Annotated in this window: 36 protein-coding genes, 1 tRNA gene and 3 pseudogenes; 21 read left to right on the top strand and 19 right to left on the bottom strand. The window is 42.2% G+C overall.

The annotated features are described in order from the left end of the window. Positions 1 to 202 precede the first annotated feature (202 nt). Both V7K48_RS21065 and V7K48_RS21060 read left to right on the top strand, forming a co-directional pair. Positions 203 to 2329 (top strand): annotated as a pseudogene (locus V7K48_RS21065) (type I restriction endonuclease subunit R); the annotation flags it as partial. Then, on the top strand, positions 2330 to 2914 hold the full coding sequence (locus V7K48_RS21060; RefSeq protein ID WP_335075150.1) for a type I restriction enzyme endonuclease domain-containing protein: 585 nt from the start codon (positions 2330 to 2332) through the stop codon (positions 2912 to 2914). 465 nt (positions 2915 to 3379) lie between these two features. Here V7K48_RS21060 and V7K48_RS21055 read toward each other — a convergent pair. The 4 genes from V7K48_RS21055 to thrC (V7K48_RS21040) form a co-directional block, all read right to left on the bottom strand. Continuing rightward, a tRNA-Cys gene (locus tag V7K48_RS21055) sits at positions 3380 to 3450 on the bottom strand. Positions 3451 to 3979: 529 nt separating this feature from the next. Continuing rightward, the gene (locus V7K48_RS21050; RefSeq protein WP_335075148.1) at positions 3980 to 4570 is read right to left on the bottom strand and encodes a chromophore lyase CpcT/CpeT; all 591 of its coding nucleotides are present in this window, start codon (positions 4568 to 4570) and stop codon (positions 3980 to 3982) included. A 22-nt stretch (positions 4571 to 4592) separates the two neighbouring features. Then, the gene (locus tag V7K48_RS21045) at positions 4593 to 4787 is read right to left on the bottom strand and encodes a hypothetical protein (protein WP_335075147.1); all 195 of its coding nucleotides are present in this window, start codon (positions 4785 to 4787) and stop codon (positions 4593 to 4595) included. Between the two features lie 34 nt (positions 4788 to 4821). After that, entirely contained in the window at positions 4822 to 5913 is a 1092-nt protein-coding gene (gene thrC / locus V7K48_RS21040) for a threonine synthase (RefSeq protein ID WP_335075146.1), read from the bottom strand. A 1161-nt stretch (positions 5914 to 7074) separates the two neighbouring features. On the opposite strand from thrC (V7K48_RS21040), the gene V7K48_RS21035 reads away from it, so the two are divergent. Beyond that, positions 7075 to 7266: a hypothetical protein gene (locus V7K48_RS21035; protein WP_334977376.1), complete on the top strand. Its 192-nt coding sequence runs from the start codon at positions 7075 to 7077 to the stop codon at positions 7264 to 7266. Between the two features lie 79 nt (positions 7267 to 7345). Here the strand turns inward: V7K48_RS21035 and V7K48_RS21030 are convergent, their stop codons facing one another. Beyond that, complete coding sequence (locus V7K48_RS21030; RefSeq protein ID WP_335075145.1) at positions 7346 to 9697, bottom strand: hypothetical protein; 2352 nt, start codon at positions 9695 to 9697, stop codon at positions 7346 to 7348. A 643-nt stretch (positions 9698 to 10340) separates the two neighbouring features. On the opposite strand from V7K48_RS21030, the gene V7K48_RS21025 reads away from it, so the two are divergent. Continuing rightward, complete coding sequence (locus tag V7K48_RS21025; RefSeq protein ID WP_335075149.1) at positions 10341 to 12098, top strand: iron uptake porin; 1758 nt, start codon at positions 10341 to 10343, stop codon at positions 12096 to 12098. 28 nt (positions 12099 to 12126) lie between these two features. Here the strand turns inward: V7K48_RS21025 and V7K48_RS21020 are convergent, their stop codons facing one another. The 3 genes from V7K48_RS21020 to thrC (V7K48_RS21010) form a co-directional block, all read right to left on the bottom strand. Beyond that, positions 12127 to 12624, bottom strand: a complete 498-nt coding sequence (locus tag V7K48_RS21020; RefSeq protein WP_335075144.1) for an ATP-dependent zinc protease family protein — start codon at positions 12622 to 12624, stop codon at positions 12127 to 12129. Positions 12625 to 12925: 301 nt separating this feature from the next. After that, positions 12926 to 13201 (bottom strand): ubiquitin-like small modifier protein 1, encoded by a 276-nt coding sequence (locus V7K48_RS21015; RefSeq protein ID WP_335075143.1) that lies wholly within the window; start codon positions 13199 to 13201, stop codon positions 12926 to 12928. 88 nt (positions 13202 to 13289) lie between these two features. Then, positions 13290 to 14594: a threonine synthase gene (thrC, locus tag V7K48_RS21010; protein WP_335075142.1), complete on the bottom strand. Its 1305-nt coding sequence runs from the start codon at positions 14592 to 14594 to the stop codon at positions 13290 to 13292. An 826-nt stretch (positions 14595 to 15420) separates the two neighbouring features. Here thrC (V7K48_RS21010) and V7K48_RS21005 point away from each other — a divergent pair. The 5 genes from V7K48_RS21005 to V7K48_RS20985 all read left to right on the top strand — a co-directional run bounded on the left by V7K48_RS21005 (position 15421) and on the right by V7K48_RS20985 (position 27754). Beyond that, complete coding sequence (locus V7K48_RS21005) at positions 15421 to 17928, top strand: beta strand repeat-containing protein (RefSeq protein ID WP_335075141.1); 2508 nt, start codon at positions 15421 to 15423, stop codon at positions 17926 to 17928. Positions 17929 to 18145: 217 nt separating this feature from the next. Further along, complete coding sequence (locus V7K48_RS21000) at positions 18146 to 18709, top strand: hypothetical protein (RefSeq protein ID WP_335075140.1); 564 nt, start codon at positions 18146 to 18148, stop codon at positions 18707 to 18709. Positions 18710 to 19053: 344 nt separating this feature from the next. Next, a complete protein-coding gene (locus V7K48_RS20995; RefSeq protein WP_335075139.1) occupies positions 19054 to 20595 on the top strand; it encodes a hypothetical protein in 1542 nt (513 codons plus the stop codon). Next, complete coding sequence (locus V7K48_RS20990; RefSeq protein ID WP_335075138.1) at positions 20592 to 24509, top strand: TonB-dependent receptor; 3918 nt, start codon at positions 20592 to 20594, stop codon at positions 24507 to 24509. The genes V7K48_RS20995 and V7K48_RS20990 overlap by 4 nt, the downstream gene beginning before the upstream one ends. A 311-nt stretch (positions 24510 to 24820) precedes the next feature. After that, the gene (locus tag V7K48_RS20985; protein WP_335075137.1) at positions 24821 to 27754 is read left to right on the top strand and encodes a lamin tail domain-containing protein; all 2934 of its coding nucleotides are present in this window, start codon (positions 24821 to 24823) and stop codon (positions 27752 to 27754) included. A gap of 126 nt (positions 27755 to 27880) precedes the next feature. Here V7K48_RS20985 and miaB read toward each other — a convergent pair whose 3' ends face one another. Both miaB and V7K48_RS35100 read right to left on the bottom strand, forming a co-directional pair. Beyond that, entirely contained in the window at positions 27881 to 29245 is a 1365-nt protein-coding gene (gene miaB, locus V7K48_RS20980) for a tRNA (N6-isopentenyl adenosine(37)-C2)-methylthiotransferase MiaB (RefSeq protein WP_335075136.1), read from the bottom strand. A gap of 230 nt (positions 29246 to 29475) precedes the next feature. Next, positions 29476 to 31152: pseudogene (locus V7K48_RS35100) on the bottom strand (carotenoid oxygenase family protein). Between the two features lie 206 nt (positions 31153 to 31358). Between V7K48_RS35100 and V7K48_RS20965 the strand changes: the two are divergent. Continuing rightward, positions 31359 to 31820, top strand: coding sequence for a globin domain-containing protein (locus V7K48_RS20965; protein ID WP_335075135.1), 462 nt, complete (start codon positions 31359 to 31361; stop codon positions 31818 to 31820). A 78-nt stretch (positions 31821 to 31898) separates the two neighbouring features. Here V7K48_RS20965 and V7K48_RS20960 read toward each other — a convergent pair whose 3' ends face one another. Together V7K48_RS20960 and V7K48_RS20955 are read right to left on the bottom strand one after the other, a co-directional pair. Continuing rightward, entirely contained in the window at positions 31899 to 32057 is a 159-nt protein-coding gene (locus V7K48_RS20960) for a hypothetical protein (protein ID WP_335075134.1), read from the bottom strand. Between the two features lie 680 nt (positions 32058 to 32737). Further along, complete coding sequence (locus tag V7K48_RS20955; protein WP_335075133.1) at positions 32738 to 34954, bottom strand: NACHT domain-containing protein; 2217 nt, start codon at positions 34952 to 34954, stop codon at positions 32738 to 32740. A gap of 66 nt (positions 34955 to 35020) precedes the next feature. Here V7K48_RS20955 and V7K48_RS20950 point away from each other — a divergent pair, with 66 nt between their 5' ends. Continuing rightward, positions 35021 to 35788 (top strand): thioesterase II family protein, encoded by a 768-nt coding sequence (locus V7K48_RS20950; RefSeq protein WP_335075132.1) that lies wholly within the window; start codon positions 35021 to 35023, stop codon positions 35786 to 35788. A gap of 85 nt (positions 35789 to 35873) precedes the next feature. On the opposite strand, the gene V7K48_RS20945 is transcribed toward V7K48_RS20950, so the two are convergent. Both V7K48_RS20945 and V7K48_RS20940 read right to left on the bottom strand, forming a co-directional pair. Next, positions 35874 to 36278 (bottom strand): ExbD/TolR family protein, encoded by a 405-nt coding sequence (locus V7K48_RS20945; protein WP_335075131.1) that lies wholly within the window; start codon positions 36276 to 36278, stop codon positions 35874 to 35876. Continuing rightward, on the bottom strand, positions 36265 to 36933 hold the full coding sequence (locus tag V7K48_RS20940) for a MotA/TolQ/ExbB proton channel family protein (protein WP_335075130.1): 669 nt from the start codon (positions 36931 to 36933) through the stop codon (positions 36265 to 36267). The genes V7K48_RS20945 and V7K48_RS20940 overlap by 14 nt, the downstream gene beginning before the upstream one ends. 344 nt (positions 36934 to 37277) lie before the next feature. On the opposite strand from V7K48_RS20940, the gene V7K48_RS20935 reads away from it, so the two are divergent. After that, entirely contained in the window at positions 37278 to 38714 is a 1437-nt protein-coding gene (locus V7K48_RS20935; protein WP_335075129.1) for an energy transducer TonB, read from the top strand. Positions 38715 to 38972: 258 nt separating this feature from the next. On the opposite strand, the gene V7K48_RS20930 is transcribed toward V7K48_RS20935, so the two are convergent. Further along, complete coding sequence (locus tag V7K48_RS20930; RefSeq protein WP_335075128.1) at positions 38973 to 39173, bottom strand: hypothetical protein; 201 nt, start codon at positions 39171 to 39173, stop codon at positions 38973 to 38975. Between the two features lie 247 nt (positions 39174 to 39420). Here V7K48_RS20930 and V7K48_RS20925 point away from each other — a divergent pair, with 247 nt between their 5' ends. Both V7K48_RS20925 and V7K48_RS20920 read left to right on the top strand, forming a co-directional pair. Then, a complete protein-coding gene (locus V7K48_RS20925; RefSeq protein ID WP_334977395.1) occupies positions 39421 to 39666 on the top strand; it encodes a hypothetical protein in 246 nt (81 codons plus the stop codon). Between the two features lie 10 nt (positions 39667 to 39676). Next, entirely contained in the window at positions 39677 to 40714 is a 1038-nt protein-coding gene (locus tag V7K48_RS20920; RefSeq protein ID WP_335075127.1) for a hypothetical protein, read from the top strand. Positions 40715 to 41048: 334 nt separating this feature from the next. Here the strand turns inward: V7K48_RS20920 and ilvA are convergent, their stop codons facing one another. Further along, positions 41049 to 42560, bottom strand: coding sequence for a threonine ammonia-lyase, biosynthetic (ilvA, locus tag V7K48_RS20915; protein WP_335075126.1), 1512 nt, complete (start codon positions 42558 to 42560; stop codon positions 41049 to 41051). A gap of 407 nt (positions 42561 to 42967) precedes the next feature. Between ilvA and V7K48_RS20910 the strand changes: the two genes are divergently transcribed. The 6 genes and pseudogenes from V7K48_RS20910 (at position 42968) to V7K48_RS20885 (ending at position 47058) form a co-directional block, all read left to right on the top strand. Further along, on the top strand, positions 42968 to 43279 hold the full coding sequence (locus V7K48_RS20910; protein ID WP_335075125.1) for an RNA recognition motif domain-containing protein: 312 nt from the start codon (positions 42968 to 42970) through the stop codon (positions 43277 to 43279). Positions 43280 to 43410: 131 nt separating this feature from the next. Continuing rightward, positions 43411 to 43590 (top strand): annotated as a pseudogene (rpsU, locus tag V7K48_RS20905) (30S ribosomal protein S21). Between the two features lie 85 nt (positions 43591 to 43675). Next, positions 43676 to 44179, top strand: a complete 504-nt coding sequence (locus tag V7K48_RS20900) for a hypothetical protein (protein ID WP_335075124.1) — start codon at positions 43676 to 43678, stop codon at positions 44177 to 44179. Between the two features lie 247 nt (positions 44180 to 44426). After that, positions 44427 to 45407 carry an aldo/keto reductase gene (locus V7K48_RS20895; RefSeq protein ID WP_335075123.1) on the top strand — a complete coding sequence of 327 codons (981 nt, stop codon included), beginning with the start codon at positions 44427 to 44429 and terminating at the stop codon, positions 45405 to 45407. Positions 45408 to 45857: 450 nt separating this feature from the next. Further along, complete coding sequence (locus V7K48_RS20890) at positions 45858 to 46022, top strand: hypothetical protein (protein ID WP_335075122.1); 165 nt, start codon at positions 45858 to 45860, stop codon at positions 46020 to 46022. Between the two features lie 64 nt (positions 46023 to 46086). Beyond that, positions 46087 to 47058 carry a polyphosphate kinase 2 family protein gene (locus V7K48_RS20885; protein WP_335075121.1) on the top strand — a complete coding sequence of 324 codons (972 nt, stop codon included), beginning with the start codon at positions 46087 to 46089 and terminating at the stop codon, positions 47056 to 47058. Between the two features lie 13 nt (positions 47059 to 47071). Here V7K48_RS20885 and V7K48_RS20880 read toward each other — a convergent pair whose 3' ends face one another. The 3 genes from V7K48_RS20880 to V7K48_RS20870 all read right to left on the bottom strand — a co-directional run bounded on the left by V7K48_RS20880 (position 47072) and on the right by V7K48_RS20870 (position 48402). Continuing rightward, a complete protein-coding gene (locus V7K48_RS20880; RefSeq protein ID WP_335075120.1) occupies positions 47072 to 47215 on the bottom strand; it encodes a hypothetical protein in 144 nt (47 codons plus the stop codon). A gap of 61 nt (positions 47216 to 47276) precedes the next feature. Beyond that, positions 47277 to 47972 (bottom strand): pentapeptide repeat-containing protein, encoded by a 696-nt coding sequence (locus V7K48_RS20875; RefSeq protein WP_335075119.1) that lies wholly within the window; start codon positions 47970 to 47972, stop codon positions 47277 to 47279. 247 nt (positions 47973 to 48219) lie between these two features. Continuing rightward, positions 48220 to 48402: a hypothetical protein gene (locus V7K48_RS20870; protein WP_334977404.1), complete on the bottom strand. Its 183-nt coding sequence runs from the start codon at positions 48400 to 48402 to the stop codon at positions 48220 to 48222. Between the two features lie 538 nt (positions 48403 to 48940). Between V7K48_RS20870 and V7K48_RS20865 the strand changes: the two genes are divergently transcribed. Continuing rightward, on the top strand, positions 48941 to 50125 hold the full coding sequence (locus tag V7K48_RS20865) for a WD40 repeat domain-containing protein (protein WP_335075118.1): 1185 nt from the start codon (positions 48941 to 48943) through the stop codon (positions 50123 to 50125). Positions 50126 to 50649 lie beyond the last annotated feature (524 nt).

The raw sequence follows: 50649 nt of genomic DNA, 5'->3' as shown, positions 1-50649 counted from the left end.
ATTAGTTAGTTAAATATAATTAAAATTTTAACAGCTACAAACGAATAATTTGAGTTAGAAAATATCAGATTTCACTACATATTTACCACTACCAAAAAACGTTGATACACCAATTATGACTTTTCAAACATCCTCTTAACCCCATCAATCCCCAACGCCGAACTTTTGAGTTAAAAATGGAGTAAATCTATACTTCATACCTATGCGTCCACCTCACCCAGACTCAGAAGCAGCGTTAGAGAATGCCACCATTGAACTATTCTCTCAACTGCAATGGCAAACAGCCAACTGTTACAACGAAACCTTTGGTACAAACAGCACACTGGGTAGAGAGACAAAGGGTGAGGTAGTTTTAATTCCCAAACTCCAGTTAGCTGTAAAAAACTTAAACCCTGACTTACCCACAGAAGCTATCCAACTGGCCATTGAAGAATTAACTCGTGACAGAAGCACGTTGAGTTTAGCCAATGCGAATGCAGAAATTTATCAACTCCTCAAAGATGGGGTAAAAGTCAGTTTTAAAAATGATTAGGGTGAAGACCAAACAGAAACAGTCAAAGTCATTGATTGGAATCACCCAGAAAATAATAATTTTTTTCTCGCGTCTCAATTCTGGGTGACAGGAGAGATTTACACCAGAAGAACAGACTTAATAGGGTTTGTCAATGGTTTACCTTTAGTCTTCATTGAACTCAAAGCACATCACCAACGCTTAGAACTTGCCTATAAAAATAATCTTACAGATTACAAGCAAACTATCCCCCAACTTTTCTGGTACAACGCATTTATCATTCTCTCAAATGGGAAAAAAAGTCGCATTAGTAGCTTAACTGCCAAATGGGAACATTACTCGGAGTGGAAGAAGATAAATTCTGAAGGAGAAGAAGGGATAATTTCTCTAGACACGATAATTAGAGGTACTTGTGAACCAACCAAATTACTGGATCTAGTTGAAAATTTTATCTTCTTTTACGCTGCTAAAGGCAGTTTAGTGAAAATCGTTGCCAAAAATCATCAATATTTAGGAGTTAACCAAGCAGTTACCGCAGTAAAGGAAATTAAATCCAACCAAGGCAGATTAGGAGTATTTTGGCATACCCAAGGTAGCGGTAAAAGTTACTCAATGGTCTTCTTCTCCCAAAAAGTGATGCGAAAACTCTATGGGAATTGGACATTTGTGATTATTACCGACAGAGAAGACTTAGACGAACAAATCTACAAAAACTTTGCCTATGCTGGTGCAGTCACAGAAATCGAAAAAAATGTCCGCGCTAAAAGTGCAGAACACCTCAAACAACTCCTGGATGAAGATCATCGCTACATTTTCACGATGATTCAAAAATTCCGCACTGAAAAAGGCGGAACCTATCCCCAAATTTCTGATAGGTCAGATATTATCGTCATTGCAGATGAGGCACACCGCAGTCAGTATGACACATTCGCTCTTAACATGAGGAATGCTTTACCCCATGCAGCATTCATTGGTTTCACTGGTACACCTCTAATGTTAGGAGAGCAAGAAACCAAAAAAACCTTTGGTGATTACATCAGCATTTATAACTTCCGGCAATCAATAGAAGATAGCGCCACAGTTCCCCTCTACTATGAAAACAGAATTCCCGAATTGCAACTTACCAATGATGCGTTCAATGAAGATATAGCAGAAATCATCGAATCAGCAACAATGGATGAGGAAGAGGAGAAGAAACTAGAAAGACAATGTGCCAGAGAATATCAATTAATTACCAGAGATGACCGATTAGAGAAAATTGCTCAAGATATTGTCACCCACTTGCTGGGTAGAGGATACCAGGGTAAAGCAATGATTGTCAGCATTGACAGATTTACTGCTGTCAAAATGTACAACAAAGTCCAGTACCACTGGCAACAACACCTCAAGCAGTTTAAAAATCAACTTGCTCAATCTAATTTAAGCGAATTTGAACAAAAAAAATTATCAGTCACTATTAAATATATGTCAGAAATAGATATGGCAGTGGTCATATCTCAGTCTCAAAACGAAGTAGAAGCATTTCAGAAAAAAGAATTAGACATTACGCCTCACCGTAAAAGGTTAGTGAGTGAATCTCCCCCACTCGATGAAAAATTCAAAGATCCATCTCATCCCTTACGCATCATCTTTGTCTGCGCTATGTGGATGACTGGATTTGATGTCCCCAGTTGTTCCACCATTTACTTAGACAAACCCATGAAGAACCATAGTCTCATGCAAACCATTGCCAGAGCAAATCGTGTCTTCCCAGGTAAAATCAATGGTTTAATTGTTGATTACATTGGTGTCTTCCGAGATTTACAAAAAGCACTAGCTATTTATGGTTCCGCATCTGGTGGTGGGATTAAAGAAGAAGATACTCCAGTTAAAGCAAAAACAGCTTTAGTGGCACAATTGAGAGAAGCGATCGCGCAAAAACTCCAGCAGATGGTGAGGTTAAATAAAACTCGCATCAACTATCTGGACAAATTCCAGCAGATGATTATAGAACACAATGCTGACTCACGCAACGTGCAGATATTCTTCAATGATTTGATTAACTTTGCTCAAGAATTGGGTGTTGAAAATAAAAGAGCGATCGCAAAAAATATCACTGAAGAAGAACTAGCAATTTTTGACTTACTAACTAAACCAGAAATTCAACTGACTAAGCAAGAGGAACAAGAAGTTAAACAAGTTGCAAGAGAATTACTGAAAACTCTCAAGAAAGAGAAGTTAGTTTTAGATTGGAAGAAGAGACAGCAAACCAGAGCATCGGTGGAAGTGGCGATTAAGGATGGTTTGGATAAGTTACCCCAGAGTTATTCTGATAAACTGTATGAACAGAAGTGTCAGGAAGTTTACCAGCACATTTATGAGAATTACTCTGGACAAAAAAGTATTTATGATGCTGGTGCGTGAATTCGGAGGCAAAATCCTTGCACAGCAATAAAACTAGGCGATACAGAAGTAGATAGAATTCGGACAGAGCAGAGACTACTGGCTAGTTTGGCGTTGGATAAATGCGATTACATAGATAACTAAAAATTGAAGTTCTCATCCACCAATGATTTACTGATATTAGTTTTTATGAAATCTAAAAATTTAATTATAAATATTTAGCTCCTGACTGTATTCCGACAAATATTCCTTGAGCTTGGGACGAATCCCCTTACTGCCGATAACATCACCTTTGAGCAAAGTGCAGCTCTGGTTAATCCTGGTAGCGGCATGTAGACAGACACCGAATAAAGCGCGATCGCATCTTTGTGTTATTTACCCAAACTACCCAAAATAACCCCAAAAATCTCTGAAGGCTTTGAAAAAAAGCCTTTAACGCCCAATAAAAAAGGGCTTAAAAACCCTGTAGTGCTTATATTTCTTTGAAGGCGGCACCCGGATTTGAACCGGGGGTGGAGGTTTTGCAGACCTCTGCCTTACCACTTGGCTATGCCGCCACAGCAGGATTCCTTGAACTACTTTAATCTTCCTAAGGTATCTTAGTAGCCATTCAGTAGCCATAGGGCGCTAGTTAACCCATAATAGCATAGGATTCTGAGGTAGAGATAGTGGGTTAACTGGATGTTTCTGGTAGTCTTTAGGCGATCGTTAGGGAGGTTGACCAGGAAGAAAAAGGTACAAACCCCTAAATTTATTTATGGAAAATAAAAAAATATATTTCGAGATATGTTGTTTCCGGGTTCTTCCTGAGCTTCCCTTAATAGCATTAATATAGCAATCCTAAATAAGTCGTGAAAATCTCAAATTCCTCTCTCTGCGCTCTCTGCGCCTCTGCGGTTAATTTATTTTTACAAATGATTTAGGACTGCTATATGTTATAGCCGATACATAATATACACAAATAGCTATCAGCAAATAAAACCAAACTATGTGTATATTGGCTAGGCAAAAATCCTCTTTCCTCCTACCTTATACCAACAACAAATGAATTATAAGTTTTTATGTTTCACTCCTCAAGGTCACTTGTTACACCTTCACTTCATCGGCAAAATTACCCCAGCGGACAAAGTGAAATGGCCCGGCGATAGAACCCCACAGACGTTCATCTGTGTCTAAATCCCTTCCCCGGTCGAGGCTGAAAAATTCTTTAGCGTCAATCTCAAATTCGTTATCCAGATAAGTATTTTTGCCGTCACGAAATACAATGCAGCCTTTACCAGGTTCAACCCTGCCTTTGAAGCTATGACCTGTCCACTCTACAACCATGTTGCAACCTGACATTTTTTCCAATTGGTCAAGGGATAAAACTTTTAAACGTTCCGGGTCACGAGATGCACCATAAAATTTTTGTTCTTCTTTAACCGTGTAGTGTTCAATAACAATGTGGTTTTCTGCTGGAATCAACTTCATTACCCGCATCCGATAGGGTTGATTGAGCATAAAATCGTAAGCTTGTTCGAGAAACAAACTTACCCCTGAGAACAATTCCAAGGGAAGGGGACGGATACACACGCGAATGTGGGCATAAAAAGGCGGATTTTCAAAAGCTTGTTCTTGATTGCTAAAGTCAGCTGCCATCAAGCGGGCTAAGGTGAGAATATCAGTAGAATGAGTCATTACAAGATGATCAAGTAGTTGCTTAAAAATTATCTAAGATTATTTTGACACTTGCCAGACTGAAAAAACTGGCTGCGATACCTTCTAGTGCGTCTGCTGTGCGTAGCAAGATCCCGTTCGCCTCTGGTATCCCGTAGGCAAGGGTACAGTGGACTTCTCTACGAGACGCTGCGCGTAGCTTGCTTCCCCGCAGGGGTATGCCTACGCAATTTTTCAATTAGATATTACGATCGCTTTTAGTTCCAAGGTGCTTAAAATCCCATTGCCTCGGCTACTGCACCCAGTTTTGCTGCAATACCCTGTTTAAATTGACTGTGATTGTGTTTAATGGCTGTATCTGGGTCTTTTAGACCATTCCCTGTGAGGACACAAACCACTGTCGCCCCTGTAGGAATTTGGTCTTTCACCTGCAACAACCCAGCTACAGAAGCGGCACTAGCAGGTTCGCAGAAGATACCTTCTGATGCTGCCAAAAGTCGATAAGCATCGAGAATTTCTGCATCGGTAACAGCGTGAAAATTTCCTTGACTCGCGGTTTGGGCTGCAACAGCTAACTCCCAACTAGCAGGGTTGCCAATCCGAATTGCTGTCGCTAAGGTTTCAGGATGGGTCACTGGCTGACCGTGTACTAAGGGGGCTGCACCTGCGGCTTGAAATCCCATCATCCGGGGTAAGCGATCGCACTTTCTAGCTTGATGATATTGACAAAATCCCATCCAATATGCTGTTATATTTCCTGCATTACCTACGGGAATACACAGCCAGTCTGGTGCATCACCCAGCACATCAACAATTTCAAAGGCTGCTGTTTTCTGCCCTTCTAGACGGTAGGGATTGACCGAATTTACCAAAGTGACTGGATAGCTTTCGGCCATCTCGCGGACAATTTCTAGCGCTTGGTCAAAATTACCTTTAATTGCCAAGACTTCTGCACCGTACAGTAATGCTTGGGCTAATTTGCCCAGCGCCACATAACCGTCGGGAATCAGCACAAAGGCATTCATCCCCCCACGCCTTGCATAAGCGGCAGCAGCAGCTGAAGTATTCCCTGTGCTGGCACAAATTACTGCTTTTGCCCCTGCTTCCTTGGCTTTGGAAATTGCCATAGTCATTCCCCGGTCTTTGAAGCTGCCGGTGGGATTGAGACCGTCATATTTTACAAAAACACGTACTTGTCTGCCAATGCGTTCTGCGATCGCTGGCACTGGTATTAGAGGTGTATTGCCCTCCAACAGAGTGACAATCGGTGTTTTTTCGCTGACAGGCAAGTATTCGCCATAGGCTTCTATCAGTCCGGGCCAGGGTTGGCGATGAGATTTAGCAACAGATAAGCTCAAAGTCACGGGATTTAAAATTTCTTAATGTAAGGATTGGATATTTAGAAAGGGTGGCATAAGGAAGCGCAGAATCGAGAAGAGGAAAAAAGTAAATTTTTCTTTGCCAGTTAAGAGCTAAGAGTCCCTTAATTCCAAAAGAATATTATTTTTTGTGGTACAGGCGTTTGACTTGCCATTTTTATTCTATTTTGAATGTCAGTTTATCATAGACCGCTACGGCGACCTTCGGTTTAAGGAATTAGCCTGGGGATGTTAATGGGGTGAAAATAGACAAATGTAAATGTACGGGACTTAGGTAAGAACTCTCTGAAGCACTTATTCTTCCCGCAGAAAGCCACCTTATGATGCGTGCGTCCGTTCAGCGAACGAGTCATTTTCAGTCTAGATATCTACAATAAATAAAAGCCATTTTTTAAAACTATCAAAATGATAAAAACGACTGATTGCTCGAATCAATTAAAAACTTGCTTTATTTACAGTTTTATGTTTTCATAATCAAGCTCATTTTGGTAACTAGATTATGGAAACTGTGAAAATTTACAGACCGGGCGAAATATCCCGCCAAATAGGACAGTATTGCGTTGTTGATATTCAAGGAAATCCTGTAATAGACCAAAAAGGACTTACACACACAATCATGATAAGCAATAGCATGTCTTTTCCAGATAACCGTTTTAGTCAGGAATTTGGGTTGGGTATCGACTTGTGTGTACACCGTAGCCTTAAAAAGGGGGGAACTAGAATCTTTTGCCCCCTTTTTAAGGGGATTGAGGGGATCTAAAACTAAGGGAAATTGCGTATTTGAGCTTAATTTGACACCAATGAACATTGCTGTACCTTACATCTTTTCAGAATTTGGCCTAATTGATATAGGTCTAGATGTAATTTCTTGCGTAAATTCCCTAAAAACTGCGATAATAATTCATACAACCGTAATTGACAGGCTATCAATTAAGTATTGCTAAGTACCGTCGAGTGGATGGAAGCTTTGCACACTTGAGGCGATGTTTTCTTAGGAACACAGCCATTATGATCACCGTCTCTTATGATTAAGCCTAAAATCCATTAGAGTAATTGATTGAAAATATCCAATATTTTAATAAAGCTTAAAAGAGCATTATTATAATATTTCTAATGGTGTGAGTTAAGTTGTGGATTTAATTAGTGATGCCTACTTGTTTATCTAGTGTTTCCGATCGCGAGTCCCAGACTAGCTGGGTCAATAAGTTAACCAAGTCTTATTATCAAGACGATCAGCAAGCTAAATTAATGCATTTACAAGCAGAGGTAGACTCCCTGTTGCAGCAGTTGGAAAACCTGAAGCACCAACGTCTAGCCGACACTAACCAAAAAGAATAAGTCAGTCGAGTAGAAAAGCGATCGCTTTTCCCCTCTCTAGTCTAAATTTGAGTAAGGGTAGATTTGAGTAAAAGGTGTGCTATTCAAAGCGCTGATTTTTCTCTGACCAGCGCCTCAAACTGTAGTTGTGAGCATTTTCTACTAGTAAAGCTAAGGATTGCACACCTGAAAGCTTGGCGATCGCAGAGAGTCTTTGCAAGTAATTTCCTGTAAAATCAGTGTAAATAACTTTATTGCTATCAGACAAAATTATAGTCCGGTCACGGTGTTGCTCTGTATTTTCCCCGTGAATTCCAGGTGTTGGCTGATTTAAGGATGCTACTGCTCCTGCTGAGATAGTCAGTATTATTTCTGGTTGAGCGTTATTTGTTAAATCAATCACTTGAACCGGCCAATCACCCAACTCTTCCTGCATCTGCTCAAAGCTAGGAATAGCACCAGTCGGAACTTCACCAGATTGTTGTAAAGATTGCCACACATTCGATAACATTACTTTCACCCCTTGGGGATTTTGTTGATGCAGTTTTTGTAGAGTAATGGGAGATGGTTGCACCCACTCCAGTGCTGCATTTGTCAAGGCTAAAGGTTTGGGTTGAAGAACATCGTTTTGATTCTCTGGAATTTTGGGGCCAGCAGCTAATAGGCGCAAAACTTTACCCCGTAATTGCACCGCTTTGATAGCAGCTATAGTAATTTTTTGTTCTTCGTTAGGTAACCAGACCACAATCTGGATTTCAGGGTCAGAACTGATTCCCAAAGTTTTCCAGAAAAATTTGGCGGCGTCAGTTTTGGGTGGGTTGAAATTCTCAAAGGGGGAATTTAGCCAGCGTTTCCCGTCATTAAATGCACTCACCTCCACCTGATACCAAACTTGGTTATCTATGAGCTTCAGGTCTGCGGTGGAATTTGGTTGCAGCCATTCGGTACTGGTAACTTGAGTGATTGGTTGCACTGTACCAACAATTTGACTGGGGTGAGGAGAGGAGATTTGTGACTTTGTATCCTCACCATTGAGTCTTGCTAACAGACCTTGGATATAGACAAGATTATCTTTTGTAATTTTTGGTTGCGCCTTTAACCAGGAATTAGCATGTCCTTCTCCCTGCTGAACTGCTAAAATCAAAGCGAACCAAGCTTGCACCTCTAGTCTATTTGGGTTCACCCGCAACGCCGCCACTGTGCGATTCCACAACCGTTTTTCATCAGCTTTGAGTAGGGTAACAATTTCTTGGACATTATGTGGCGACGCCTCAAACACCTGTAAAGCTTTTTCCCAGCGACCATCAATCAAATCTGCCAACACTTCTTGACTAGGACTTGCCCAATTTTTCTGGGCTTGGGTTTTAGTAAGTTGGGAATGCAAGCGAATCAAATCCATTTGCGCTTGCGCCGCCTCTGGTAAAACTCCTTTGCGCTGTTTCTTGATGAATTTCAACCATTCAAAGGCTGGTGTCCACAGTCCACTACGGGCAATTGACAGGGCATTTTGGTATGCAGAATCCTTGAGGGCTGCTGATTGGAGAGTAATTGCCTCCAATTGAATTGGTTTGAGGAATAACTTTAGAGGCTTGACTTGGTAAACCTGTAAGTGCGGTTCTAAACCTACTGTTTGATCAACAACTAACTCTTTTGTATCATCACCAGTTACCTGCTGCCATTTGGGCAATTGTCCATTCGGACTAGTCCAAGACAACATTTGTAGTAAATTAGTACGTTCTGGATTGTAGTATACGACGTGACCATAGGCGAACGCACTAGTTCCTTGTTGGCGTTGACCCCGCAAATTAAACCAAACTCCTGGTGAAGGTGTCCCACCTTCAAAGCGTTGCACCTTAGTTAAAGGTAGGGGAATGTTAATATCCTGGGGTTCTTCAAGCGAGGCAGAAATCACAAAGGATTCTTCTGGCCCAGTTACAGGCAATTTAGTCGCTAGATAGTAGTAATTTTCTGACTGAGATTTAAACTCTAACTCTTCTGAGCGCTCGTAAACCCTGAGTTCAACAAGTTCTCTACAATCAGACTGACAATTAGCACGCTGTTGAAAAACTGGCAGTAAAAATGAGTTTTCCGCATCCTGATGTAAAGGTAGAGTTTCCCCAAATATTTGGTTTTTTTTACTCAAATCGAGTTGAATTTGTTTGAGAGTTTGGGGACGTTCGTGTTTACCAAGAGGGATTTGTGCCCATGCAGGTAAAATTTTATTTAGCCAGCTTACCTGATCTGGATTGAAGATGAAGAGAACGCTAATCCAGGCAAAAGCCATAATTAGACTAGCACTAGTCAACAGAATTGCGATCGCTAGCGTTGACGACAACCAACTTCCCCGTTTTAGCTTTTTCTGGGGTTTTTTAGCGACACGTTTCATCACACTAGCACGAGGTTGATTTTGTTTAGAGGTTTTTGGCGTCAGCTTGCGTGAGCGATTTGCCATATTAGTTTTTAATCAATCCAGTGGATATATTTTGGGCATGGGGCACTTGTACTGAGCATCTCGGCTTCGCCCTTCGACGCCGCTCAGGCTAAACTCGATGGAGCCGGCGTCGTAAAGCCTGCGGCATAGCTTCGCTTAAGGCGCAGCCTCTGGTAGAAAAGTATGAGGCAATTCAATTTTGGATTTTGGAATTGACGATAGCGTAGCGTAAAGCCTTCTCTACGAGAGGCTGCACCAACGGCATGGCTTCTCTACGAGAGGCTGCGCCAACGCTTAGAGCAAGTCTGCATTCGCGCAGCGTCTCGTAGAGAGCGTCTTTTGGATTAAATTTCAATTCTTTAATCCAAAATCGTTCGACTGAGCGACTTGTACTGAGCGAAGTCGAGGTAAGCCGAAGTCTAAAATCTAAAATTCTTACTCCCCACTCCCCTCTGCCTCTTAAAAGTCCCCAGTCCCTAATACCCTGTTATACTCGTCCTTTCTAGAAGTTGCCCAGAAGCATTAAGTCTAATTTGGGACAAAATCCGTAAATCTCCCCATGTGAACGCTAGCTAATCGCGAATACACTCTTCACTTAAGTATGTGAGCAGAGTGTAAAAAGTTGAAAGGTAGACTTATTAGCCGCAGTCATCGCAAAACCTGGATGCTTGCATGGTTACTAATTGTGGGAGTAAATGGAGTTGCACAAAAAGCACTAGCACAAGAATACATAAATACCGGAACTACTCAGGAGACAGGAGGAGGCAGTGCGTTGGACGGCTTTGCCGACTTGTCCGCGCAGCGTCTCCGACAGGAGAAGCAACTGCCGTTCAGGAGTCAGGAGTTAGGAATTAAAAGCGATAATATTATTCCCTCATCTCCCTCTCTCTCGCCAGAAGAGCCGATGGCGCAAGTTACATCGGTTTCTCAACTAAAGGACGTACAACCCAACGATTGGGCATTCCAAGCTTTGCAATCTTTGGTAGAACGCTATGGTTGTATAGCCGGCTATCCAGATAGCAGCTATCGCGGTAATCATGTCTTAACTCGGTATGAATTTGCCGCAGGTGTGAATGCTTGTTTAGATAGAGTCAACGAATTAATCACTACAGCCACTAGCGATTTAGTCACCCGCGAAGATTTAGCAATATTACAAAAATTGCAGTCGGAATTTGCCCCAGAATTAGCAACTTTGCGGGGTCGTGTCGATAGTTTAGAAGCCAAAACCGCCGAAATCAAAGCTAACCAATTCTCAACAACCACCAAACTTAATGGACTACTGATAGTTGGCATTCAAGGACGGACTAACAATCGTGGTGATGTTAATCCTAGAGATGGACAAAAAGATACAGATGATGCAGGAACAAACACTGATATTATTTCCCTGGCGCAACTATATTTAACTAATCAAATCACTCCGCGTAGTTATTTGTTTACAGGTCTGTTAGATGGTAAAGGAAAAACTTCGCCTAGATTTACCAATAGTGTTTCTCGGAACGATGTTTTACTTGGCTACGAATTTCCTACAGATAGCTTGATTGTAAGTGACCTGAATTTTCATTGGCTGGTGACAGATAAATTAGCAGTAATGGTGGGAACAGAAGGCGTAAGTATGCCAGCTGCTTTCCGAGGGCCCAATCGGGTAGAAAGTGCTGCAACAGGGCCGTTGTCTAATTTTGCCCAAAGAAACCCAATTTTAAATATGGGATACGGTCACGGTGGTATAGCCATTGATTGGCAATTTGCTAAACGCGCTAGTTTGCAGGCAATTTATACTAGTTATCAACCAGGAAATCCTGGTAAAGGTAGCGGTTTATTTGATGGAATCACCACTACAGGTGTGCAATTGCTGCTGACACCAACCGATACTCTAGATTTAAGTTTGTATTACGTTAACAATTACTCCTCAAATGGTTGTTTACTAACTTTTGTTGGTGATGAATGCTTAACTACAGTTAATACCAATACCGGAAAATCAGCACCTCTGCAAACTAACGCCGTGGGTGCGACTCTAACTTGGCAAATTTCTCCCCACATTAGCGCAGGTGCCTGGGGTGGTTATACTAAATCTTATATTCCTGGGCAATCGGGAAATGTGGAGACGACAAATTATATGGTGTTTCTAAATTTCCCTGATTTATTTGCTAAAGGAAATTTAGGTGGAATTTATGTCGGTCAACCTCCTAAAATCACCCATAGCGACTTACCTGTAGGGAATAATGTCCCTGATTTTATTAATACAGGCTTAGGACGTGCAGGTGGACAACCAGGGACAACCACTCAAATTGAGGCATTTTATCGTTTCCAGCTAACAAATAATATCAGCATTACATCAGGAATAATTCATCTATTAGAGCCTGGTAACACACCAGATAATGACTCAGTTACCATTGGCATTCTGCGGAGTACTTTTAGTTTTTAATTCTGCTTGTATATAAATATTATAAGACTTAAGTATGTTTTTCTAAACGTGGATATAACACGCAACAAAATTGAGAAACCTCAGTTTCGTCAAATAAAGAGACTTCGCTAAAAAGAAATGATCTACCGGGGTCTACAAGAACATGTTTTTTGAGAGCTTGACGTCCTAATAACATCCGAAAACCCATTAACTCTCGATCTGTTAAAGTTAATTCAATTTCCCAGCTTACAGATCCAAGTTCTAAGAGGGTTTTGATAGCTAGCCGCAGTTCTTCTCCTCCAGAATTTTTAACTTTTCTTTCATCAACTAATTCTGAAGAAGCTGTTAAAGTCTGCTTAGTATCTCGCTGGTAGGGATGTATTTTGAATTGAATCATTTGTTTGGATTCAATGCTAAAAATATTAATATCAGAAGCGTATAGGACACTGGTTCTAGCACCTGTGTCAATTTTAGCTTTAATCTGATGAATTCCAAGAGAGGGTAAAGCTACGTGTTCTCTCCATCCCACTATTAGATAGTTTGACATAAACAAATACTGGGATGGTTTATTTCAAAGAATTTGCCAAATATTAACCTTTTTTGTCTTTGCTAACAATATTTGTTACTACTCAAGAACCCAGTCTTAAGTAGTAATAATCGTCTAGACTCGATTATCACTTTTACTAACTGTTTCCAGGTTCTAAGAAGGAAATGCTGGCTGCATTGTCTCTGCCACGAATCAGGGAGGCAGAGCCTCTTAATGGACATTCCCAGTCTGAGACTGGGAACGAGGTAATCTCTCAAAGCTTTGTCTAGTCAAGCTTCTACTTTATTTGATGTTCTCTGTATTAACCACCGGCGACAGCTGGGACAATACTTACTTCATCGCCATCTTTAAGAGTTGTATTTATACCATCTAAATGGCGGATATCTTCGCTATCGACATAAAAATTTACAAATCGACGTAGCTTGCCTTCTTCATCACACAACCGCGATTTAATACCAGGAAAGCTTTTTTCTAGGGAATCCAACAATTCAGCAATAGTGCTACCGCTGGATTCTAGAGTAGCTTGATTATTAGTCAAACTCTGAAGAGTACTAGGAACTAAAACTGTTACAGCCATAGAAGTACAAAGTTAAGAGTGAGGAGTTAGGAATAAAGTTAAGAATTAGGAGTCATGAATAAAAAAACTCATAACTCATAACTGATAACTAAACGAGGACTTGTTGCCATTCCAAGCGATCAAGAGTACGCGATCGCTCTAGGGCGCGTTCAAAACTATCGAGTTTGGCATCAATAGTCAAGGGTTCGCCAACGTAGCCTTGGATTGCTTCTTGAGTTTTTAGACCATTGCCGGTGATGTAAATCACGGTAGTTTCATCTGGATCAATTTTGCCAGCTTCTACCAATTTTTTCAGCACGGCAACGGTTGTACCACCAGCCGTTTCTGTGAAGATGCCTTCGGTTTCTGCCAGCAGCTTGATCCCATCAATAATTTCTGCATCATTGACTGATTCAATGTTACCACCAGTCTTCTGAGCTAACTCCACAGCATAAATGCCGTCTGCTGGATTGCCGATCGCCAGCGATTTAGCAATTGTATTCGGTTTAACTGGCTTAATGAAGTCGCGTCCTTCTTTGAAAGCTTGGGCGATGGGTGAACAACCTTCAGCTTGAGCGCCGCTGAAACGGACGTTCTTGTTTTCTACTAAACCAACTTCTACAAATTCTTGGAAACCCTTGTAAATTTTGGTAAACAGTGAACCAGATGCCAAAGGAGCAACAACATGATCGGGTAGTTCCCAGCCTAGTTGTTCCGCAACTTCAAAACCTAGTGTCTTAGAACCTTCAGAGTAATAAGGACGCAGATTAATATTGACAAAACCCCAGCCATGTGTATTAGCAACTTCTGAACAGAGACGATTTACTTGATCGTAGTTGCCCTTGACGGCCATTAGGGTGGGACTGTAGATCAAGCTACCAATAATTTTACCGGCTTCTAAATCTGCGGGGATGAACACACAGCAGTCTAAACCGGCGTGAGCTGCGATCGCCGCTGTAGAATTTGCTAAGTTACCAGTGCTAGCGCAAGAAACAGTAGTGAAACCTAACTCCCGCGCCCTAGAGAGGGCAACTGACACCACCCGATCCTTAAAGCTAAGGGTGGGCATATTAACAGCATCATTTTTTATATAAAGTTTATTTAAACCGAGGCGACGGGCAAGACGGTGGGAACGAACCAAGGGAGTCATACCAGTTCCCACATCTATAACATTGTCAGTTGCAACAGGCAAAAAAGGACGGTAGCGCCAAATTGAATTGGGTCCGGCTTGAATTGTTTCACGAGTGACACTCAGACGTAGGGCGTTGTAATCATACTTGACTTCTAACGGCCCAAAGCATAACTCACAAACGTTACTGGCTTTGAGTTCATATTCTGCACCACATTCTTTACATTTCAAGGCTTGAAAGTAGGCAGTGCTGGCTTTGGTTTGGGTTGTAATTGCCTGAGTCATAAACTAGCTTTCCCTGTTTGTCTGTCGCTGTCGCCTGATGGTAACACGAGCAAAAATACCAGTCAAACATACCCGATAAAAATTGTCGGGTATATTTAGTATTAAAAGGAATGATTATTGTAAAGCTTAGATATCAGTAATCTCTGTATTCAGTATTTACATTTATATTTTTAAGGTTATAAAATAAGAAAACAGCTTCAAATACTCAGTTTTAACACTGAGGAATAATTTGATTAAATTGCATTAGATCTGTGATGAATTTGCATTTTTTTAAATCACTATCCCATTTAAGTGATCTAGATCACTTAGTTAACTTCCAATTTTTTTATCTAAATGGCTCCACAGGGTAGTATGCATTTCTGACAGCAAAGACTCAAAAGCATTTTTAGATATAAGTTTTAGTGGTTTTAGCGTCTGATTAAACCACTAAAATTACTATATATGTTGCCAAAATAAAGTTAATTTTTCAGTTTTGATGCACTCATGCACTACTAAAGAAATTACTTATTTATACTGAAGATTTATTTTGCTACAAAAGCTACATTAGTATTTACATAGACAACTCAGGAGACGGTAATAAATTACACTGATTTACAATTGGCAACCTTAAGTCTCAAGGGTAAGCGTAAAACAAGTAGACAAGTTATTTCTAGTTGTTGCCTCAATGTAGTATTTAAGGAGTGTCAATAATTTAACTCCTTAAATATATATTCCCAAAACGTTGAAGTTTTGGGCAGCTAGAGTCGGTAATTTTTTAAGGAATTGCCGAACTTTATCCTGTCTCAAAATTCAAGATACAAGTCCAGCAAATAAATAAACTGCATCCATGATAAAACAAAATAAATCAGTAAACAAGCAGCGTAAGTCTTACCAATCTCTAGTAGCAACAGCATTATTAACTGGTAGCTTTTTCCAATTTGTCGCACCTGTATTAGCTGACGGAACTACTGCGGGTACATCTATCAGTAACACCGCGACAGCGACCTACGAAGATCCCAACAGTCCAGGGAGTCCGATCAATTCCACATCTAACACTGTCACCGTGACTGTAGCAGAAGTTGCAGGTATTACTGTTACAGGTTCTGGGATTGCGGGTAGTGCTAACCCTGGTCAGACACTGATTTACACTTACACTGTAACCAACGTCGGTAACGACCTTACCAAATTCCAGATTCCTAACTTAGCGACAACAACAGGGCCAGCCACAGTTTCTGGGGTACTACCCGCAGATAAGAATGGTACTGTGCCACCTAGTGGTAACTTGCAATACAGTACTGATGGCGGTGCAACTTGGACAAATATCCCTGCTGGTGGGCTAACTACAGGCGCAGTCGCAGTTAATGGTACTGTGTTGGTGCGTGTACCAGTTACGGTGCAACCTGGTGCTCAAACAGGCGATACTATCACTGTCAGACTAGGACAAACTCCTGGTGATGCTCAAAACCAACCCCGGATTGCTGATGGTGGCGACGTTTACACTGTAGATAATGGCAACGCAGCAGGAGTGCCAATCAATGGTGTGAGAGAAGCCAGTGCTACCCAGCAGATTCAAGTAGGAAATACTGCTAAAAGTAGGGCGTTAGCAACTATCCTCAAAACTAAGACAGCCTATGATAATGCTGGCACTTCTACTCCCCTTACTGATGACCTGCTAACTTATGGTTTGAGCTTGCGGGTTGAGGCTAACGATGTAACTAATAGTGGTGTTACCCCAACAGCTTTGGCTGGTACAACTATCAGTCTTGATGGTGTTGCCCACATCTTAGTTTCTGATGCTATTCCAGCAAATACAGTGCTTAATAGCACTCCAGTTGCACCGTCCGGCTGGAAAGTAGTTTACACAACTACTGCTACTAGTACAAATGCTGAAGCGGCTACGTGGTCATATACCCCACCAGCATCTTTGAGTTCAGTTACACGCATCGGTTTCGTTAACGATCCTAGCCTTGTCACTTCAGTTGCAACTGGGACAACAGTTAGCGGTTTTAGCATCCAAGTTAAGACCACTGGTGCAACTGGAAATGGCCCAGTAAACATTTACAACATCGCTCAAGTGGCCGGTACAACTGCTGGAGACCCGACCACCAAAATCTATGACAACTCAGGAGACCAAAACCCAGATAACTATAACGGTACAACCTTTCCTACTACACCAGACGCCGGCTCTGACAGGGTAACTCCTACTCCCGCTAATACTGACACAGCGAATAATAACACTGGTACTAATAGTTCGACTGGGGATTACAACGTAACTACCCTCACGGCAGTTGGTGCTATCTCTCTCTTGAATGGGCCAAATGGAGTGCCTGATGCCGTTGGACCCACCAGCAACAATGATGACTTCACTAATAAATCAGCATTAATTCCGCCCAATAGCCTTCCTGGCTCAACAGTTGATCCGGCTGGGGTATCCTTTACTAACACAGTTCAGAATACTGGTATATCTCCTGCCAATATTTCTCTCTTACCTACACCACCAGCAATAACAACTGATTTGCCTACGAATACAGTAGTGACAGTATCCTATCAAGGTTTATCAGCTGCTTACAAGTATGATGGCACAAACTTTATATTCGTGCCAGGAAGTGGTGCGGGTACAGTCGGGGGCAACGCAATTAGTGCCACTAATCCAGTGCGAATTGATGCAGTTCCAGCGAATGGTGGTAAAGCTAACTATGGTGTAAGTGTTGATCTGCCTGCTGGTACACCATTATCAACTGATACTACTGCTCAAGGTGCAGCTGTCACAACTACTATACAACGCGGCTTCCCCACACCAATCACCGCTTTTATCGACTCAAACAACAATGGCTTACTTGATGATGCGGCTACTAACATCAGCATTGACCGTGTATACACTGGCTTCTTACAATTGCTGAAAGAGTCACGAGTATTACAAGGAACTGGGCCAGCACTGCCAGCAGGTAGTACTGATGGTACATTTAGCACTACAGTCAAAAAAGCCGCCCCAGCAAACATTATTGAGTATCGGATTACTTACAAAAATATTTCTACCCCTCAAGTGGGAAGCGGAAATGTAATTCTGAATGCTGACAAGATTGTGATTGCTGAAGATGGCACCCAGGCTCCTAATAACTGGGCAAAAGACAATGATAACAACAATCAAATTGATACTAGCAACATTGTTAGTTCAGCTAAAGATTCTGGAACATCAACTATTCAATTTTTCAGTGGTAATCCAGCTACTAACTCTGGTAATGACCAAACTGGAACTACGACAAACACAGATGTCACTAAGTATATAGATGCTGTAACTGGACAGGTTGCACCGACTGTGCAAAGAACATTTACCTTCCAACGCAAGGTGAACTAATTCGTTGGGATTGAGAGAATTTGATTGGGGACTCCGATGTTCGCAGATTCGTTGGCGCAGCCTCCGGTAAAGAAAAGATTGGGCGATCGCCCCAACTAGTTGACCTCACTCCCCAACCCCTAAATAGCAAGCAAAGAGGGGAGTGACTCTTTCTTAATAAAAGCAGGGAAAGATAAATCAACAATCAACATTCTGGAAGTTTTTTGAGGTTATTTATATGAAGCGTGTTTCTCTTACAGGTTTAGGAGCGTTCGCTCTGATTGCTACAGCTCCATTTGTCGGTCAAATTCCGGGAATTGCAAATGTCTGGCATTCAGAAAGTGCGATCGCCCAAAATGTCAAAACTCAAGGGCAAATACAATTGCGCTTAGAAGCTGAAAAGCAAGTGATGGCACAGGATCAGCAGGGTAAGCAAAGCCATAAATGGGAACCTTTGAAAGGTCAAGTTGTGGTGCGACCAGGAGATGTGTTGCGATATACCTTGAGTGGCGAAAATAAGAGCGATCGCCCAGTGAAGAATTTGACTCTTAATCAACCTATTCCCAAAGGAATGGTCTACGTGCTGAAATCTGCCAATGTCAGCAACGATGCCAAAATTATTTATAGCATTAATGGCGGGCGCAGCTTTGTCCAAAATCCCACTGTTAAAGTTACTCTTCCTGACGGCAAAGTGGAAACAAAACCAGCACCAGCCATTGCTTACACCCATATCCGTTTGCAAATTCCGTCACTTGCAGCTAAGACAACAGTCAAGGCGACTTATCAAGCCCAAGTGCGCTGATTGAAGAAAAGGCGGGGACACGGGGATCTCTAAAGAGCAGGTTTTTACCTTGCAGGACTTACGCAAAAACTCTCTGAAACTCCTATTCCTCCGTGTCCTCTGCGACCTCTGTGGTTCGATTTTCCGTTACCTTTGCGTAAGTCCTGCCTTGTTCTCAGCCTCAGACTGGGAATGCCAATTGGGGGCCGCCTCCTCCGAAATTCACGGCAGAGCCTCAATGAACAGCATTTCCAGGTGGAACCTGGAAACGAGATTTTTAAAGGGTTTTGGCTGAACTGGATTTCCACAAATAAATAAGTGCTTTTATTAACAACTAGTTTGACATTTCAGAGGAGATGTGGTAAGTGAGCCGTCCTCAAAACCAAAAGCAAATTACTTCTGCCAGTAGCTGGTGGCGACGGTTAAGAACTACTGTTCTCCTGGCAGGTGTTTTGCATACGACTATATCTATATCAGCGATCGCCCAACAGACTAATAATCTGACTGCATCTTTGCCATTAATAAATCAAGCTACTTATACTTATACAGATTCTGCTAGTAATTATCAATATCAAGGAAGTTCTAGTCAGATCAGTGTTAATCCTAACCCATTAGTTGATCCATTAGGGCGGATCTTAGGTTGCGGTGGCGCAGTTTTACCTGACTATACAGGTTTTTCAGTTGGCGTATACGAACCTAACTCTAGCGACCCAACGGGGACAGAATTGGGCAGCTTAGTTTCTTTGACTCGAACAGAGTTACCAGATATTCCTAATAACAAAATTCCTGGCGGTAAATCGCCAAATATCGAGAATAGTAACCCCTACTTCGTTACGAATAACCCTGCGGGTGTCTACAATTTCCTACTCGATCCGAATAAGGGTCAAACTGCTCCAGGTAAAACCTATATTTTTGTAGTTAATCCAGCACCAAATTCTATCTACAAACAACGACGCATCAAAATTGAAATCCTTAATAGCACTGGTATTCAAGGTAATGTTGTCGTGCGATATGTCGCTACTTCTCTGGATGGTCAACCAATTAATCTCATAGGTGAAACCAAGGTAGAGCAAACAGTTGTCTTGGTTCCGAATGCAGATGTTGTGGGACTGGACTTATTAGCCTTTGAATTCACTACAAATTTGTGTCAACCCAATCAGTTGCAGATTATCAAAACAGGCGATCGTGCCACTGCTGAACCTGGAGATACGGTAATCTACCGCCTCTCGGTAAAAAACCTTGCTGATACTGGTTTGAATAATATATTTGTCACCGACAATCTACCTTTAGGATTTAACTTCTTGCCTAAATCTGTGCGGGGAGAGTTGGATGGAAAAGTAGTTACTCTTATCTCGGAACGCAATGGTAACACAGTGACATTCCGGACAGACGTAACAATTCCCACAGAAAAAGTCCTGAATATTGCTTACGCTGCTCAACTAACAGCCGATGCACTGCGTGGTAACGGTCGTAACACTGCGATCATCAATGCTCAACGAATTGATAACCGTTTTAGCATCAAGGATGGCCCTGCAACGCACCAATTGAAAATTCGTGCAGGAATCGTTTCTGACTGTGGCACGATTATCGGTCGGGTGTTTGTTGATAAAAACTCTGATGGTGAACAACAGTCTGGTGAGCCTGGGATACCAAATGCAGTGATTTTTCTAGAGGACGGAAACCGGATCACAACAGATCCTAATGGTTTGTTCTCCTTAGCCAATGCCTTACCTGGATACCACACTGGCGTACTAGACCTCAGCAGTCTCCCTGGTTACACTTTAGCTCCTAACAAAAAATTCCGCGAACGCAATAGCCAATCTCGCTTGGTGCATTTAGAGCCTGGAGGCTTGGTACGTATGAACTTCGCTGTCACCCCCACATTCCAGGAGCCAGTGAAGAAATGAAACCCAGACTGCACTGTGCAACTAGATTTAATCTGATATTGATGGGGGCAATGGCAGTAGCTCTCAGCGTCGTTTTTTATCCTGCCATAGTTAAAGCGGAACCTGCAAGTGAAAATCTCTTTTTCCCCGATTCGCCTTCGCAAGCAGACAAGGGTGCCGAAGATCCTGACTTTTCAGGGGATCTGGAAAACCTCTCTCCTAAAAGGGGAAAGGCTTTGAATTCTCCTCTTTCCCTTGTAGGGAAGGAGGACAGGGGGTTAGGTTTCGCTTTGGTTTTTCCAGATCATCTAAAAAGTCATGTCGAAGATCAAGCGAATTGGAATAAAGTTGCTGAAAAAAGTACGGATTCAAATTCTCCTCATCTTTTGGGAAGTTCAGACAAGCAACTTTCACCCCTCGAACTTCCCTCAACTTCTTCAGCACCAGTTACTGATACTTCAATTCCAGATGTCCAGTCAACTGAAACGGCAATACAACCATTTCAACCAGCAACTTCTGTTGATTTGCCTAGAGGCTTACGCAAAATAGCCGGAGTAGCTGAGGATGCAAAGGCACAAGGACGCCAGGACGCAAAGATACAGGGACAAGGGGAAAATCTTCCTGTGTCTCCCACTCCACCCATCTCCACAGCAATTAAAATTTTGACTCCAACGCCTGACACCGTAGTAGATGTACCAGCTACTACAGTGATTGTGCAATTTCCTGTTGGGAGTCAGGTAGAATTGAGGGTGAATGGCGTGTTGGTAGACTCTTCCTTAGTTGGACGAACCGAAAGCGATGCCACCACCAACTTAGTAACGCAGACATGGTACGGTGTATCGTTAAAAGAAGGCAATAATGCCATCTCTGCACAAGTTATTGGAGGAAAAGAACCCTCTGTAACAATGCAAGTTGCAGTCCGGGGAGCGCCACAACAATTAACTTTAGAAACAGTTGAGTCTCGTATCCCAGCAGATGGACGTTCTACAGCTACAATCCGGGGTCAATTGATCGATGCAAGTGGCAATCGCTCTAACCGTGATGCTGTTGTAACTTTGATACCTACTGCTGGCGAGTTGGTTGGGAAAGACTTCAAACCCGATGAACCCGGATTTCAAGTGGAGGCAAAAGCAGGGCAATTTACAGCAATTTTGCGATCGCAGCTGAAGGCGGAAACTGTCCAAATTCGAGCGATCGCTAATGATTTAGAAGCCTTTACCCAACTACAATTTGAAACAGCGCTGCGTCCGAGTTTGGTTAGTGGGGTAGTGGATTTACGTTTAGGCGCTAGAGGTACAAATTATTACGGCAGTTTCCGTGATTTCCTCCCTCCTGACAAAAACAACAGAACGCAATTAGATTTCCACTCAGCGGTATTTGCTACTGGGGCGATCGGGGAGTGGTTATTTACAGGTGCATATAATAGTTCTCGTAGCCTGAATGAAGATTGTGATTGCGATAATCGCCTATTTAGAACTTACCAATCCAGCGAGCAAAACTATCCTGTCTATGGCGATAGCTCCCAAGTTGATGTTCTTGCTCCTTCCATTGACAGTGTATATCTGCGTTTTGAGCGTTCAACTCGTATCCCCGGATCTGATCCTGATTATGCCATGTGGGGTGACTACAACACAGAAGAATTTGCTCGGCGATCGCAGCAATTTACTTCTATCACCCGTCAACTCCACGGCTTTAAAGCTAACTACAACTTAGGGAATTTACAAATTACAGGTTTGTATGGCAACCACTTAGAAGGGTTTCAACGGGATACTATTCCTCCCGATGGCACCAGTGGTTATTACTTCCTCTCTCGCAGGCTACTACAAGCAGGTAGCGAAAATGTCTTTATTGAGTTAGAAGAACTCAATCGTCCTGGAACTGTACTAGAACGCAAACAGCTTAACCGAGGGCCAGACTACGAAATCGACTATGATCGCGGTACTTTATTATTCCGCGAACCTATTCTTCGCACCGATATTGATCAAACTGGACAAGTGTTAGTACGCCGGATTGTTGTTACCTACCAATACGACAGCCAAGACTCTGATAGCAGTATTTATGCTGGTCGTTTGCAATATAACCTTTCCCGCAAGCTCAACTCCGAAAGTTGGGTCGGAGCAACTTACGTTCAAGAAAATCACGGGGTGCGCGACTTTCAGCTTTACGGTGCAGATGCACTGATTGCTTTGGGTGAAAAGGGGAAGTTAATCGCAGAATATGCCCATTCCACGAATGATTCTGATGTTGTGGGAAAGGTCAGGGGTGACGCCTACCGCTTGGAAGCTGAGGGACAAATTACCAATGGGATTCTAGGTCGTGCCTATTATCGCTTTGCTGATACGGGTTTTGCCAATAATGCCACCATCAGCTTTGTCCCAGGACAAACCCGTTATGGAGCGCAGGTTACAGCTAAACTCACCTCAACTACCAACGTTAGAGCGCAATATGACCACGAAGACAATTTTGGGATTGCTCCCCAACCACTAGACACCTTTGAAGAACTATTTGCACCGCGTTCTGAGGCCATACCTGGGAGCGAAGTTAATAATTCGTTGACAACGATTTCCGCTGGGATTCAACAACGTTTGGGTAGCGCCATTCTGGATCTAGATTGGATTCATCGCCATCGGGAAGACCGCATCCCTGACAGCGCCCTGAGTAGTAATTCTGATCAATTGCGATCGCGTTTTTCTATTCCTCTAGCTAAAAACCTGACTTTCCAAGCCCAAAATGAACTGAGTTTATCTTCCCAAAAAGATACTGTTTACCCAGATCGTACTATTTTAGGGTTGAATTGGGCAGTAATTCCTGGTGTCAGTGTCAGTTTGGCTCAACAGTTTTATACTGGCGGTCAATTTTCGGGTAATTCCATCACCAGCTTAAGTGTCAATGGTGAACACAAACTTGGCTCAGATACCACCTTGACTGGTCGTTACTCAATTTTGGGTGGTGCCAATGAACTTACTACTCAAGGAGCAATTGGTCTAAATAATCGCTGGACTATTGCTTCGGGATTGCGGCTGAACTTAGCTTACGAACACGTATTTGGCAGCTTCTTCGGACGGACTGGAACAGGCCAACAATACGCTCAACCCTTCGCTTTTGGTCAATCAGCATCTGCGATCGGATTTGATGGTGGCGATAGTTACAGTGTGGGACTAGAATACAGTGATAATCCGCAGTTTCAAGCCAGCGCCCGTTATGAACATCGCTCCTCTTCTGGTGGTAGTAATACAGTAATTACCGCAGGTGCTACAGGTAAAATTTCTCCGGCTCTCACAGCCTTGATACGTTATCAACAAGCCGGTTCTTCCAATCAAAAGCTTTCAGGATTAGGAGAAACTGCTAACCTAAAGCTGGGTTTAGCCTACCGCGACCCCAATAACGATAAATTTAATGCTTTATTGCGTTATGAATATCGCCAAAATCCATCAACTATCCCTGACACCATCCTCTTAGGGAGTGGTACGGGTTCTCAAGACCATACCTTTGCTTTAGAAGCTATTTATGCCCCTAACTGGCAATGGGAATTCTACGGTAAATATGCTTTGCGTAACAGCACTTCTTACATAGCTAGCGATTTAGCTGGTACAAGTATGGTTAATCTGGCGCAATTACGTGCTACCTATCGTTTGGGATATAGCTGGGATTTGGTGGGTGAGGCTCGTGTAATTAGTCAGTCTAGCTACAGCGAAACAGGGTTTGTCCTAGAAACAGGCTACTACCTCACGCCTAACCTGCGCGTTTCGGCTGGATATGTGTTTGGTAAAGTTGATGATCGAGATTTCTCAGGAACACGTTCTGCAGGCGGTGCATATTTGGGTATAAGCGTCAAGCTCAACGAATTATTTGATGGCTTTGGACAGCAAAAACCTGTGCCACGTCAGCAACAAGAATCTCCAGTGCAAAGCCTGGTAAAGAAATTAAGACAGTGAAATTTCAATGTAGAGACGCGACATTTCGTGTCTAATTATTCAGGAATTAAACCATGAAATTTTTATTTAAATATTTAAAAGCGATCGCAACCGTCAATGTCAATAAAAATGGTAAATTCTCGGATGAATTGGGCAACATAAAAACGGGCATAGCCTAAGTGCATTAGCCTTAGCAACGTTAGGAGTATCCGCTATCCATTGCCAGTATGGCATTTCTAAATCGGCGGTGAATACAGTAATACGTAGATACAGAGTGGCTAATCGGAGCGATCGCACTCATCCAATTAAAATCAGGAGCTAGTAAAGCATAAATGAGTCTACTTTTAAAACATCTTTTAGCGCTCAACAATAGACTCCCCAAACGCTATAAAAGACTACTAAGTAGTCTTGCTCTATCACTGTACGCCCTGAGTTGCTGGACACAAGTTGCTCAAGCTGAAGGTAGTCGCACACTATATCCCAATAGCGCCACAGCCAGCAGTAGCAGAGCTAACCTGGAATGGCGTACCAACACTTATGGCAATCTTGTACTGCGACGAACCTTGCTTAAGGTCTACGCCAACAAAGATGAGTACATTCTTTTGGGTTCCAGCGCAGTTGGGATAAGTAATGGTGATATCCGCGTTTACAATCCCGGTCGTGTCAGTGGAAGTATTGGTAGTGAAACTATTCCTAGCACACCAGATTTTGTATGTACTTCTCAAACTGGACGAGGGGTTATCTCAACTCGCCTACTGGAGTTAAACGGCCCCCGTGCTATTTCTGGTGGAGGTAATCCCAGCGGTTATATTCCCTGCTATTACCACGCTCCATCCACTGGAGTTTATGACATAGTTTTTTACGGGCCTGTTGGGGGTAACTCTGGAGCTGATGGCAGTGTTACTGGTGAGATTAATTTGGCCAACGCGAACAACTTTAATACTCAACAAGGAAGTAGTATTGCAGCTTGGGATGTAACAGTACGTAGTAACGACCAGACTTCAATAACTGACTTAAATGGGCGCTTATTCAGCTATTATTTGGCTTTATTTACTGGCAATAACGGTCGATATCTCAACTTCCCTGTCTATCCTGTAACCGTAGATGGATTTCGGTATAAAGTAGAACTCAGAGGTACAGACCCGAATGGATTCGTTCTCTATGGTAATCAGGCTGGCTTTTTTGATAGTGATGGTAAAACGCCTCTCTATCATGACCTACTAGGGGCGGATGGTCAGCTGACTAGTCCTCAAGGTAGCGTTAGTTTGGCTCGTCCCCAATATCCTACCTTTTTCAACTCCATCGACGCCAGCGCACTTTCATACATTGAACGTTACAAATCAGATGGCACTTTAGACGGAACTGGCATTCCCCTTAGCCCAATTATTCCTGTTATCAGTAACTTACAATTTAACGGTACAGTTACAGGAAATAATAGTTCTTACAGTACAGGCGGTACTTTTAACTTTGGCAGCAATGTCACAGGTATTTATGAACTCATTATCAGCCGAGACGGTAGTAATTTTGATTCGACCAACTCACAAAACCGTCTTCTGCGAGGAATTATGACCACAACGGGACAGCAAACGGTTAGTTGGGATGGTAAAGATAACAGTGGTAATTTTTTTCCAGTTGGTAGTAATTATAAAGTCAATGTCAGAACCTTTGGAGGTGAATATCACTTTCCCTTGCTAGATGCGGAAAACAATTTTACTGGCGGTCCTACCATTACAATGCTGAATGCCACTAATCCCATAGGCAATACCAGAGGATTTTATGACGATCGCGGTTATAAAACCATCGGTGGTTCTACCGTTGGCACTGTTGGTCAAGTAATCTGTGGTATTAATCCACCAAACCCAGCCTTTAGCGACCTGATTAACGGTTTTGACACCGCCAGCAATGACCGGAAATTTGGTCAGCTTGGTAACAATGGTAATACTAATGTATCATGTAGTGGCTCTTTTGGAGATGCTAAAGGGTTGGATTTATGGACTTATTATCCTGGTCAAACTCAACCAACTCCATTTAATATTATTGATGCAGTTTCACCCAACGTTGGTAAAGTCATAATAAATGAAGTTTTGTATAACGAAACGGGTAGTACTACTAACACTAACGATGAGTTTATTGAACTTTATAATCCTTCCTCATCAACTGTAGATTTGAGTAGTTTTAAGTTAGCAGATGGACACCTAACTGCTAATGATAATGATGGTACTAACGGGTTTACTTATACATTTCCTAACGGTACAACCTTACAACCAGGGAAATATGCTGTGATTTGGATTGGAGATAACAACGCCAATCATCAAGCAACAGGAGCAGCTTTTCAAGCTTGGTTAGGACAAACTCCCAAACTCAACAACTCTGGTGATGATATTTGGTTGTACGATAACCAAGATAAAATTATTGACTATATCGCATACGGTAGTGGTAGTGAGGTTAATACACCTCCCTCAAGTCTTCTTAATCTCTGGGACAATACTTATCAGTCTTCTCTAATTGGCGCTAGCACTGGACAATCTATCAGCTTGACTCCCAACGGCCAAGATACAAATACTAGTGCTTGCTGGGAAGCAACTACTAGTGGGAACGCGAAAACGCGGTGTCCCAACTACTTACCAACCATAAACACTGATGCTACAGGTAGTCGGATTACCAGTGTTGGCAAGAACAATAACGGTGTTGCCCCTAAACTGTTGCTAGTAAAACGCATCACCCGCATCAATAATCAAGATTTAACCGATATTGTGGATGGTCGTAGCGACGTTGCGATTACTGCGGCCAATTATGTCCCAGATCCCTATGCTTCTGATGATAACGATCCAAAATGGCCTGCTAACTACCTGCGGGGATTGATTAATGCTGGCACTGTCAAGCCAGGAGATCAGTTGGAATACACTATCTACTTTCTTTCTAAGGGCCCAAGTGATGCTACTAATGTTAAATTCTGCGATTTGGTTCCTACCAGTACTACTTTTATTCCCACTGCCTTTAATGGTAGTACTCCTCGTGATGGCGGTCTAGCAGGAGCAGATCAAGGTATAGCTCTTGCTATTGGTTCTAGCAGTCCTACAGTTTACCTCAGCAATGTAGAGGATGCAGATCGCGGACGCTTTTATGCTACTAACGAGGTAACCCCATTATACTGCGGTACTAACACCAATGGAGCGGTGGTAGTGAATATTACGCGGAGTCCAGATTTACCCAATCTCGTCAAAGATTTTTACGGCTTTGTCCGTTTTCGCTCTAAGGTGAAATAGCTTTAAAGATGGGAAAAGGGGAAGGTGGGGTCCCCTTTGGGGATAAGGAGCAGGAGTAAAGGAAGAAGAACTTTTCCTTATACGGTACAGAGCAAGTATTTTTAAATATGGATTACGCCCTCTTTTTCATACTGGCATGGCTTGTCTTATTTCAACTGGTTCACCCGTCAAGCTAAAAGGGCGAACTTCGGTAATTTTTACCTTTACTAACTGCCCTTTCAATTCTTTGATGTCGCCACTGAAGAATGTTAGGCGATTACCGCCAGTACGTCCCATCACCTGGGTTTGATCTTTAGGATTTTGGTCTTCTACTAAAACAGATTCAATGCGTCCAAAGTAACGTTGCGATCGCTCTGCTACTTTCAAGTTTACTAAATGATTCAGGCGTTGCAGGCGATCGCTTTTAATTTCTTCACTCAGCTGAGTGTCCCACAAAGCAGCTGGTGTCCCTGGACGCGGCGAATATGCTGCTGTATTCAACATGTCAAAGCCAATATCTTCCACCAGTTTCAGGGTATTTTCAAATTGTGCTTCTGTTTCCCCAGGAAAACCGACAATTGCATCAGCACTAATCGAAGCATCTGGCATATACAGCCGAATGGTATCGATGATCCGGCGATATTTCTCATGGGTATAACCCCGCGCCATCGCCTTTAAAAGTTCATTATCCCCAGATTGAAAGGGAATGTGGAAGTGTTTGCACACCTTGGGCAACTCAGCACAAGCCTTAATTAATCTCTCTGTAAAATAACGGGGGTGGCTAGTAGCAAATCTTAACCTTTCAATCCCCGGCACATGATGCACGTAATAAAGTAAATCTGTGAAGTTGTGCAGATGCCGACCTTCTGCTGTTGTTCCTGGCAAATCTCTGCCGTAAGCGTCAATATTTTGACCGAGTAGAGTAACCTCTTTGTAACCTTGGCGTCCTAATTCTTCCATCTCAGCCCGGATAGCTGATGGTGTACGAGATTGTTCGACACCACGCACGTTAGGAACTACACAATAGGTGCAGCGTTCGTTACAGCCGTAAATTACATTTACCCAAGCTGTAACTTTACTGTCTCGTCGCGGCTGGGTGATATCTTCAATAATATGAACTGACTCGGTTGCCACAACTTGGTTACCGTCAAACACCGACTCCAGCAAATCTTTAAGACGGTTGGCGTGTTGTGGGCCCATTACCAAGTCTAATTCTGGGACTCGCCGCAACAGCGCTTCACCTTCCTGCTGGGCAACACAACCAGCAACGATCAGGGTTAAATTAGGCTGCTCATGCTTACGCTTTGCCTGTCTGCCGAGGTAGGAATATACCTTTTGCTCGGCATTATCCCGAATTGTGCAGGTATTGTAGAGAATCACATCTGCATTATTCGGGTCTTCGCACCACTCAAAGCCCATGTCTTCCAAAACGCCAGCCATGCGCTCTGAGTCAGCTTTATTCATCTGACAACCAAAAGTAGTGATGTGGTAGTGGCGTTTAGAAGTGGTCATGGGCAATTTTACTTAATTAGCGTAATGTATATAAGGTTTATTTCTATTCTATAACGCTCTTAAAGAGAGTAACGCGGTGTTTATAGGACAAGGCTCTTTGGGATTTTTTATTTTGCATTGACCAGATGCGATTAATTATGTCTGATCAATGCTATTAGTTTTTACTGTAGCGTTGTTTTTTGAACGCAGAGGAATGCTAAGGGAAACGCAGAAGTAACGCAGAGGGTTTATTAGCCTGGGTTCCAAGTACCGTGGAAGCTGTGAGGAATGACGCTGGGTAATCCAAGTTTGCAAACGGGTTCGGCATCCAGGCGATCGCTATCAAATATCCAAACTTCGCTACTATGAGAATTACCATCGTAGACAACGGTTAGCACCCAACCTTGTTCAGGGTTTTGGGTGTCTTGGGCGTGGATGGGTTCAGAAGGATAACGGTTTTCTCCTAAATCTGCTTCGGTGAGGGTTTCGGTTTTGTGATCAAAACGAGCGATCGCATTTAATAATTCTTGACTAATATCTGTTCCTGAGCGGAATGTTGACATATATGTGTACCGAGAAGCTAGCCCCACGTTTTGCTGTGGTACATTCGGAAACTCACAATGTCGGTTTAATAGTTGCTGAATTGAGGTAACTTTGCCAGTTTGGGGATGCAGATGAACTCGCGTTAGTGTAGTTTGAGCTGTGGTGTGAGTCTCACCTCTAGCTACTTCCTTGAAATATTGGTTAGTTTGAAAATCTTCATAACGGGCAATATCCACAATCACTGAACCGATAGCATCTACATAACCATTAGCAAAATGCCATTGGAACCAAGGTTCGGTTTCTCCACGACTGACCACAGATAAGGAAACCCTGTCAATAACTAAAATCTGAGTTCCTAATCTAGGTTGCCACTCTAGCGAATCACTATAGTTGTTTGTCCCTATTAGCAGGGGTAAAACATTCCTGACTTTTCACGGGATGTGGAAAAGGTTATTTTGAGGGTTTCTCAAACCCTAACTTTTACGTTACCTATTTTCATTAACTTAGAGTTATTGAGAATTAGACTGTGGAAAAAGCCACGCTGTTTCGTGGTTTGAGGACTTACCGTGAAAAGTCAGTAAAACATTCAACCGCACTGGCGGAATGAAAAATACAATATACTGTCCTGCTAAAACAAAATCATGCACGAATGGTACACCATCTAGCTGGTATGCGGCTTGTTGGATAATCCGGCCAGTCGAATCGCTTTTGTAAATATTAAGCGTCGCATTTTGTCCAGCACTGATGCCAAAGTTAAAAATCTCCCCTGTTTGCTCGTCACGCTTGCAATGCGCGGAATAGTTTAATCCTTTAGTTAATCCCCCTAAATCATCTTCGCCCCAAGTTTCTAAACTTTGTAAATCGAGGGCGTGGGGTTTACCACCTTCCCACAGTGCCAATAGTTTATCTGGAAGTGCTAATACCGAGGTGTTGGCAGCATTCTTGAGCGGCTTTTGCCATTGATTCCAAATTGGCCCTGGTGCAGTCATACCATAATTGCCATAGAGTAGTTTACCTGCCGCGGCTTCTTCTTGATAGCCAGAGGTTTGCACGTAGCGATAAACCCCAGTTGCAACTGTATCAGTAAAATTTACAGCCAGAATTGCCCCGTCTCCATCAAACCAGTGTCCCATGTGAATGCCACCGCGTTCTAGCCGTGCCGGGCCATTGCGGTAAAGTGTGCCACGCAAGCCATCTGGGATTTTGCCAGAAAGAATTGGCAATGGCGTAGAGGGAAATTCTTTTGCCGGTTCTGCGTTAGCGTTCGCGCAGTGTTCCGTAGGAAAGCTCAGTGTACGGGGAAGCAAGCTACGCGTAGCGTCTCGCAGAGAAGGTATCGCACCTGCCCAGGCTTTTATTGTTGACTTTCTCTCAATGGTATGCATATTAAATTATTACCTGATACATTATCGATGTACATAGCTGCCTTCTTACATTTTCATCTTTGTTGCAATTGTTTAACAATGCCTCTAGCTGTAGATGTATAGAGGCTTTGATATGATATTACTCGTTAACTGAGCTAGCTCATAGTAACGAATGGGAATAACCACTAAATTGAAGTCAATCAACATTCCAAGTGGTTCAAAAAACTATGATTAGCCAACAAACAATAGATATCGTCAAATCTACAGCACCTATCTTAAAAAAGAACGGTCAACAAATCACAACTCGGATGTATGAAATTATGTTTCGTAACCATCCAGAAATCAGAGAACAATTTAATATGTCTGCTCAAGCAAATGGTTCTCAGCCTGCGAGGTTGGCTACAGCAGTTTATAGCTATGCTAACCAAATTGATAATTTGCCTGCTTTAAAATCGATGGTGGAAAAGATTGCCTATCGCCATGTGCAGACGCATGTTACACCAGAACAATATCCTATTGTTGGAGAAAGTTTACTGCAAGCAATGAAAGATGTTTTGGGGGAAGCAGCTACAGAAGAAGTGATAACAGCTTGGACTGAAGCTTATCAGGCATTGTCTCAGGTGTTTATCAATAGAGAAGATGAGATATATGTAGGTGAAGAGAAAAAACCACAGCTTGTGTATTCATAACCACAGGACTTAGTGTCATAATGAAAGAACTTAGTAGAGTATTTCATTAATTCGTAGCAAATTAAGTTTGGCAATATCTTACAATGCCAATGCATCCCGATGCATTGTTAATGCGTCCCGATGCAATGCCAATGCATACCGATACAATGTTAATGCGTCCCGATACAATGTTAATGCATCCCCCTGCAATGCCAATGCATCCCGATACAATGTTAATGCGTCCCCCTGCAATGTCAATACATCCCCCTGCATTCAAAACGCTACACTTTTATGCAAAACTGTACTAAGGAACAAGAATTAAATAACATACAATTTATGTCCTTAGCTTACCTCACCCTCAATCCCTCTCTTTATAAAGGCTACGGTGTATACACAAGTCTGAAATAGTTTACTCATCAGGTTTTCTGCGTCAGTTTTACCCCACCCTAACCCTCCCCTTTCTAAGGGGAGGGAAGTAGATTCCTGTTTCCCCCCTTGGAAAGGGGGGATTAAGGGGGGTAGTACGACTTGTGTATACACGGTATCCTTATAAAGGAGAGGGAAGCTAGATACAGGATGAAGTTTTGCATTTTATTTAATCCATGTTCCTAAGCGTTCCAAAACACTAATAACTTCAGAAGCTCGAACTCTTGGTAGCTTAGGCACTGGTTATCTCAAATGTGGTTAGCAACCGACGAGGTGCTATCTCAGGAAGTGGGAACTCTTCTAAATAAAGTTCCGTTGCTTCCAGCAAATTAGCATCGCTTCTTCTATCGTCTCTCTTTGGCTGGCGGTTCCTACATCTGGATATTCAACTACATAAACATCCTCTTCCTAATGCAAGATTGCTGTAAAGGTTCGAGTTTTTGTATCCTTAGCCTGTTGTAATGAACTCATGGAGCGTTTATCTGGCTATCTTTTGATTTTCCTATTGTTGCTTAACCACCTGGAACCAACAACATCCGCGCCTCAATCGCTTCCCAGGTTTGGGGCGACACTCGCACAGCTGCTTGTTTGCACTGGATGATGAAATGATTGGCGTAGAGATAATCGCGGAGTGCTTTGGCTTCTTCCTCAGATAAGTTGACCATTTCTTGGGTGAGATTAAAAGCATCGAGTAAGGTTTCTTGGAGGTTTTCCGCAAATGCTCGAAGTACTTTCCGTGGCTGTTGCTTACCAGGAACTTTAACTTTCAGTGCTTCTAGACGGGCAATCAGCACAGTAAAGTTGATGTTATTGAAAATTTTTAATTTTTCCAGTTTACGAGAGTAGTTAATAGCTTCGGCGAAGGCTAAGGCGTAGGCTTCGACGTAGGCTTCGACGTAGGCTTCGGCGTTGGCGTAGGCGTAGGCGTTGGCTTCAGCGTAGGTGTAGGCGTTGGCTAAGGCGTTGATTAAGGCGTAGGCGTTGGCTAAGGCGTTGGCTTCAGCCTTGGTGTTGACGTAGGCGTTGGCTAAGGCGTCGGCTAAGGCGTTGGCCTTGGTGTTGGTTTCGGCCTTGGTGTTGGCGTAGGCGTTGGCGTTGACGTTGGCGTAGACGTTGGCTAAGGCGTAGGCGTTGGCGTAGGCGATTGCAACTGCACGTTTACCCACAGGTTTAAAATCCCCTGGCGATCCAACTGTTACCTGTTCTGCCCAGTTTAATAAAGCTTGTAACTTCGGGGTATTAATATATTTTTGCGCTTTCTTTTCCATCAGCCGCAGCAAATCATCTGCACCACCGCGCATTAACCCAGCTACTAACAAAAACACCTCTTTCCAGCGTCGATCTGTCAGGTGTTCATTAACTAACTTCTCAACTTGGCGATGATCATCAATATATTGTGCTGTTAAATATTCCTGTAGCGTTAAATGAGAGAAGGAAAAGACATCCTCTGCTCGTTCTACCAAAATTCCTTGTTGAACAGCAATGGCATTCAGCACTGATTCCCCATCTAAATGCTGAGGTGCATTCAGATTACTTGCTAAAAATGTTTTAATTTGCCCAACTATATCGCGCTGTGAAAAGAATAGCCTGTCAGATTTAAAACCTGTATAAGCAATCTCTGATAGTAATATCTCTTCTAATTCTGTATGCAGTCCTTGATAAATCTCATCTCTGAGAATTCGCTTTTCTGATGCCCACTCTTCTAGCAATATCCGCAGTGCCTTTCGGTAAAGAACACTACGATTATCTGGAAAACTTTGGGAACGGTCATAAACTAAACACAGAAATGTCAGCAATAAAGGTGTGTGTGCTAATTCTTTTGCAGCTTCATGTTCTGGTTTTTGCAGTAACTCCCAGCATTTCTCGCCTGTCTTCGCCTGTGTGTCTGCCTCTGAATGAAACCAGTTATAAATAAATTGCCAAATTTGATCATCGTCAAAATCTGCCATTGATACATCACTAAAGCGGCGGAAACCGCTGCGATAAGCCGCTGTGCGACAGGAGGCAATGAAACGATTTTTATCATATTTGTCAACAAAATTTTGAATTTGGCTAATTGCCTCAGTCAAGTTTTTTGTTGGTACTTCATCCAACCCATCCAGCAAAATTAGTAACTTACCCTCTTCTAAAGCTTTGACTGCAAATTTATCTGGTGATGGAAAGCCGCAAATACCAAACTCTTCAGCAATAAACGTTTCAATATTAATGTTGCTGGATGCAAACCTTTTCAATTCGATAAAAACTGGAATGCAGCCGTGTTTGAATCCTCCTTTTTTACCTTTGAGCGCTTCTAGTCCCATCTTCCGCACAAATGTAGACTTTCCTGCACCCGGCCCACCAAGCACCATCAGATATTGTTTATTATTAGCAACTTTAATTCCTGCTTGTTTTTTACCATCGTGAGATTGAAAGCTTCGGCTTTTAGCTTTACGATATAAATTTTCTAAATTCTCAATAGATTCAAAACTCTGAATAGCATCATCATTTAAAAACTGCACCGATGTATAGAGCGATTCCAGCTTGACAGGTTCACGCATTCCTAATACTTTGAGAATGCCATGCCGTTCTTCGTAGTTTTTTTCATATTGATTTGATGCAGTAAAAATTAACCTCTTGGTTTTTTCATCCAGGGTTTTGCCTAATACTCCTAAAACCTGACTACCGATTTGGAAAAACATAGCGGCGACACCGCTAACGGCTGATATCGCCAAAGGTTCCATTCCTGTCATAAGATTATTCAGTGAATATGTTTAATAATTCAAGCTGAATTGCGTTATCCAACTCTAAATTATATTATGACAACTACACCAAGCTTCAATTCCTGGGTTATCTGTCCCCAACCAAATCCTCAAGCCAACTTGCGTTTATTCTGCTTCCCCTACGCTGGTGGTAGCGCGGCGATTTTTCGTACATGGTCTGATAATCTACCTAATAATGTCGAAGTCTGTGCTGTGGAATATCCGGGACGGGGAAGACAGATTAAGTCAGTACTTTTGACGCGATTAGAACCTCTTGTTGAAGCGATCGCTCCAATTCTGATACCATATTTAGATAAACCATTCGCCTTCTTCGGTCACAGTATGGGCGGATTAGTTAGCTTCGAGTTAACCCGTCTACTTCGCTCTAAGTATAGTCTTACTCCCTTTCAACTTTTCATATCTGCTCGTCGCGCCCCGCAAATCCCGTTGACAAAACCACCTCTTCACGTCCTATCAGACCCTGATTTGATCAACGAGCTACACAGTCTTAACGGTACACCCAAAGCAGTACTAGAAAGCCCGGAACTGATGCAGATGTTTCTTCCTATTTTGCGGGCAGATTTTGCAGTTCTGGAAACTTATATTTACACTCAAAAACAGCCATTGAAGTGTCCTATCACTGTTTTTAGTGGTTTGCAAGACCAAGAAGTTAGTCATGAAGAGATGCAAGCATGGCAAGAGCAGACAATCGCTGCTTTTTCATTGCATGAATTTAACGGTGACCACTTTTTTATCCATTCACAGCAAGAATTATTATTTAAACTTATATCTCAAGAATTGCAGATTTGTAAGCGTAGCTGGTAGTAGTAATTAGATAAGAAGGAGTTAGGAGTCAGAATACAGAATTTTCCTGACTCTCTGAACTTCTGATGCACAATATTTTTACTTTTTATCTTTGGGTAGCGATCGCTAACCTTGCTCCCTTCACCTGACGGACTTGATCCATTATCCCCACTATCTCACCGTGCAAGACTTTTTGATCAGCATTAATAATTACCAATGCATCTGGGTTAGAACCAACTAAAGTCCGCACTCGCGCTGCTAAATCATTAACTGCTATTGGATCGCGATTTAGGCTTATCTGACCTTTTTCATCTACCGTGATGGTAACTTTAGTGGGAATTTGCTGTTCCTTCGCCGTGGCTGCCTTTGGTAGATTTACTGGTAATCCTTCTGATCGTGTTAAAAACAGCGTTGACATAATAAAAAATGTCAAAAGAGCAAACATTACATCAATCAGAGGTACTACATTTATAAATGGTGCTAAATCTGGTTCATTCTCATCTAGATCCATAGGACTTCTCCTGTTGTTCGTAGCGATCGTGTTGTTCATAGCGATCGAGGAACAGTATTTCTAACTGTCCGCCGTACTCTTGAATCATTGTTATCTGCCGCTGATATAGTCCCCGGAAGATGCTGGCTCCTAAAAGCACAAAGATAGCCACAATCAATCCTGAGGCGGTAGCAACTAAAGCTTCACTAATACCAGCAGTGACTGCACCAGTTTTAGTAGCTCCGACATCACCAACATTCAGTCCAGCAAATGAGCGAATTAATCCTAAAATTGTGCCGAGAAGTCCCAACAGAGGCGCTAAACCGATAATAGTGTCAAATACAGGTTGAAACCGCTTGAGTATAGGGATTTCTGCTTGCGCCTCGCTTTTCAAAGCCAAACGAAATTTTTCTGGAGTCGGTCTTTCTAGCTGTAGTCCAGCCAGAAAAATGCGTGCTATAGGTAAATCTACATTTTTTTGCAGCTTATCCACAGCACTAACGACATTATCAAGTCGATAAAGATTTAAAACCTCTCGCACCACCCGGTTTTGACGCTTACCAATCTGTAGCCAAAACTTCGCCCGCTCAATCATTAGTGCCCCTGCCAACACCGAAAACAGCAACAGGGGCAACATGACCACACCGCCTGCTGCAAACAAATCCTGAATTCCCATGTAGTGCCTCTAAACGTCATCAACAATACAAAATCAGACTACCAGAATCAAGCGAAAAAATGAAACTTTTTCTCAATAAAGTTTAAGATATAATCAGAATTTTTTCAAATCTAATCTAATATCATTATTTTTTACTTTTTTTTTGTTTGAGATAAAATAATTTAATTAATACAAAAATTAATTTTATCTATAAATTGTGATAAAGAACAGTATTTTTCAAAGATATTTTGATGATGTAAATATACTGTTGCGTAATACTGCCAAAATAATTTTAATTTTTTACTTGATATTTGCAACCATGCATTCTAAAATGACTAAATTAATGAGAATAGGTAGCAATAGCTATGAGCTTTTCCGGCACTACTGTCGAGCAACGTTCCAAAGAAGTTGAGGCTCTCAAGTCTTTTCTGACTTACAGTCTGATAGGTTCACTGGCGCTGCATATCGGCGTACTGTCCTCAGGCATAGGTAATTATTTGACAAGAGTGCCTACAAACGAAGATGAACCAATAGAGGTGGCGATCATAGATACTCCGACTCCGGAGCCAGAAAAACCACTTGAAAAAATTACAGAAGAACCTAAAAAAGAACCAGAAATTGTTCAAAAACAGCCTAAAGAAATTCCACCAGTACAAAAACCAGTACAGGAATTGATTGAAAGACCAAAAATTCAGCCAGTTCAACAACAAGCAAAACAAACTACTCAAATTCAGCCAGTTCAACAACCAAAACAAACTACTCAAAACCCACAACCAACAAATAGGGAAATTGCTCCCAAGTCACAAGTCCCTGTGACAACTGTTGCACCTGTGATCGGCGGCGGTGGCGGCGGCGGCGGTAGTCCAGTCCTGACAGATAACTCTGGTAGCTCTGGCTCAGGCGTTGCTTTAAATACAGGTTCAGGTTCAGGTACAGGTTCAGGAATTGGCTCAGGAATTGGCTCAGGCTCTGGCAGTGGTAGAGGTTCAGGAATTGGCTCAGGCTCTGGCAGTGGTATAGGCAATGGACTAGGAAACCGTCCGACAGTAGCAACAGCGCCAACAGTGCCAACACCTCCAAAAATTAACAGTTCAAGTAATGGTAATGGTAGGGCAGATTGCCGCAAATGTGGTTTCAAGTATCCAGAGTCATTTAAACGACGAGGAATCGAAGGCCGTGTAGGTTTGGCTTTTGATACTGACGAACAAGGTAATGTCACTAATGTGCGGGTAGCCAGCTCCAGTGGAAACCGTGAATTGGACGAAGAAAACTTGAGACAAGCGCGTGAATGGAAGTTCAACCCAGCACAAGGTGGCAGACAAGGGGTGCGAGTCAACTCTGGGGCTTTTAAAGAAGATTCACAGCAATACCGCCAATACCAACAGCAAAGAAAAAAAGAAGCAGAAGAAAGAACCCAGCAGGCAGCAGCAGCAGCTGCTGCTAACTCCATACAAGAACATCCAGGACGTAGACGCAGAGAGTTGACACCCTCATCTAATGAAGCTACAGCCACAAGACCAGCAATATCTGGATTGAGTAGACGGTTGGAACCTCAAAGACGAGAAATTATTACCGCAGGCTCATCATCTGAAACGAGGATAAATCGCACTCAAGGAAGTGCCAGAGACTCCCTACGCAGCATCCAGCGTCAACGAGCGACTACCAATTCATCACAACAGCCACAAGCAACCCCAACTCGGCGGCGGCGAGCAGAAAACACCAGTCAGGATAAGTTGCGGGAGTCTTTGCGCCGTTTACGCCCACAACCTCAATCGCAACCAGCTGCTCCCAGTCAGCCGTAGTCTGTCAAATTGAAATTGATGGGTTCGTAGTGAATGATTTATTACTCAATTTTAAAGGCTAGAGTGGCTACGAATTTTCACAACCCATCAAAATTAATCATATGAACCACTAATACTCGACCAACCCAAAAATGACTTGTGAAGGTAGGCAGGGGAAGCAGAGGGAGAAAAGAACTTGATTTTCTTTCCATAAACCCTGCAAAGTTGACTTGACAGAGTACTAGTACCGCAACAAAACTTACTGGAATCATACTTTGATTAGCGATAATCGCCGCCTTCTTTTTTAGGAGGTGGTTTTTCTTTGGACAGGAATGGCGACCTTAAGCGTCTCCCTCTACCATGAGGAAGAGGGGTTAGGAGTGCGGTAATTCTATGATGGGCAATTAGACACACTGGCGATCGCTTGATTTGCCAATCAATGGAAGTGGAAGTGAATAATCCTGCACTTCCCTCTACCAATTTATCTGATCAGGGCGATGAAAATCGCCTACACCTAAGGAATGGTAGTAGTGTTTGCTGATCAAATTATCTGGTGAGAGGATAGTTAAGGGCTAACTCTTAAGTTGCTCATCTGCACTTTATGCTAGGCGTCAAATTCACTGATTTGAATAAAACTTCTACATAAACATACACTGATGCAGTTTCATTTGCTTGAATAGCTATATTGATAAGACATTGATCCGACGGCAATTCACAATTCCTGATTATGGCAAGTAAATTCATTGATGTTAGGGAATATACTGTCAGGGCGCACAAAAGACAGATTCATACTCGTGTTTTCCAGTTTGTCTGTAAAGAGTGTAACGATCTGACAAAGCGCGAGACTTTCGGTCCTCGACCCTTATATTGTGAGAGATGTCGCCCTCCCCAACCCCCGAAGAAATCCCAGCCTACATCTCAAAAAGCAAAACCTAGACCAATGTCTTACAAAAGTGACATCGATTTAAAATGATTGAAGTATTATGACTCAAAATGGACAATTAGAACCACCTCCAGGCACCTTTGTTTCACCACTGTTGGAATTACGAGACTATTATGCTCGCCTTACAGAAGAGTATGAACGCCTCTTTGTGCAGGCACGATCGCAGCTCGATCATGTAGAAGCGTTGTTATCTAACTGGTCTTTTTCTGATGCGAATAAGCAGATATCAAGACTAACGGCGGCTGAGGAAACTACAAATCTTTCTCAAGAAGGCTCTTTGAGGTTTTTATCACCCCTTGATAATATCGACGAAATCAACTTGGTGGAGTCTGTAGAGTCAGTACGAAAAGACAAAGACTTGGTTGAGATAGATAATTCCTTTTCTGCTGTTGATACAAAACAGAGTCAACCTCCAACTACATCGCCAGATCCAAAGATACCAACAGAGAACAACGATAATTCAACAAAGGTGGCGGAAATCCCTATGCTGCCCCAGTATTATCACGCTCTCTCTCGAACGGAAGCCATAAAACAGCTATTGCAAGAGCAGATAGGCACTGTCTGTCATATTGATTTTATCGTGCGATCGCTTTATGGAGAGCTAGATTCCAATCTATTCAAAGTAGTTAAAGGTAGGGTTCAATCTTCCCTTACCCAAGGCAGAGAAAGGAATTACTGGGTAACTATTCCCGACGAGCCAGGTTGCTATACCCTGGATTTAAGTTTGGTAGTTCCAAATAATGGCAATGGTGCTTTTAAAAGCATCAAAAACAAAAAGAAGAAACCTTTCCTACCTCTGACAAAAACAGTACCAATGCTCAAAGCCTTTGAGGGTCAATTCTTAATTGATGCCCTCACCTCTCTGTTAGAACAAAATCCAGGTAAAGTTTTCAGCGTTGCTGAAGTCATCGCCGGAATTTATGGAGAACTAGATTCTCAGCAACTTAGAGAGATCAAAAATAAGGTGTTGAATGAATTATCTAGAGGCTATCGAACAGGCAGATTCTCTAGGGTTCCTAACCAAATCGGCTTCTATACTTGGGACTCGAATCTGATATTGGAGGGTAGCTCTCGCTAAATTGGCATGGGGCATGGGGCATGGGGCATTGGGCAATTCAATTTTGGATAATGGAATTGACGATAGCGCAGCTCTGTTCTCTACCTTGGGCTGCGCCAACGAGTCTGCAAGCGTATGATATCAAGTCCGACTTAATACTTATGTCATTGCGCGCGGAGCGTGGCAATCCCAAACCATTGCGATTGCTTCATTCCACTTCTCTACGAGACGCTGCGCGAACGTTGCATTCGCAATGACATATCGTAAGTAATTTACCGAACTTGATATGAGTGGATTAAATTTAAATCTAAAATCCAAAATCTAAAATCTAAAATTCTTACTTCTTACTCCTCCCCTATCCCAAAAACAGCTTGTATGCCGGATTCTTGTTTTCATCCCAATAGCGATAGCCCAGGTTATCGAGAAAAGCTTGCCACTCTTTCATCTCATGAGGGGGAACCTGGATACCGACAACGATTCGTCCGTAGTCTGCACCGTTGTTGCGGTAGTGAAAAAGACTAATATTCCAGGCAGGACTCATGGAACTAACAAACTTCATCAATGCGCCGGGACGTTCGGGAAACTCAAAACGGTAGAGCAATTCATTGTGAGCCAGGGGAGAATGTCCACCCACCATGTGCCGCAGATGTAATTTAGTTAGTTCGTCGTCTGTTAAATCAAGAGTTTCAATTCCTTGAGCTTCAAAGGTTTCTACCATCTTTGCAGCATCAGCACGATTTTGAATTTTTACACCTACAAAAATATGGGCTGTTTTTTCATCGGCAATCCGATAATTAAACTCGGTAAGATTACGGTTGCCAATACATTCACAAAACCGGCGAATACTTCCCCGTTTCTCAGGAATTGTGACTGCAAAGATCGCTTCGCGGCGTTCGCCCAACTCTGCCCGTTCTGCCACAAAGCGGAGGCGATCAAAATTCATGTTTGCACCACAGGCTACAGCAATTAAGGTTTGTCCCTCGATTTGTTCTCGTTCTGTATAGGCTTTGGCAGCTGCGATCGCCAATGCACCAGCTGGTTCTAAAATGGATCGCGTATCCTCAAACACGTCTTTAATCGCGGCACAAGTTTTGTCTGTATCCACCAGAATAATTTCATCTACATACTGCTGACATAAACGAAAGGTTTCTTCACCTACTTCTCGCACCGCCACGCCATCAGCAAATAACCCTACTTGGGACAAGCGCACCCGATGTCCGGCTTTGAGCGATTGAGACATCGCATCAGCATCTACTGGCTCAACCCCAATAATCTTGATTTCCGGACGCAACCGTTTCACATAAGCCCCAATCCCAGAAATTAATCCGCCCCCTCCAATCGCTACAAAAATTGCATGGATGGGTTGCTGATATTGCCGTAAAATTTCCATCCCGATTGTCCCCTGTCCAGCAATTACATGAGGATCATCGAAAGGATGAATAAAGGTCAACCCTTTTTCTACTTCTAATTCACGAGCATAGCTATAAGCATCGTCGTAGGTATTTCCATGTAATACGACTGCTCCACCCCTGATTCTAACCGCATCTACCTTGACTTGGGGTGTGGTTATTGGCATGACGATAATCGCTTTGGTTCCCAAGCGATGGGCTGCAAGGGCGACTCCCTGAGCATGGTTCCCCGCAGACGCTGCAATTACACCTTGCGCCAATATATCTGGTGGCAGTTGCACCATTTTGTTATAAGCACCCCGTAGTTTAAAGGAAAATACTGACTGCATATCCTCACGTTTCAGCAGGAGTTGATTATTTAGCCGCGCAGACAAATTTGGGGCAGACTCCAGTGGTGTTTCCTGGGCAACATCGTACACACGGGCAGTCAGGATTTGGATAAGGTAGTCGCAATACATGGGTGTCAAAGTGTTAGCAAATGCCGGATGGAAATTAATTTTACGTTACAAGCGATCGCACTGGTTTCATTTAATTGCACTCTCTGGAAATTTTGAGTAAATAAAATCTAAAAATTACTAATTACTAATACTGTTTGAAGATAAATAAATTCAGTGATTGAATTTTTTTGGTGACTTCAAATTCAATGCGATCGCTGGTAGGTTGATTTTAAACGAGTTTCGCCAACTGTCTGAGTATTTAGATCAACAGATAAGTATAGTGTTGCTTATGAATATAACTTCTCAATTTATGTTAAAATATTGGATGGAAGATTAAATTCGGCTGTATAGTTTGTTTTTATATATAACTTGTATTACAGACCTCTCCGGATATAAATCTCTACATCCCCTGATTCTGGAGACATTCTATGTCAATTTACGTCGGTAACCTATCTTATGAGGTTAAAGAAGATGACCTCCGGCATGTCTTTGCAGAATACGGAACTGTAAAAAATGTTCAATTGCCTATCGACCGAGAAACAGGTCGGATGAGAGGTTTCGGCTTTGTAGAAATGGAATCAGACGCTGAAGAAACAGCAGCAATTGAGGCCCTTGATAATGCTGAGTGGATGGGTCGGAGCTTAAAAGTTAATAAAGCCAAGCCCAAAACAGATGGAGGTTCCTCTGGTGGTAGACGAGGAAACTATAGTGGTGGTGGTGGCTCCTCTCGCCGCAATTAAGGTGTAAAACTAAGAATTTAACTCTAAGGTCTTGAGGGCAGACAAGGCGTCTGCCTTTTTTTGTGCTTCAGTTGACTGGAGTATTTACCACAACCCAAGCACTAATTAAGTCAACTTAGTAGAAATATAGTATGGCCCAAATAATCGCAGGCGAAAATGAAGGGATTGAATCAGCCTAACGTCGATTTAAGCCAGAAGTGTCCAAAGTAGGGATTTTTCCAGATATCAGAAAGCACCGTCACTTTGAAACACCTCTGCAAAAGTGCAAACGCAAAGCAATCGCCAAGCACAAACAGCGTCAGAGAAGTTGACACAATTGATAATAACTGTCTCTGATGAAGCCATGCGTTAGCGTAGCTTACTGTAGGTATCGTTTTTGTAACAGATGTAGCAACCATGAACCCAGAAGTTAAACATATTGTTAGCGAACTAAGGCATAAGTTCTACTCTAACTTTGCTGCTGCTATGAATATGCCGGTGATCATAACTGGTACATCTTATAGTAGTAATTCACCGATCGCATCTTGGATGGATCATAAGCAGAGACTGAACTATGTAAATGTATACGCTTATACAGCCCCTGATGAATTTGTCCCATTCCGCCCGTTCATTCTTCGACTGGCTATTAACAAGAGTGCTGGGAGAGTGACGATGTTAAGAAAAGGACAAGTATGCCGAGGTCTTAATTTAGTGTGGGACTTTGAGTTAACTGTACTACCAAAAGAAATCTTAGACTTTCTTCCCTGGATAGTTAATTTAGTTGAGGCTCATGACAAAGGTTCGCCCTTATTGCTACACTCACCACCTCATTCATTTGAATCAAAAGCACCAGAGGTTGGGTTCTTTAATAACGCATGGACTCAGAAAGCTTGGCTGCTTGCAAATCTGACAATATCCTAATGGTTGGTGCTGAAGCTGCTTTTAGCAACCGACTAAAAATATATCTGCTTGGGCTTTGTTTGCCTAATAAGAAAGTAGCGAGCCTACTTTGGAGAACGTCCCAAACCTTTGTAAATTTTCAAAACTTTAGAGGCAACGTAGCATGAGTGCTAAAAGGTTCTCCCTATTTGCCAGGTAATCATCCTACTCGCGGCTTAATACCTGCTATATACCTGATAATTAATAAGGCAATCTACAGAGAGCAAAGATGCAGACTCTCCAACAACTCTCCCTCCCAAGCATGGGCTGCGGGACTTGGGCCTGGGGCAACCAACTGCTTTGGGGATATAACGAAAGTATGGATGACCAGTTGCAAGCCGTCTTTAACCTTTGTGTAAGCAACGGTGTAACTTTATTTGATACAGGTGATTCTTACGGAACTGGGAGATTGAATGGTCGGAGTGAGTTACTCCTGGGACGATTCAACCGAGAATATGTAGGTTTAGGCAAAGAAAATGTTTGTATTGCGACTAAGCTTGCTGCTTACCCGTGGAGATGGACACGTCAGTCAATGGTAAAAGCTTGCAAATCATCTGCCCAACGCCTGGGAAAAAACGTAGATTTGGTGCAAATGCACTGGTCTACAGCGAATTATGCTCCTTGGCAAGAGGGAGGGCTGTTAGATGGTCTTGCCGATTTGTATGAGCAAGGACTGGTTAAGGGAGTGGGACTATCTAATTATGGGCCTAAACGGCTCAAGCAAGTGCAGAAAAAGTTTGCTGAACGAGGCGTTCCGATTACTACTCTGCAAGTTCAATACTCTTTATTGTCTACATATCCTGTCACCCAACTAAAGCTCAAAGACCTTTGTGATGAGTTGGGAATTAAACTGATTGCCTACAGCCCTTTGGCCTTGGGGCTACTGACAGGAAAATACTCTGAGCAAGGCCCTTTGCCCAAAGGTATTAGAGGTCTGCTGTTTAGGCAGATATTACCAGGAATGCGATCGCTTTTGGTATGTTTGCGAGAAGTGGCACAGTCTAGAAACAAAACCATGTCACAGGTAGCAATTAATTGGTGCATTTGTAAAGGAACCATTCCTATTCCTGGAGCCAAGAGCGTGGAACAGGCTAGGGAGAATATTGGTGCATTGAGTTGGCAATTAGACGCCAGTGAGATTGCAGAGTTGGATAGGGCGGCGGCGAATGCAGACAAAAAAATGGTACAAAATATCTTTCAAACTAAGTAAAATTTTAAGGTTGCTGAATTTGAATATGAATGATTGCAAAAACTTGGTTTAAGTCGGAGAAGAAAAATACTTAGATTTTACATAAATCCAGACATAAATCCCTTAATTATGTCTGATAAACTAGTAATATAAATTACTATTTTTCGATAAAATACAGTGCTATTTTAGCAAGTATCTTGTCAAGAATAGCTTTTATCGTAACCTTTCAAGGGGGAGAAGGGCGATCGTCAAATAAAACAACTCCTGATCTGGTAATGTGAGATTTATGCAAGACCGTCGAACTCAGGTTACTTTATATCGTTAGTACAAGATATAAATATCATAATATTATCCTTTAGCTAGATACTACAACATCTCGCTCGGTTTACTGTAATTTTAAATTACTCAGAAGAATTTTCATGAAAGCTAGTTAAGCTTTTAAGAGTTGTTAAGTATAAAAAGAGTTAAGGATTGGCTGGCTGTCCTTTCTGGAGGACAAAAGCAACTGCCAATAACCGAGTCATTGTGCGTGCCTGGGATTCTGCTGGTAACACTCAACCAGAAGATGTCAAAACGATTTGGAATTTCAAGGGATATATGAATAACTCTTGGCATCAAATTGAGGTGACCAAATAGCCTTGAATAAATTGAGCAAATTAAGGATATTTCTTGGTAAACCCTATTTAAGTTAAAAAAACCTATGAGCCAGTCAAATAATTCAAAAGATAATAATTCAACTGCCACCAGCAAGGCAACACCAGCAGAATCTCCTAAGACAAAAAAAGCGGCAGCAAAGATTACAACCAAGTATGCCGAGGAAATGGCACCTGAAAAAATCGTTGTAGACGAGCCACCGCCTAAACCAGACTATCCTCGCTATCGAGTTCACCCCGGACAGCTTATCACCTTGGCTAATTTCGATCCAAATGCCTGCGAGGACTACAAGAAAAAGAAGCATGTTGAGAAAGAATTGGAAAAGCAGCGTCAACGGTTGCAAAATTTGCAAGAACGGTTATATGCTGAACACCAACGCAGTTTGCTAATCGTGCTGCAAGCGATGGACACCGGGGGTAAAGATGGCACCATCAAACATGTATTCGGTGGTCTTAACCCACAAGGCTGTCAGGTTTGGTCATTCAAAAAGCCCAGCGATGAAGAATTAAGCCATGATTTTCTTTGGCGCTACCACCAACGGGCACCACAACGGGGGATGATTAGCATCTTCAATCGCTCTCATTACGAAGATGTGTTAATTGTGCGAGTTAAACAGCTAGTACCAGAGAATATTTGGCGCGATCGCTATCAGTTGATTAACGAGTTTGAGCATATGCTGACACTCAACAACATTGCTGTTATCAAGTTTTTTCTTCACATTTCTAAAGACGAACAAAAACGGCGCTTGGAAAGTCGGTTAGAAGATCCAGATAAGCATTGGAAGTTTTCCAGCAACGATTTAAAAGAGCGGGTGCTGTGGGATGACTACCAAGCAGCATTTGAGGAGATGATTAACAATTGCTCGACTGCTCATGCTCCCTGGTATGTCATACCTGCAAACAATAAGTGGTATCGTAACTTGGTAGTAGCTCGAACGATCGCAGACACTCTAGAAGCAATCAACCCGCAATTTCCACCAGCAGAAAAGGGTTTAGAAAACATTGTGGTTCCAGATTAAAGTAAGAAATTACCTAAGCACAGCATTTCATGAATTTATTGCGAATTAAATTTGGCAATACTTTGTTAAGTGGATAGGCATAGATAAACAATACTTTGTAGTAAGCATTAAAGTGCTGAAAATCCTTACCCTGAATAATGTGCGATGGTGTAGCCATCGCACATTATGTTGATTACTTAAGTCAAATCGCACCTAAGTCCAATCGCCTCCAGGCGTGATCATTGTCTAGCAAAAGCCAAGTCACTTTCAATTAACTTGGCACCTGTTAGGTTAGCCCCACTCAAATTGCAGAAGTTAAAATTTGCCCCTCTTAGGTCTGCTAGTGATAGATTAGCTCCTCTTAAGTCTGCATCAGTGAGGTTAACTTCACTTAAGTTAGCACTACTTAAATTAGCCCCCTTTAGTGAAGCTTGTTGCAGGTCTGCCTTGGTTAGGTTTGTCCTCATGAGGTATGCCTTACTCAGGTCGGCTCCACTTAAATTAGCTTCACTTAGGTCTGCTGCCGTTAAATCAGCTTTACTTAGATTGGCTTGACTTAGGTCTGCCCAACTCAACTTTGCATAACTTAGGTTAATTTCACTCAGTTTCGCTGATGCAAGTACTGCACACCTCAAATTAGCATTAATAAAATTTCTTTCTCCCATTGCATAACGGCGTAAAATTTTCTCAGTTGTTACTTTGTCTAAAACAGCTTTTGATGCGCCTTGATAACACCATGTAGCTTCTAATAGTTTAGTAGCAGTGTTAACAGCTACCTCATCACATTTAGCCATTATCACACCATTGCAGCCATCCCACTGACCGTTAATCATAAAGGCAATCTCACTAGCGGCAGCAATTGAGTCAAATAGTAAAATAGATTCTTTGTGCCGTTTTAAGCAGCTATTCCAACCAATCGAGATAATATTTTTCATTTATATAAGTTTTGGCGCGTTAAGTGACGATTACGGCTCTAACTTCAAGATATTAATAAACTCTGCTTATTCAAGGTTAGTTCCATCAACACAAAAGACTGGGCTTCGTTTTTCAAGACTGCCTGTTTTGTACGGCAGTTTATGACAGGGCGCTGCACAAAGACCTACAACACTGATGCAGCCCATTCACAGCGCTCTGTCACAAAGGAGTTACAATCGGCTTAAGTACAAATGCAAGAACTAAGCTCTAAACAGTTGAGTCTGAGCGTTCTATTTGCTGCCGAATGGTATCAATAGAAGCATTAATGCCAGCCAGTTTGGACTCTAAATCATCTCGCATCCAAATCAAGAATTTTAATTTCCGCTCTAAGCCAGCTTTGCGCGAAATGGGTTCGCTTCCATAACAGGGATTACCCCAAAAAGGAAACATAGTTTACCTCTGTATTTAGCTTTTGTAACAGTGCAATGTTAGATTGCACTACTACAATACATTCTGACTAATAATAATCAAACTGGTGTGTGTAACAACCGACCTAAATTGGACGTGCTTAACGAACTTTGCTAAAAGTTATCTCTTGAACTAGCAGAGGTATTTGACCATACTGCCATCAACTCTTTGCATTCCTGCGTTAAGAAAAAGGTGAAGTGACGGCGGCACTTCAAATCAAGACAGAAAGATTCTGCCAATTTGGCATTACAAGTCTCTGTTTTACAGTTTAAATAAGATATCAAGACAACGGGACAGCCCAAAGGTTACATGAGGAATGGTTTACCCTATGCCTCAGTACCTCCACAAATCGCCAGTTGTTGACCAAATGCTGTAAAATCACTTCTCAGGCAACTTACAGCACTTGGTCATCGCTTCTCTACGAGACGCTGCGCAAACGCTACAACTGGCTAGTAATGTACTACAAAACACATAGCAATTCATAAGTCTATCTACTGGTTAAATTTAGCAGATATCCCTGGTGGCATATTTTCTCACTTTAATTAAGAAAATGAAGGGCGATGCTTACGGCGGTAAACTACTCACCGGATCAAATGGGAACCCTATTAATATAATAGCGTTCCTCATCGCCATGAAATTATTAAATTTCCTCAAATCCAAACCAGTTATTACAGCCTTAGCTATTGCAGTAAGCATCACTGTCATTGTCATTGATGTCCATTCTTCCAGTTCAAATCCCCCCATTGGCAGGAGTACAATTACTCAGTCTCAATCACATATTCAACTTGTTCACACACTGACTGACCATAAAAAAGTGACTTTTGGTGTTTCAGCAGTTGTCATTAGCCCAGATGGGCAAACCCTGATTAGTGGAGGTAGAGATGATACTATTAAAATCTGGAATCTCCGGACTGGAAAATTACTGCGTAGTTTAGATGCTCATTCAGATGGTGTTACTTCAATTGCTATTAGTCCAGATGGCAAGCTGCTTGTAAGTGGTGGAATAACCACTCCAACAATGAAAATTTGGGATTTACGCACTTCCCTTATGCTTAACATCGAAAGTGGACATACCCTGCCAGTAGAAACAGTTGCTATTAGTTCAGATAGGAGATTGATTGCTAGTGGCAGTGATGATCACACAATCAAGCTTTGGGATTTACACACGCTTAAGCTGCTTGATACCATTGCTGCACACTCAGAATTTGTGAGTAAGGTTGCATTTAGTCCTGATATGCAAACCCTTGTGAGTACTGGGGGTGGCGATGACAATACAATTAGGCTGATTGATCTCCAAACTAAAAAAACACGCCATATTCTCAAAGGACACAAAACTGGAGTTGATGCTATTGCCATTACTCCAGATAGCAAAAAGCTTGTCACTGGCAGTTTTGGTCAACTAGTTTCTCGAAATCGTGCAACTAGCACCCTGAAGTTATGGAATCTTCAAACTGGAAAACTGCTGCATGAGTTTCCTGACAATTTTAGTTCAGTTGAATCTCTTACCATTAGCCCGGATGGAAAAATTCTGATCTGCGGCAATTATGATGGCAGTATTAAACTGTGGAGTTTAGAGACTTTGAAATTGTTGCACACCTTTCGGGATGGTTCCAGTTCCGTTTTAGGGGTTGCTCTTAGCCCAGATGGTAAAACCCTTGCTAGCAGCAATGAGGATAGTATTATCCATATTTGGCAAATTAACTAACTGCATTAGCTATTACCTACCTGACTTTTCACGTCATGTGGAAAAATTAACAAAGACTTAACCCCCTAGTGACTGTTTTCAAACCCCAAATTGGACTTAAATGTAGGTTGGGTTAAGGAATGAAACCCAACCTACAGCGTTGCTTTGTTGGGTTGCGCTACGCTTAACCCAACCTACTTTTTGAGTTTGAAAACACGCCCTATGCTAACATCACTGTATTTTTTGCCCTTTTATCTCATTAAGTATTGTGAGCTTCCTTTGTAGTATAAACACTTGGACTAGCAAGAAAGCAACATTGAATTTGTGAAGTTGATTAAAACAGAGGTTTCTTGAGCAAATAGAATAAGCGACATTTAAAATTTGAAAATGTTAGGTTTGCGACCTTAAATATATGAAACAAAGTAAAATTACTGTCAAGTTTGAAATGCTCTTATACCAATTTTATATGAAGCTGCATATAATGGAGAAAAGAAACTCGATAAATTAAAATAGCCATGAGCCGCCCTTTTAAGATTGAAATCGCA

Source organism: Nostoc sp., assembly GCF_036919615.1.
Taxonomy (GTDB): domain Bacteria; phylum Cyanobacteriota; class Cyanobacteriia; order Cyanobacteriales; family Nostocaceae; genus Nostoc.
Note: the sequence above shows the minus strand (reverse complement) of the source record. Positions and strands in the feature narration are given on the sequence as shown.

Coding starts and splice junctions, on each gene's coding strand:
- V7K48_RS20965 (WP_335075135.1), top strand. CDS start 31,359: ATGATTAGCCAACAAACAATAGATATCGTCAAATCTACAGCACCTATC.
- thrC (WP_335075142.1), bottom strand. CDS start 14,594: ATGACTCAGGCAATTACAACCCAAACCAAAGCCAGCACTGCCTACTTT.
- V7K48_RS21025 (WP_335075149.1), top strand. CDS start 10,341: ATGCTTGCATGGTTACTAATTGTGGGAGTAAATGGAGTTGCACAAAAA.
- V7K48_RS21000 (WP_335075140.1), top strand. CDS start 18,146: ATGAAGCGTGTTTCTCTTACAGGTTTAGGAGCGTTCGCTCTGATTGCT.
- V7K48_RS20870 (WP_334977404.1), bottom strand. CDS start 48,402: ATGTTTCCTTTTTGGGGTAATCCCTGTTATGGAAGCGAACCCATTTCG.
- V7K48_RS20985 (WP_335075137.1), top strand. CDS start 24,821: ATGAGTCTACTTTTAAAACATCTTTTAGCGCTCAACAATAGACTCCCC.
- V7K48_RS21050 (WP_335075148.1), bottom strand. CDS start 4,570: ATGACTCATTCTACTGATATTCTCACCTTAGCCCGCTTGATGGCAGCT.
- V7K48_RS20875 (WP_335075119.1), bottom strand. CDS start 47,972: ATGAAAAATATTATCTCGATTGGTTGGAATAGCTGCTTAAAACGGCAC.
- V7K48_RS20990 (WP_335075138.1), top strand. CDS start 20,592: ATGAAACCCAGACTGCACTGTGCAACTAGATTTAATCTGATATTGATG.
- V7K48_RS20925 (WP_334977395.1), top strand. CDS start 39,421: ATGGCAAGTAAATTCATTGATGTTAGGGAATATACTGTCAGGGCGCAC.
- V7K48_RS20935 (WP_335075129.1), top strand. CDS start 37,278: ATGAGCTTTTCCGGCACTACTGTCGAGCAACGTTCCAAAGAAGTTGAG.
- ilvA (WP_335075126.1), bottom strand. CDS start 42,560: ATGTATTGCGACTACCTTATCCAAATCCTGACTGCCCGTGTGTACGAT.
- V7K48_RS20900 (WP_335075124.1), top strand. CDS start 43,676: ATGAACCCAGAAGTTAAACATATTGTTAGCGAACTAAGGCATAAGTTC.
- V7K48_RS20880 (WP_335075120.1), bottom strand. CDS start 47,215: ATGGCTACACCATCGCACATTATTCAGGGTAAGGATTTTCAGCACTTT.
- V7K48_RS20920 (WP_335075127.1), top strand. CDS start 39,677: ATGACTCAAAATGGACAATTAGAACCACCTCCAGGCACCTTTGTTTCA.
- V7K48_RS21015 (WP_335075143.1), bottom strand. CDS start 13,201: ATGGCTGTAACAGTTTTAGTTCCTAGTACTCTTCAGAGTTTGACTAAT.
- miaB (WP_335075136.1), bottom strand. CDS start 29,245: ATGACCACTTCTAAACGCCACTACCACATCACTACTTTTGGTTGTCAG.
- V7K48_RS21020 (WP_335075144.1), bottom strand. CDS start 12,624: ATGTCAAACTATCTAATAGTGGGATGGAGAGAACACGTAGCTTTACCC.
- V7K48_RS20955 (WP_335075133.1), bottom strand. CDS start 34,954: ATGACAGGAATGGAACCTTTGGCGATATCAGCCGTTAGCGGTGTCGCC.
- V7K48_RS20885 (WP_335075121.1), top strand. CDS start 46,087: ATGAGCCAGTCAAATAATTCAAAAGATAATAATTCAACTGCCACCAGC.
- V7K48_RS20910 (WP_335075125.1), top strand. CDS start 42,968: ATGTCAATTTACGTCGGTAACCTATCTTATGAGGTTAAAGAAGATGAC.
- V7K48_RS20945 (WP_335075131.1), bottom strand. CDS start 36,278: ATGGATCTAGATGAGAATGAACCAGATTTAGCACCATTTATAAATGTA.
- V7K48_RS21005 (WP_335075141.1), top strand. CDS start 15,421: ATGATAAAACAAAATAAATCAGTAAACAAGCAGCGTAAGTCTTACCAA.
- V7K48_RS21035 (WP_334977376.1), top strand. CDS start 7,075: ATGCCTACTTGTTTATCTAGTGTTTCCGATCGCGAGTCCCAGACTAGC.
- V7K48_RS20950 (WP_335075132.1), top strand. CDS start 35,021: ATGACAACTACACCAAGCTTCAATTCCTGGGTTATCTGTCCCCAACCA.
- V7K48_RS20940 (WP_335075130.1), bottom strand. CDS start 36,933: ATGGGAATTCAGGATTTGTTTGCAGCAGGCGGTGTGGTCATGTTGCCC.
- V7K48_RS20895 (WP_335075123.1), top strand. CDS start 44,427: ATGCAGACTCTCCAACAACTCTCCCTCCCAAGCATGGGCTGCGGGACT.
- V7K48_RS21030 (WP_335075145.1), bottom strand. CDS start 9,697: ATGGCAAATCGCTCACGCAAGCTGACGCCAAAAACCTCTAAACAAAAT.